The organism is Marseilla massiliensis (genome assembly GCF_016899955.1).
Lineage (GTDB): Bacteria > Bacteroidota > Bacteroidia > Bacteroidales > Bacteroidaceae > Prevotella > Prevotella intestinigallinarum.
Genome location: NZ_JACJJL010000030.1, coordinates 1 through 42,404 on the forward strand (window position 1 = coordinate 1; position 42,404 = coordinate 42,404).

Genomic DNA, 42,404 nt, shown 5'->3' on the forward strand with positions numbered 1-42,404 from the left:
GCCCTTGAAGAACGACTTCGAGAGCTGGGCGTTCCACACCGGGTCGTCGGTGTTCATCTCGGCGCTGCCGTATCCGCGGCGGCTGAACACGTTGAAGTCGGTCGACAGGTCGATGTCGACCACGGGGATGGTGTATGTCAGGCTGGCCCCGTACTGATAGTCGAACGCGTCGATGGGCTTGAAACCGGCGCGGTCGCCGCGGCTGTGGTGCGAGGCATACTTGCCGGCAAGGCCCGCCGTGAGCTTGCCCAGGGTGTAGGTGAGGCTCATGTCGAGGCCCGTGCGCACGGTGTTGACCCGGCTCAGGTCGTCGGACGGCGTGTCGTAGGCCACGGCGAAGTCTACGCTGTGCACGTATTCGGTGGCGGCGCCTACGGCATAGCGCAGCCGCCGCTTGCTGTCGAGGGCGCCGTTGACCCCGAGCTTCACTGCCGTCTGCCAGTTGCCGTCAACGTTGTCGTCGGTATAGGTGTATGCCCCGGTCTGCGTGTCGTAGGTGGTGCGCACGCCCCATGCCCCGTGGGTGAAGGTGGCGTCGGCCCCCACGTACCACGTTAGCCGCGCCGAGTCGCAGCGCAGCGTGGTCTGCCACGACAGCCTGTGGTCGGTGCGGGCCTTCAGGTCGGGGTTGCTCACTATGTGGGCGAGCGGGTTGGTGGTGTCGTCGCCGGGCATGAGCGCCGTAAACTCGGGCTGCGCCACCCGCATCTGGTATGACAGCTCGTGGCGCTGGCGGCCCTTGTTGTAGCGGTATTCAAGCCATGGGCTGAACTCGGTGTAGGAGCGCGTGGCCACGGTGTCTACCGAGTAGTCGTTGTAATGCAGCCTCTCGCGGCTGTGCTTTACGGGCAGGGAGAGGAAGAACTCCATGTTGTCGGTGCTCTTCTGTATTGACACCTCTCCCGAGTATGAGCGCGTCAGCGAGTTGCCCCAGTCGCTGTTGTCCCAGTCGAAGGCCATCAGGAGCGAGTCGCGGGTCGAGGGCAGCAGGCCCGTCGCGTCCGTCCAGCCCTCGCCGAGGCGGTCGAGGCGGTAGCGGCTCGTGGATGCCGAGTGCCAGTCTTGCCCGTAAGTGAAGTTGGGCTCCACGTACCAGCCCTTGGGCAGGGCAAACATATAGCCCAGTTCTATCGAGTAGCTGTAGCTCTCGTCGGCGGCATCGGTGTAGTAGTTGCGGCGGTCGGCAGGCAGCGAGGCGGCATACTGCGTGCCGCTGAGGCCGAACAGCTCGTCGGGAGTGCGCTTCTGCCACATGTATTGTGCGTCTATTGAGAGTATGTCGCCCCACGGCAGTGGTTGCGACCACATGGTGATGCCGTTCAGCGACAGCAGCCGCGAGCGGCCCAGACCGTCGCTCCACGAGCGGTTGAGCAGCGTGTCGCGCATCGTAGAGTCGCTGCCCCATGCTGTGTTTCGGCTGTTGGTGTAATGCAATGCGTTTCGGCTCTGTATGTGGAGCTTGCGCAAGCGCAGGAAGTCGCTTACGGAAGTGTTGAAATCCTTGGCTCGGCTGAACGATGAGCTGCCGCCGAATATGTTGCCGGCGGCGGCGAAGGTCTCGGTGGCGTTGTGCCGTTCGTTGTCGGCGTCGCTCCACGTCACGGTGGCATCGAGGTCGTTCATCACGCGCTTCTCCCTCGTCTCGGTCTGCAGGCTCAGCCCCGCCTGCTTGGTGGCGAGCAGCCCGCGCTCCATCTTGGCGGGCGACCAGTCGCCCCGGCTGCCGGGCCGCCGGTCCTCGTTCACGTTGTTGGCGTTGCCGAATACGGCCACCCTGCGCCGGTCGTCGAAGTAGAGCCCAAAGGCGCGGGCGGCCCAGCGGTTGTCTGTTCCGGCCCCCGCCTCGGCGTTGGCAATGTAGCTCCGGGCGTACTCACGCTTCAGGTTGACATCCATCACGAAGTCTTTAGGCTCTATGTCGCGCCCGAGCATCTCGCTGCGCTCGGTGCTCTTGTCGTACACCTTGATTTCCTTTACGGTGAAGTAAGGCAGGTTTTCGAGCATCACCTTGTTCTTGCCGCGGAAGAATTCCTTGCCGTTGAGCAGCAGGTAGTCCACCTTCTTGCCGTTCACATATATCGTTCCGTTGTCCTTGAGCTCCACCCCGGGCATCTGGCGGATTAGCGCGTCGAGCATCGAACCGTCGGGCAGGTTGAACGCCGAGGCGTCGTAGACGATGGTGTCGCCGCGGTATGCTATTTGCACGCGCGTGCCGCTGACCACCACTTCGTCGAGCCCCACATTTTTATATATGTCGTTTTGGGCGCGCTTTATGTGTATGGTGGGCACCAGGTATTCGGCCTTGCGGCCGCGGGGTTGCATGTCGTAGGGCACAAAGGCCGTCTCGTAGCCCTCGGCCTCTACCTTCAGCACGTAGCGGGCAGGGCGTCGCGGCACCGTGAAACCGAAGCTCGCGAATGTCCGCCACAGGTCGCACGTGTCTGTGTCGGCGGTGGCCGAGTCGGCGTTCAGCAGCGTCACCACGGCCTTTACGCGTGTGCGGGTGAACGAGTCGTAAACTTCGCCGCCGAGAAACACCGTGCGCTCCTTCTTTGCGGGCCGTCCGGCGCCATTCGCCATGGCTGGCATTGCAACGGCAAGCAGCATTGTCAATATGATTGTTAAATAAATTTTGGTATTCATGTCAATACAACGTGAAATTCATTTAAATATTATAATCATACTGGCAATTGTCTTTCCGTATGTTAATTTTTATCGTTTTGTTTCGCTTTCCTTGTGAATTTATATGCCAATGAGAACATTAAGTAGCGCGGAATGCAGTTGTATCGCGTCTCAGTGCGGCCCTGGGCGTTGATGGAGTAGCTCTTGGTGGACAGCTGGTGGAGCAGGTCGTAGGCCGTGAGCTTGGCCACGAGACTGCCCTTGAAGAACGACTTCGAGAGCTGGGCGTTCCACACCGGGTCGTCGGTGTTCATCTCGGCGCTGCCGTATCCGCGGCGGCTGAACACGTTGAAGTCGGTCGACAGGTCGAGGTTGAGCACGGGTATGGTGTACTTCAGGTTTGCTCCATACTGGTAGTCGTAGGCGTTTATGGCTTCGAAGCCTTGCCGGTCGCTGCGACTGTTGCGTGCCGTGAGCTTGCCCGCGAGGCCCGCCGTGAGCTTTCCCAGCGTGTAAGTGAGGTTCAGGTTGAGGTTGGTGCGCATTGTCTCGACCGTGCTGAGCACGTCGGCCGAGGTGTCGTAGGCCACGTCGAAGTCTACGCTGTGAATGTATTTCACGCTCGCGTCGAAGACATAGCGCAGCCGCCGCTTCTTGTCGAACGTGCCGTTGAGCCCTCCATTGAGTTCGAAGTCCCAGTTGCCGTCCACGTTGTCGTCTATATAAGTGTATGCGCCGGTCTGCGAGTTGTATGTGGTGCGTGTGCCGAAGTCGTTGCGCACGATGTAGGTCTGGGCCCCGGCGTACCACGTAAGGTCTATGGAGTCGCAGCGGAACGTGGCCTTTCCGCCCAGCCAGTGGCGCGTGATGGCCTTCAGGTCGGGGTTGTTGATGCGCAGGGCCAGCGGGTCGGTGGTGTCGTCGGAGGGCATGAGCGACTGGAACTCGGGCTGGGTGACGCGCATGCGGTAGTTCAGTTCAAACTTGTTTTTGCCTTTGCTGAACTCCATCTGTGCATAAGGCTCGAAGTCGGTGTATGAGCGTGAGGCCACGGTGTCGAGCCCGCCGCTTCGGTAGTGCATTCCCTCGCGCCTGAAATATAACGGCAGCTGCACATAGACATAGCTCTTGGCCATGGGGTGCATGATTTCCAGATGCGTGCCATACGACCGCGTGAGCACGTTGGTATAGGCGCTGTTGTCGGCGTCTAAGGCCAGCAGCAGCGAGTCGCGCGTGGACGGCAGCAGGCCAAGTTCGTCGTAGCGGTCGCTGGCGAGGCGGTCGAGGCGATAGCGGGCGTTGTCGTTTATGTCGCGATTCTGGCCGTATGACACTCCGGGGCGCACCGACCAGTTGTCGGGCAAGGCAAAGTCATAGCTGAGACCGAGGTGGTATGAGTAGCTATCAGAGCGCGTGTCGGCGTAGTTGTTGCGGCGGTCGGTGGTGCCGTCGGTGGCATATTGTGTGCCGGTGAGGCTGAAGTCCTCGGCGGGGCGGCGCCTGCTGTACGAGTAGTCGGCAAAGAGCACGAGATAGTCGCCCCACGGCAGTGGCTGCGACCAGCCCGTATAGCCGAAGAAATAGAGCTGGCGCGAGCGGCCGAGGCCTTCGCTCCACGAGCGGTTGGTGAGCGTGTCGCGCAGCGTTGAGTCGCGTCTCCACGAGGTGTTGCTGCTGTTTGTGTAGTCGAGGTTGACGTAGCTGTAGATGTGGAGCTTGGGCAACGTCAGGTAGTTGTTGATGTTCAGGTTGAAGTCCTTGTTGCGGTTGAAGGCCGAACTGCCGCGCACTATGTTGCCGTCTGAGGCAAATGTCTCAACAGAGTTGTGGCGCTCGTTGTCCGAGTCGTTCCATCTGACGAGGGCGTCGAAGTTGTCCTTGATGCGCTTGTCCTTGTCTTCGGTCTGCAGGCTGAGCCCCGCTTGCTTGGTGGAGAGCAGCCCGCGCTGCATCTTGGCGGGCGACCAGTCGCCGTCGCTGCCGGGTTGCCGGTTCTCGTTGACGTTGTTGGCGTTGCCGAAAACGGCCACGCGCGTATGGTCGTCGAAGTAGAGCCCGAAGGCGCGGGCGGCCCAGCGGTTGTCTGTTCCGGCGCCCGCCTCGGCGTTGGCAATGTAGCTCCGGGCGTACTCCCGCTTCAGGTTGACGTCCATCACGAAGTCCTTTGCCTCGACCTCGCGGCCCAGTGCCTCGCTTTTCTCGGTGCTCTTGTCATACACCTTGACGTTTTTCACGGTGAAATAAGGCAGGTTTTCCAGCATCACCTTGTTCTTTCCCTTGAAGAAGTCCTTGCCGTTGAGCAGCAAGTAGTCAACCTTCTTGCCGTTGACGTATATGTCGCCGTTGTCCTTGAGCTCCACCCCTGGCATCTGGCGGATGAGCCCGTCGAGCATCGAACCCTCGGGGAGGTTGAACGCCGAGGCGTCGTAGACGATGGTGTCGCCGCGGTATGCTATCTGCACGCGCGTGCCGCGGACCACCACTTCGTTGAGCCCCACGTCCTTGTATATGTCGTCGCGCCCGCGCTTCATGAGCAGCCGGGGTATGGCGTAATAGCCCTTGCGCCCCCGCGGCTTCAGGTCGAAGGTGTCGGTTATGGTCTTGTAGCCCTCGGCCTCGGCGCGGATGAAGTAGCGCATGGGGCGCTTCGGCACGCGGAAGCCGAAGCTTGAGCTTGTCCGCCAGATGTAGCATGTGTCTGTCTTGGCCAGGGCGGAGTCTTCGCTCGTGATGGTCACCACGGCCTTAATGCGCGCCTTGGTGAACGAGTCGTAGACTTCGCCGCCGATATATACTGAATCTGCCTTGGCTTTCTTGCCACCGTCGGGATGCGCGGCCGATGGCATTGCTGCCGCAAGTGCGGCAACGAGGATGATGTAGAGCAGTCTGTTCATGTCCTGTTAGCATTTTTATGGTTGATAATCTCCGCCTGCCGGAGCCCCAAGGCTGTTGCCGGGGCCCGGTGAGGGGGCGTGCATGGCTATGGAGGATTGCGCGTTGCGGCCGTCGGTCTGGGCGTCAGTAGATGATGCGTCCGCGCTTAAGCGGAGTTTGCCTGTACGTCTTGTCCACGTCTTTGCGCAGCTTTTTCACGCTGAGGCCGCGCTCGCTCATGGCCTCTCCGTTGAAATAGCGCCGCTCGGGGCTGCTCGGCATGAAGAAGTCTACGGTCTCCACGTTGTCCGGCAGCGGCGGGAAGACGAGCACAAAGCGCACGAAGTTGCCGTCGATAGCATCAATCCAGAAGAAAGTATCGGTGGGGAAATACTCCAGGCGGCGCAGCATGTACTGGTCGCCGGTGTCGCTGTCGATGATGGTGCAGCCCGAGTTGAAGTAGTAGAACTTGCGGTCGTTATGCGCGTATGTGGCAGTTACGTACGTGGCATCCTTCGTCCGGTACAGCTGATAGTAGGCCGAGTGGAACAGTCTCAGGCCGGCCGGTCTCGTCACGGAGTATGGGTAGCTGTATCGGGCGAAAGTCTTTGTGTCGTCGATGTTGTAGTTTTCGGCCTGCGGCTGCGTGAGTTTCGGCTCGATGTTGTCGGGTCTCGGGTCGTATGCGGCCTGCCGCGAGGCGGCGCAGGCACACATCATGGCGGCAGTGGCGGCCGCGAGGGCCAGTCGTGTCAGTAGGTTTGTCATTTCAGTGGGTTTGTTAAAGTGTCATCTTATTATCTTTGCCGGCCGGCGCATCACGTCGTCCAGTCGTGCCGGTATCACCGACCTTTCGCCCTGCTTGCGCACCGCTATGTTCTCTACATGCTTGTCGAGCGGCGGGAAAACGAGCGTGAACGCCACTATCGAGCCTTTGCGCCCGGTGATGTATCCCTCGAGTTGCGTCTTGCCGTAGCCCACGATGCCACGGCACATGTATCGGTCGCCCGTGTCGCGGTCTTCGATGTAGCGCGTCACTCCGTCGAGCCGGAACAGCTGCCGGTCGCTTTCCACATACTTGAGCATCACGAGATGGGTCTCGCCGTCGTGCCTCTCAATCCAGAACTTGTGGCGCATGCGGCGGTATTCACCCAGTGTGAGCGGCACAATCTCGGTGTCGGCGAGCTCGCGCACAGGCTTGCCCGGGGCCGCTTGTGGCTTGTCGGCCGGCTTGGCCGGGCCGTCGCCGCCGACAGGTGAGAAGCCGGCGCAGGTGTAGCCCGTAGGCCCGCCCCGCTTGATGAGCACGTTGAAGGTCTGGGCGTTGCCCTGCCCGCCGCTGCGGCGCGTGGGCTTGGCAGCGGCGTTTTTGTTGAACCTGAGCAGGAAACTGCCGTCGAGGTAGATTTCGCCTATGCGTATGGTGTCGGCGTGGATGCTGCCTTCAGCCCTGCGCAGGTATGTGCCGCTGCCTATCTTGCTCATGCCCATACCTTGCGCTATGCTGTCTACCACATGGATGGCGCGGTCGGTAGAGAAGTCTTCGGCCGGGGCGGGCTCGGCCACCGGTTCCGGTTGAGGCTCGGCGACGGCCGGCGTGCCGGGCTCGGCGGCCTTGGCGGGCGGTTGCGCTGTGGCCCCGGCCACGGCCTCGTTGAGCGCCTTGGGCGACAGCAGCGGTGCGGCAGCCTGCTCTGTTTCCAGCCGTTGCCCGATGTCGGCCACTATTGTGGGCCGGGCAAAGGCCGCCACGGCCATGCCGACGATGGGCAGCAGGTAGGCCGCCTTGAGCGCCGCGGCCTTGGCCGATGGCTTGCGGCACATCATGTAGAGCCGCTTCTTGATGGGGCTGTGGTTGAAGGCGTTGGCTGCCGGGCTTGCGCTGCTGCCGGCGGCTGCGGCTATGAGCAGTCGCAGGTAGCTGTCGCTGTCAATGCCGCTGGCCAGCACGTGGCTGTCGGCTTGGTATTCGTGTACGTCTCTGAGGTCTTTGCGCAGCAGCCATGCCGACGGCAGGAACCACAGCATGCGAGCCGTGAACTCACAGAGCAGCATGTCCCACGAGTGGCCCAGGCGCACGTGCGACAGCTCGTGGGTGAGCACCGAGCGCAGCTGCCGCCCTTCGAGCCCCTCGGGCAGTATCACCCAGCGCATCCAGCTGCAGGCCACGGTGATGCGGCCCGACACCAGCACGGACGCGCCCCGGGGCGCCACGGCGGTGCGTATGCGCCTGCTGCGCGCCATGAGCAGCCAGAGCGAGGCCAGCGAGCGCATGTAGGCCAGCCAGCCCACGGCCACGCCGGCGGCGTAGGCCATGGCCAGCAGTCGGGGCCACAGTGCCAGCCGCGGTGGCTGCGTGGTTGTGGCGGCTGTGGTTGCGGGCTCGTCGTAGGCCTGCTCGATGATGAAAGTCTCGGCACTGGCCGTGGCCTCGGCTATTGGGCTGGGCCTTGAAGTCTCGATGTGGCACAGCGGCAGTGCAGCCGAGGCGACGAGGATGAAAATAAGCACGGCGCGGTTGAGCGCGTGGAACGTCTCGCGGCGCATGAAGAGACCGTAGAGCGAGTGGAACAGCGTGAGTGCCACCGCCCACTTGATGATGTAGATTATAGCTGCTGCCATGTTATTTCTCGCGTTTCAGTTTGTCGACAAAGTCTATCAGTTCCTTCTCGCTCACCTTCTCCTCCTTGACAAGCGCCGACACCACGTTCATGTAGGAGTTGCCGAAATAGCGGCTTACAAACGACTCAAACTTGCGCCGTCCGTAGTTCTCTTTCTTCACTGCGGGTATGTAGAGGTAGCCCCTGCCGTGGGGGCGGTGGGTGAGGTAGCCTTTCTTCTCGAGCAGTTGGATTATCGTCGACACCGTGTTGATGTGCGGGCGGGGCTCGGGCATCATTGCGAGCACGTCTTTGGGCGTGCAGCTTCCTATCTGCCATATCATCTCCATGATGCTCTCTTCTTTTGCAGTCAGTCTCTCCATTGCCTTTGGTTTTTAAGTCGTATTGGTTTGTTTCTTGTCTGTTGTTAGTGGCGGCCAGGCTGCGCTGTGGCCTTTGGGTGGCCGTGCGGATATGCCGGCCGGGGTGGATTGCCATGCGGCGCTGCTGACTCGTGGCATGCAAACCTGTGGCCTGAAGGTTTTGCCTGTTGGTCTTTTCGACTGCAAATATAGTTAATTTATCAATAGCTTCCAAGTTTCCGGCCGATTATTTAACTATTGTTTTAGTTGAAAACCGCGTTCGCGGCATTTTGCGTACCCATCCATCAGCCGCCCGCCCCGGCCGGTGGGCAGAGCCGCTGAGCCACAGGCAGTTGCAGGCTTGGTGGCAGCAGGCTTGCGGCGGAGGCCGTTTTGCACTGCCAAACGGCCTGTATTGCAGTGTGAAACAGCCCGTATTGCACGGCCGTTTGGCCAGTTTGGGGTTTGGGGTCGCTCAGTCCGGTCTGCACGGCAGTTGGCCGCCGAGGCCCTGCCGTCGGTTTGCCGCTCGTCAATCACCCCGGCAGGGCATGAGTCTGCGTGGTGTCGGGCGTGATGGCAGCCACAGTCCGTTGGGCGGCCTTCGGTGATGTCAGCCGTGTAAAGATGCTGTGCAATGTGGATGTCTGCAAGTTGCCGGGTAGTCACGGGTGGTCAGCGTGAGTTGGGCTTCCTTGCGGTGGCCCGGGGTTGGCGGCCGGCGGCTTTCGCAGTTGATGTCCACCAGCACCACATGTCTCATCGTAACTCCCTCTAACTCCTCTAATTCATTCTAACTTCTCGCATCTGCCCGACTGCCGGCATTAATCTTTGCAAAAATGGAGTAAGTAGGTGTTCAAAACTAATTGCCATCAAATTGTGCGCTCTTTCGGGCCGCATGCCAAAGTCCGCGAGAGATAGTGGCGGGCTGCGCTACCTATGAGGCATTGGTATGCGAGCCGAAAGAGTGCACAAGATGGTGGCAAATATATAGATTGCACATGCAAAGTCAATTGTATCTGTTGATTTTGAACAGCTGCTTATTAGCGCCCCGGGCATTTCATCACGTTGGCTTGAATGCCTGTGCAGCCCGGACTCTGCGCATACGGCTGCCCCTTCGGCAAAATGGGCTGGCCTCAGGGCGGCGGCATCACCGGGTCGCTAAGCCGTGCCATGGCCGGTATGGCATAAAAAAACGACCGCCCTATTCACATAGAGCGGCCGCCACAGTTATATATAAATCGTATTAGTTATTCGCAATTTTTTATGCCTTGGCAATCTCTTTGTCGGCATTGCGCCTGCCCTTGCCTATGGTGAAGTAGGCCACGGGGGCTGCAATGAATATCGACGAGAACGTACCGAACACGATGCCGAGTATCATTGCCAGCGAGAAGCTGCGTATGCTCTCACCTCCGAAGAAGATGATGACGAGCAGCACGAGCAGCGTTGACGAGCCGGTGTTGATGGTACGGGCCAGCGTCTGGTTCAGCGAGTCGTTGAACAAGTCCCACAGGTTGCGCTTGGAGTAGAGGTGCATGTTCTCGCGTATGCGGTCGAACACCACCACCTTGTCGTTGATTGAGTAACCGATGACGGTCAGGATGGCTCCGATGAACGTCTGGTCTATCTCGAGCGACATGGGCACCATTCCCCAGAGCAGAGAGTAGACGCCGAGCACGAAGAGCGTGTCGAAGGCCAGGGCCACCGTAGAGCCCAGCGAGAACGCCACGTTGCGGAAGCGCAACAGTATGTAGAGGAAGATGGCTATGATGGCTATCACCACGCTGACTATTGCACCGTATGTGATGTCCTTGGCTATGGCCGGCCCCACCTTTGAGCTGCTTATGATAGAGCCTCCCTCGCGTATGTCGGGGTTCTTGAAGGCTTCGACGCTCTTCTGGGTGACGAGCCCGTCGGCCGACAGCTCCTTGTAGAGTATGTTCTCTATCTCGCTGTCCACGTTGGGGTCGTTAGACTCTATCTTGTAGTTGGTGGAGATGCGGATGGTGTGGCCGTCGGTGCCGAGGGCTATGGCGCTGAACGTAGACTCGCCGAAGGCACCCTGCAGAACCTCGCGCACCTGTTCGGGCGACACGGGCTTCTCAAACTGCAGCACATAGTTGCGTCCGCCGGTGAAGTCGATGCTCCGGCTGAAGCCGCGCACCACGAAGCTGCCTATGAACACGAGCGCTACGATGCCCCAGATGGCGAACGAGCTCTTGTACTTGCCCATGAAGTTGATCTTGGTGTCCTTCATCATGTTGCGCGAAATGGCAGTGGTGAACGTGAGGTTGAGCCACTTGTCGCGCTTGAGCTGATGGTCGTAGACGATGCGGGTCATGTAGACTGCCGTGAAGAACGAGCAGCACAAGCCGATAATCATTGTGGTGGCAAAGCCTCGGATGGGGCCTGTGCCGAACACGAACAGTATGACACCGGTGATGATTGACGTGAGGTTGGAGTCGAAGATGGCCGAGAAGGCGTTGGTGTAACCGCGGTTGATGGCTTCCTTCACGCCTATGCCTGTCTCAAGCTCCTCCTTGGCGCGCTCGTAGATGAGCACGTTGGCGTCGACGGCCATACCCAGCGAGAGCAGCAATCCGGCAATGCCCGGCATGGTGAGCACCGACTGGAACGAGGTCATGATGCCCAGCGTGAAGAACAGGTTGAACAGCAGGGCCAGGTTGGCCAGCATGCCCGGTATGACGTTATAGAGGATGATGAGGTAGATCATGAGCAGCACGAAGGCTATGATGAACGACACGAAGCCTTGCTGTATCGACTCCATGCCGAGCGACGGGCCCACCACCTCTTCCTGCACGATGCGGGTCGGGGCGGGCATCTTGCCAGAGTTGAGCGTGTTGGCAAGGTCTTTCGTCTCCTCGATTGTGAAGTTTCCGGTTATCTCGGAGTTGCCGCCGGATATCTCGCCGTTTACCCTCGGTGCGCTGTAGACGCTGTTGTCGAGCACTATGGCAATGGCGCGGTTGATGTTGGCCTTGGTGAGCTGTGCCCAGCGGCGTGCGCCGTCGCTGTTCATCTGCATGGTCACGCAGGGCTGTCCCATCTGGGTGAAGCCGTCGCGGGCGGTGGTAATCACGTTGCCCTCGAGCGGTGCGCGCCCTGACGGCTCGGTCACCTTGATGGCGTGGAGCTCATAGATGGTGCCTGTCTTGTCGAAGTCGACGGGCTTGGCGCTCCATACCAGCTTCAGGTCGGAGGGCAGCACCTGGCGTGCAATGTCAGAGTAGATTATCTTGTTGACGTCGGCCGTGTCGCGCGCAACGGCATATCCCACCACGCTGAGGGCGTTGCCCTGCATAGGCTGGAACACCGAGAAGAGCGGGTTTTGCCTGCGTATCTGCTCGGCCTGGGCGTCGGCGGCCTTGCTGCCGGCCTTCTTGGCAGTGCCCTTGGCGGCCAGCGCTGCTGCGAGCGAGCCCTTGTCCGCCCCGGCCTTGGCTGCCGTAGTGTCGGCCTTTGCCGTGTCGGCGGGTGCTGCTGTGGCCGATGTGCTGTCGAGAGCTGCAAAACGCTGGTTGAGCTGTGCCAGCGACGGCACTATCTCCTGGCTGTTGTATGTCTCCCAGAACTCAAGGTTGGCGCTTCCCTGCAAGAGCTTGCGCACGCGCTCCGGCTCCTTGATGCCGGGCATCTCGACCATGATGCGGCCTGTCTGGCCCTCAAGCTTCTGGATGTTGGGCTGAACCACGCCGAACTTGTCGATACGGTTGCGCACCACGTTGAACGAGTTGTCAACGGCCGACTGCACTTCGGCGCGCAGGGCACGCTCCACTTCGGCGTCGGTGCTCTGCGTGCTTACCTTGCCCTTCATCTGCTGCGTGGCGAAGATTTCGGCCAAGCGGTGGCCCGGGGCGTTCTTATGGTAGCTCTTGACAAAGAGTGAGATGAAGTCGTCCTGGCTGGTCTCCTCTTCCTGCTTCGCCTCGTTCATCGACTTGACGAAGGCCGGGTCGGTCTTGTGGTCGGCCAGCACGGATATCACGTCGGGCACCGACACCTCGAGGACAACGTTCATACCGCCTTTCAGGTCGAGACCGAGGCCGATTTCCATCTCGCGGCACTGCTTCAGCGAGTAGATGCCGAGGTACACTTTCTCGTTCATGATTGAGTCGAGATATTCTTGCCCCGCCTCTTCTCCCATGGCAGCGGCCTTGTTCTCATAATGGCGCGTCACAAACGAGAAGGAGAGGTAGAATATGCACACAAGCACAAGCAGAAGTGTGATAAACTTTACAATTCCTTTGTTTTGCATTTCTGTTGTTATGTTATTTTTTAATTATTATTTCCCTGTTATGCCATTTTTAGCTTGCAAATATAGCATTTTTTTTACATTGTTGAAAATTTATCGCCATTTTTCACGCCTTTTATTTCATTTTAAGCCAACAATAAATGGGATAGTGGTCGGAAGCCTTGATTTTGCTATCGACCTTACAGCCAAACGGTTTGAAGTGCGAAGAGCACATTATGTTGTCTATCCTCACGTAGAATCCCTTCTGATTATACGACAAACCAATGCCGCGCCCGGTGGCCACGTAGCAGTCGGTCAGGTCTTTGGCCATCATTCGGCGTGTGTAGGATATGGGCGTGTCGTTGAAGTCGCCGCACAGTATTGTGGGATAGTTGGCGTGGCTCTTTATGTAGGCATACACCGCGTCGGTCTGTCGGGCGCGTATCCTGGCTGCGTCGCCGAGCTTCTTTATCAGTTTCTTCGACTCGGCCCGGGCCGTGTCCTGGGCCATCTCGCCCTTGAGCATGTCTTTGTAGCGCTGGCGTTCGTCGGGGTCGAGGTGGTTGCTCTCGAAGTGGTTGTTGATGACGAGCACTGTGTCGCGCCCTATCCTGAGGTAGTAGGCCACGCTGCCGTTGCCCGTCGACTCGTATTCTATGCGCTCCTTGCGCAATATCGGGAAGCGGGTGTATATGCCCAGGGCGTTGCTGCGCCTTGCCTCGTCGCCCACGTAGGTGGTGTCGGTGTGTGCGTATAGGCTGTCCATCCTGGGCTTCATCTTGCCGCTGCCGTCGACGTCTTCCTGGAAGCACACTATGTCGGCCTTGCTCCGGCTGATGTAGTCGACCATGTCGTCGTAGGGCCTGTCGTGCCCCGGCAGCCCCGAGTAGTTCTTTACGTTGTACGACAGCACCTTGATGGCGCCCTGCGGTGGCTCCGACGCCGGGTTGATGGGCATGTATATTCGTATGGGCACTATGGCGGCGGCATAGGCCGCTATGGGTATCACGGCCATCTTCCACTTGAAGACGAGCCAGAAGACGAGGAAAGCCAGGTTGATGGCTAGCAGCACCGGGAACACCAGGCCCGCCGTGGCAATGTATGGGTGGGTGGCGGGATTGGCGTAGTCGGAGAATCCCACCAGCCACATGATGATGCCGGTGGCTATGTTCGCCCCGGCTATCATGTTGGTTGTGAATGTCTTGAGTTGCTTCAGCATCGTCTGTCGTTAGTCGTTGTTGCTGCTGTCAAACAGCTTCTGCTTCTCTTCCTTGGTAAGACTGTCGTATCCGCTCTTGCGTATCTTGTCGAGTATGCGGTCTATCTCGTCTTGGTTGGCTTTCTTCTTGGCGTTGTATTCCCAGTCGGTCTCATGCCGGGTGGCGCCGCCCTGGGGGCCGCCGTGGCTGCCTTGGCCGCCCCTGTCGTACTTTTCGCGGTACTGGTCGAACTTGTTCTTCAGGCTTTCGAAGAACTGCGCGCCGTTGCTCCTGCTGTAGTAGGCGCCGGGATGGCGCTGCCAGTAGCGTATCATGAGGAAGCCGAAGAGCATGCCGCCCAGGTGTGCCATGTGGGCCACGCCGTCGCCCGAGGCGGTGACGGCCGATAGCAGCTCGATGGCTGCGTAGAAGATGACGAACCACTTGGCCTTGATGGGCAGCGGGAGCGGGAAGATGAATATGCGCTCGTTGGGGAATGTCATTCCGAAGGCGAGCAGTATGGCATATATGGCGCCCGATGCGCCCACGGTGGTCCAGGCATTGAGGTACATGGCGTTGTACTTGCCAATCTCGAAGATGTCGGCTATGCTGCCCATGGGGAACTCGCCCTTCATGATGAGGTAGAACTGCACGAACTGGGCTATCTCCTGCATCAGGCCGGCGCCGATGCCGCACGAGATGTAGTAGAACAGGAACTTCTTAGGGCCCCACACGCTTTCCATCACGCGGCCGAACATCCACAGGGCAAACATGTTGAAGAGTATGTGGGTGAAGTTGGCGTGGAGGAACATGTAGGTGAGCAGCTGGTAGACGTGGAAGTCGCTGGCCAGGAAGAAGTGAAGGCCGCCAAGGTCGCCCAGGCTCGGGAACACCAGTGTGGCCACGAATGCCAGCACGTTTATTATCAGCAGGTTTTTTGTGATTGTGGGTGTATTAAACATATCTGTGTCGTTGTGTCGTTTCGTTGTTGAATACTTGTTGTCGGGGGGCAAAATTACTAAAAATATCCGTCAAACTATACTGTACAAGGGCGTTTCGGGGCTTTTTTCAACAAAAAACTCACTTTTTTTTATTTTTTGTTTGTTTTCTGAATTGTTTCTCCTATATTTGCGTGAACAAATCGGGCAATCCTCATTTACAACCATATTTATTTAATAAAAATCAAGTTTATGAACAAGACAGAATTAATCGACAAGATCGCTGAAGGCTCAGGCCTGACCAAGACGGACTCCAAGAAGGCGCTTGAGGCAGCGGTATCGGCCATCCAGGCTGCACTCGTTGCAGGCGACAAGGTTTCACTTGTTGGCTTTGGTACATTCAGCGTGAGCGAGCGCCCTGCTCACGAAGGCATCAATCCGGCCACAAAGGAGAAGATACAGATTGCTGCCAAGAAGCTCGTCAAGTTCAAGGCAGGTGCCGAGCTTGCCGATGCCATCAATTGATCGTGCTCCAGAATAACGTCGGGCAGGTACTCGTGAGAGTGCCTGCCCGATGTGTTTTCATGCCCGGGCTTGCTGCCCGCGGCGTGTCATGGCTGCTTGCCGATGTATGCCAGTATGCCTCCGTCGACGTAGAGGATGTGCCCGTTGACGAAGTCTGAGGCGTCGGATGCCAGGAACACTGCCGGGCCCATTAGGTCTTCGGGTGTTCCCCAGCGCGCTGCCGGTGTCTTCGACACTATGAAGCTGTCGAAGGGGTGGCGGCTGCCGTCGGCCTGGCGCTCGCGCAGCGGCGCGGTCTGCGGTGTGGCTATGTAGCCCGGGCCTATGCCGTTGCACTGTATGTTGTGCTCGCCGAACTCAGAGCAGATGTTGCGTGTGAGCATCTTCAGGCCTCCCTTGGCGGCAGCGTAGGCCGAGACGGTCTCGCGGCCCAGCTCGCTCATCATCGAGCAGACGTTGATAATCTTGCCATGGCCTTTCTTTATCATGCCCGGTATGACGGCCTTCGACACTATGAAGGGCGCGTTGAGGTCGATGTCTACCACCTGGCGGAATTCCTCGACCGACATCTCCGTCATGGGGATGCGCTTGATGATGCCGGCGTTGTTGACCAGTATGTCAATCACGCCCAGCTCCTTCTCGATGTCGGCCACCATGGCCTTCACCTCTTCTTCGTTGGTTACGTCGCAGATGTATCCCTTGGCGTCGATGCCCTTTGCCTTGTAGTCGGCCAGAGCCTTGTCCATGTGCTCCTGGCTGCGGCAGTTGAACGCTATCTTGGCGCCTGCGTTGGCGTATGCCTCGGCTATGGCGAAGCCTATGCCGTAGGCCGCTCCCGTGACGAGGGCCACCTTGCCCTCGAGCGAGAATTTGCTCAGTATCGGTTCCATTGTCTTTTGTTCCTTTCCGTTGCTGTTTGCGTTGTTGTCACTTGAGGTCGGTTATCTTCGAGAAGTCCTGGTCGCCGTAGTCGAGGTTCTCGCCTCCCATGCCCCAGATGAATGTGTAGTTGTGGGTGGCGGCGGCGCTGTGTATGCTCCATTCGGGCGACAGCACGGCCTGGTCGCCCTTCATCCATATGTGGCGTGTCTCGTCCACCTGCCCCATGAAGTGGCATACGGCCTGCTCCTCGGGCACCTCGAAGTAAAAGTAGGCTTCCATGCGGCGGCTGTGCACGTGGGCCGGCATGGTGTTCCATACGCTGCCGGGCGCCAGTTCGGTCATGCCCATCTGCAGCTGGCATGTGGGCAGCACCTGGCTCACGAGCATCTTGTTGATGTCGCGCTCGTTGCTCATTTCGAGCGAGCCCATGTGTGCAACCACGGCGTCGGCCTTGGTTACCTTCTTGCAGGGATACTCCTTGTGGGCGGTGACGCTGTTGAAGTAGAACTTTGCCGGCTTCTGCGGGTCGGTGCTGCAGAACACCACGTCGCGGTCGCCGCGGCCTATGTAGAGTGCTTCTTTGTAGCCCAGGGTGAACGTCTCGCTGCCCACCTTAACGGTGCCTTCGCCCAGCCCGACGTTGAATATGCCCACCTCGCGGCGCGTGGTGAAGTATTCGGCCTTCAGCGGGTCGATGGCCTCGAGCTTCAGCTCTTCGCTGACAGGCATTGCCCCGCCTACTATCATTCGGTCGTACATGGAGTACACCATGTTCACTTCGTCGGCTGCGAACACGCGCTCGATGAGGAAGTCGCGCCTGATGCGCTTGGTGTCATAGCTTTTTGCGTCCTCGGGGTGGGCCGCATAGCGAATCTCATAGTTTGTCTTCATAATCTTAGCTGTTGTTTATGTCTGTTGTCTTTGTTTGTTTCAGCGCTTGTGTGCGTGGCTGTCGGTTGCGCCTGCAGCCCCCAGCATAAGGCAAAGATACTGTTTTTTTGCCGTATGGCAAAATAATGGCCTCACTTTTAGTATATGTTTTCATTTCGCCGTGGCCCCGCCGTGGGCTTGCCGTGGGCGGGCCGCCCATGGTGGCAGGCCGCCGTCAGGCCCGTCGCTCTGTCCGTTGTTTGCAACCATGCCTGCCGTTTGCGGCCGCTTTCGGCCCCGTGGTGTCAGTTTGCCGGGCTGCCGCGCCCTTGTGGCGGCCGTCGGGGGCCGCGTATTGTTGAAAAAAGCGCCCGCCCCTGCCGCGTGTCGTGGCGGGGGCGGGCGCTTGCCGGGCCCTATGCCGCATTGTGGCGGCCGTCACCTGAAGTCGAACCAGAGCTTTATCCTAAGCCCGTCGTCGCCCTTGTTGATGCGTATGCCGCTGGGTTGCGCCTCGGGGCCGAGCTGCTCTATGGGCTTGTATGAGCGCATGCCCGGTATCTCGAGCAGGAACGATATGTCGCCTTCGGGGAAGGGCTGCATCGTGCGCTCGTTGCGGTGCTTGGGCTCTTCGGGCGTGAACAGGCGCAGGTAGAGCCCGTCGGTCTCGCTGTACACCTTGAACGGTGCCGTGTCCGACTGCATCTCGGCCCAGTAGACGTTGGCGTGGTAGCCCTTGAACTCGGGATAGTCGAGCCTGCCGGAGCCCTCGCCGGTCACGGTGTTGTTGTAGTCTTTCTGCCACAGGCCGAACACCGGGCCGCGCAGGCGGTTGCGCCACACGCGGTAGGGGCCCTTGCCAACCCACCGCACGCCCTTGGCTGCCTCTTCGGGGTATGAGAAGCTGAAGCCGAGGTTGCGCACCTTGGGTTCGAAGAACTCGCCACCGAACTTGCCGCCGTCGCGCCGGTTGAGTATCACGGCGTCCATGCCGAGCACCCCTGCGGGCGTCATGCGCCACACTATCGAGTCGGCTGCGCCCTGGTAGCGCATCACCAGCAGCGCGTCGGCGCCTTCCTGGCGGGCCGTGATGCCCTTGAGCTTCATCTTCATGCCCACGGGCAGCGGGCCGTTTGACAGGGGGAACGCCTTTCCGTCGACGGTGACGCTCTTGAGCATGCCATCGTCGGGGTTGAACTCGGCTCGCACCCCGCCCCCCTCAAGGGTTGTGCCATCCGCCGTGGCAGCCCGTCCGGCCACTGCCGCAGGCTTGGCCAAGGCATAGTATTCGTCGGCGTAGCGCATGGGGTAGGCCCAGGTGTTGATTGTGTCGCCCGCCGCCGTGGTGGCCACCAGCGTGAGCACGTCGCCCTCGGCAAAGCCTTCGGGCAGCGTTATGGCGGCCGTGCCTGTCTCGCCCGGCGCGATGTCGGGCAGCGCCACGGTGCCCTCGGCAACGGTGCGCCCCCTGTCGGATGCAGGCGAGGGCAGCGTGGTCACGCTGTAGCTCATGCTGCACTCGGTGAGTCGGCTGAACAGGAAGCGGTTGGCCACCTTGAAGCGCCCGTCCCACTGCGGCCTGACGGTCATGGGAGCAATCTGTATGGGCGACCAGACGTCGCGTATGGTATACCAGCTGCCCTCCTTCTCGCGGTGCGGGCCCACTATGCCGTCGGGTGCGTTGGGGCCGTCGGTGTCGATGCTGTCGCCCCTGTCGGTGCGCATCACGCCCTCGTCGGCCCATGCCCAGATGAAGCCGCCGGCGAAGAGCGGGTTGCGTGACCACTGCGCCCAGTACTCGTCGAGCGACGCCCCGCCGCCCTTGTCATACTGGCTGTGCAGGAACTCGGTGGGCATGAACACCTCGGTGCCGTTGTGCAGCCGCCCGGCGCCGGTCTGGTAGGCCGGGTAGTGGTGGCAGTCGACGCCGTTCCACAGTGCCCACGGGTGCACCACGTGGCGCCGTTGCGGGTCGAGTTCGGCGAATAGCGGGTCGAGCTTAAGGTTGTTGCCGCCCTCGTTGCCGTTGCCCCAGACGAAGATGCAGGGGTGGTTGGCCTCGGCGGCCATCATCTCGCCCAGTATCTGCGTGCCGGTGGCGGTGCTGTAATGGTTCTGCCAGCCCGGCAGCTCGTTGAAGTATAGCACCCCGAGCGAGTCGCAGATGTCGAGGAAGGGGCTTCCGGGCGGGTAGTGCGAGCGAATGGCGTTGGCGTTCATGCCCTTGATGAGGCGCACGTCGGCTATGTCGCGCCTCTTGTCGGGCGTGCGCCCCGTCTCCGGGTAGAAGCAGTGGCGGTTCACTCCCTTGATGTTCAGCTTTGTGCCGTTGAGGTAGAAGCCGTCGCGCGGTCGGAACTCGATGGTTCGGAAGCCCACGCGCTCGCTTGTGCGGTGGGCCACCGAGCCGTCGGGCGCCACGAGGCTGAGCGTGAGCACATACATGTTGGGGTGCTCGGGGTCCCATGGCTTCACGCCATCGAAGCGCAAGGCCACGCGCTGGCGTTTCCCGGAAGTCAGCGAGACTGATTTTTGCGGTGATTGTTGGGCGGCTTGGCTTTGCAGGGGGCTTATCGAGGCGGCCAGCTTGTAGCCGTCGGCTAGGCCCTCTGTGGTGAGGTCGAGCGTGAGCGTCCCATCTGCTTTTGCGTCAATGCCGGTGTGGGCAATGTGCGTCTTGGGCAGCGCGCGCAGGTAGACCGGGCGGTAGATGCCGCCGAAGAGCCACCAGTCGGCGCGCCGTTCGGCGTTGTTTACCGAGCTGTCGTCCGACTGTTTCTTCACCGTCACCTCGAGCGTGTTCTTGCCTCCGTAATCTATCAGCCGGCTTATGTCGTAGGCGAATCGCGTGAAGGCCCCGCGGTGGGTGGGCCCGGCTGTCTTGCCGTTGACGCTCACCGTGGCGTCGGTCATCACGCCGTCGAACACTATCTCTACCTTCTTGCCCTGCCATGCGGCCGGCACGCGGAACTCGTGGCGGTAGCGCCCTGTCTCGGTGCTGGGCTTGCCGCCCGGTTTCTTGTACCACCTGCCGTAGGTGTATTCGCCGAATCCCTGCTGCTCCCAGCACGAGGGCACGGCTATCTTGCGCCACTTGCCGCTGTTCTGGCCTGCCGAGCAGAAGAATTTCCACTCGACGGTGGCCGACGCGTCGCGGCCAGAAAGATACTGTACTTCAGTGTTTTGGGCTGCTGCCATGGCGCAGCAGCCCAACAGTGAAAGCGTTATGATGTTGTGTTTCATTTCTCGCCGGTTGTAGGGAACAGGTAGAACTTTCGGTCGGCGTCGTAGTCAACCATCCACTGGTCTACCACGATGTGGTTGTCCAAGGCCTTTATCTCGAGCTTGTGCGAGCCTGCCGCCAGCCCGGGCAGCTTCAGCGTGCGCACGGCCTGGCCCCTGAGCACGTTTTGCTTCCAGCCTTCCGAGCGGAACTTCTCCTTCAGCGTGTAGACGGTGGGCTCGGCCCCGTCGACGCTTACGCTGAACCTTATGTCGCCTTTGTCGTTGGGTTGTGTCGGTATGAGGGCTGTGCGGAGCACGGCGTCGCCGTCTTTAGCCGTGGTGAACGTGTATGTCAGCGTGCCGCCCTTGGGCAGTGCCACGGCGTTCATGCTGTGGCCCAGCATCTCGACGGGCTGCGCCCCCTCGGTGGCCTGCTGGTAGTCGCAGGCGTTGCGGGTGACGGTGCCGTCGGCTTCCACCGGGTGGGCCTTGCCGACGGGGGCTTTCGCCAGCCACTCGTCAACCTCTTCGTCGGTCAGCATGGTGGGCAGCAGTGGCGCTCCATGGACAGGCAGGTCGCGCGGCCGCATGTTCATGGAGCGGTTCCACTTGCCACCAGACATTCTCTCATTGTAGTATTCCGTCAGTTTCCTTATTTCTTCGTATGCTTTCTGGCTCTTGGCCACGGCCGTGTAGAGCGCGGGGTTGCTGTCGAGCATGCCTTTCGTGGTGCTGCCGTTGGCCATCTGGCGTGCGCGCTGGGCCTCGAGCATCTTGCGGGCGTGGGCCTCGGCTGCCAGCACCGGGTACTTTATGGCTGCGAAATAGGCGTCCTTGAGCTCGGGCCGCACCAGGGCCTCGGCCTCGCCCACCGTCTTGGCCACACCGGCGTAGCGCTCCAGGTACCTGTCGAGCTCGCCTCCGAAGGCCGTCGTGCTGAACTGTGTGTTGCGCACGGGGCTCAGTCCGCGGTCGAAGGTGGCCTTCGACAGCTCTGTCTGGCTCCACCCCATGAACTCGGGCCGCCGCTCTCCGCACAGGCGGTAGAACTCGTGCATGGCGGGATAGAGCTTGTTGCCGGCTTCGTTGCCGAACTGCCGGCACAGCCATGCGCGGTAGTGGTCGGCTATGGTCGAGGCGCTGACGCTGTTGATGTCCCATGCCATGTCGAGGAACAGTTCGAGGTCGTAGCCGGCCACCTTCGGGTCGTGCACGTTGACTATCCATATCTTGCGCACGTTGTGGTCGTAGGCGGCGCGCATCTCGTTGTATATCAGCCCCGGCTGGGTGGTGGTGAGCCACAGGTAGTCGTGGGGGCGGCCCCAGTAGCTAAGGTGGTAGTATACGCCGCCGCCTCCGCTGCGCCGCTGCTCGGCCTCGTCAGACAGGCGTGTCATGTATCCGTAGTTGTCGTCGCACCACATCAGCGTGACATAGTCGGGCACCTTGAGCCCCCGCTCGTATATCTCGAGCACCTCTTTGTAGGGCACGAACACCTGCGTCTGCTTCTCGGGGTCGCCTATGTACTTGCCGAGCAGCTCCTGCTGGTCGTCTATCACCTGCTGCAGGGCTTGGAACTTCTCGTCCATGGTCTTCACGCCCTCCATCGAGCCGTCGTGTATGCCGCGCATGCCGATGGTGAACATGTTGCCGCCGGCCGAGCCCTTCACTTCATTGAGCCGCTCTATCCAGTACTGCTGCACGGCGTCTTTGTTGGTGATGTAGTTGAAGCGGCCGCGCTCCTTGGTGTCCCACTCGTCGACGTTGTTCCTCAGCAGCGGTTCGCAGTGGCTCGTGCCAATGGCTATGCCGCAGCTGTCGGCCATGGCCTTTGCCCCTTTTATCTTGAAGAACGCCACGGTGCCGGTGTGCATGCCGGGCCAGATGGCGTTGGCGCGCAGGCGCAGCAGCAGCTGGAACACCTTCTTGTATGTCTTCGGCCCTATCTCGCCAAACTTGCCCGGCTCGTAGTTGCCGTAGCTCCACGGGCGCAGCGACCAGTCTTCGTCGTTGAGGAATATGCCGCGGTACTCTACCGAGGCTCCCTGCAGCGTCTCAAACTCGCTGTCGATGGTGAGCCTCTGCCTGCGCTCGGGCACCACGTCGCCCCACCACACCCACGGGCTGACACCCGCCATGCGCGACATCTCCAGCAGCCCGTAGGCCGTGCCTCGGCCGTTGGTGCCCACGATGGTCACCTGGCTGCCTTCCACCGAGATGTGGAACCCGTCGGTCTTGCCCTCAAGCTCGTCGACGGGCACGCCGTTCTTTTCCAGCTTCTTGCGCACAGCCGACGTGGCCTTGTCGAGCTCAACCAGCCGTATGGCGGCACTGCTTTCGGGGGCGGCCACGGCCTTGCGACCTGTCACGGCCTCCATGTCGGATGCAAACATCTGCAGGGCTATGCCGACCACTGGGTCGGTATTTTTCTGCACGCTGTAAGTCACGGCCTTTGTGCCGTCGTACCACTCAACTTCGGCGGCCGTCGCGGTCGTCATTGAGGCCACCGTCAGCACTGTAAGTGCCGTCCTTCCAATAGTCTTCAGTTTGGTCATTTGTAGAATATCAGTTATTGGTTTTATATCGATGTGCCGCCACCGTCTGTGGCGGTGGGCCGTTTTCAGGCTTTGTCCTGTCCGGCCCTTAAGCAGTTTGTTTCAGTTGCAATGGCCCGCCCTTTGGCCGCGGCCGTGGCTTGCCAGTCTGTCTTGGTTGGCTTTCTTTCCGTGTCGATGGCGCCCGGGTGGTGGCGAGCCGTGTCGCCCCTGTGCCTGTTGCCTCCTTGTCTTCCGCAAGTGCATTGCAAACGGGCGCGATGCAACATTGGTCGCACATTGCCTGTTGCCGCCTTGTCTTCTGCAAAGATACGACAATCATGCCTGCCATGCAATATCCCAGGGTGTAAAAATCTATGCAAACGGTTGCATTCGGCGGTGCCGCCGCGGGTGTTACGTGGCAGCCGGCTGTCCGGTGGCGCTTGCTTGCATATCTGCCTGTGGTGCAGGCCTTTGCCGGGGGTGGCGCCGTCGGCCTGCGAAAAGGGCCGTTTGGGGTGGCCGTACGGCCCGTTTTGCGGCCTGGCGGGGGCCGTTTTGCAGGGCGCGGCCGTAGGGCCGGGCCACCCGATAAACATAGGGTGCTTAAGCGTACAGGGAGTCAGGGAGTTGGGGAACAGTGGCATTATTCAATGAATTGTTTTATAAGTTAATGAGTTATGTGGAGTCAAGGAGTTAAGACAATGGTTTTGGTGGCATGGAAACCCTGGGGGCATGGGGAGCGTATTGCAGAAAGAGACAGTCAATGCTATTGTCCTCTAACTCCTTGTAACTCCTTCTGCCTTCCTCTAACTCCATTATACACAAAAACTATTGTCTGCACTCCTGTACTCCTGTACTCCTGCACTCCTAAAAAAAAAACTGGATTTGTCTGCTGAGCCGTAGGGCCGGGGCGCCTGGCGGGCAGGCCCGGGCATGGAAAAAGCCGGGGGATGCAGCCCGGCCCGGCCCTACCGCCCGTTGCGGTTGCCTGCCTGCTGCATCCCCCGGCTTGCTCTTTCCCTGCGGGGCTATTGTTGTGCCGGCTTGCTGCCTTCGCCTTCGGCAAAGGCGGCCGCTTCGGCCATTGCTATTATCTCTTCGCGCGACATCTCCTTGGGCGTGGCCGTGATGTCCGACAGGTCAAACTCGTCGTGGTCGTCGGCAGCCTCGGCCTGCTTGGGGGCCTCGGCCGGTTTCTCGGCCTGCGGCTTGCGCCTCTTGGGCTGCGCGGCGGCGGCCTCAGCCTTGGCTATGATGAAGTCGGCCTTGTCGTCGGTGGCGGGCACGGTGGCCACGGGCTCCTCTTCCATCTTGGTGCGCTCGGCCTTGGCGGCGAACACGGCGTCGATGAATTGCGGCTCGCGTCGGAGTTTCTGCAGTGCCTCCTTCGACGCCAGCTGCTGGCTTTCTTTCTTTGAGTATCCCTTGCCTGTGCCGGCTTCCTTGCCCTCGATGACGGCCTTGTATACAAACACCGGGCTGCTGTTGTCTTCCTTCGACTGGCTCACGAGCGCGAACTCGAGGTTGACGCGGTTTTTCTGGCTCCACTCTATCAGCTTGCTCTTGAAGTTGACCTCTTTGTAGGCCACCTTGTCGATGTTGATTATCTGCGACAGTATGCGGTTCTGCATGAACCGCATGCAGGCGTCGTAACCCCTGTCGAGGTAGATTGCGCCCACCAGTGCCTCGAAGGCGTTGCCCCCCATGTAGCTGTTGTGCGCGTTCGAGTGGGTCGACGAGAGAATGAGCTGGTTGATGCCCATCTCCTGGGCCAGCCTGTTGAGCGTGTCGCGCTGCACGAGCTTGCTTCGCGTGTTGGTCAGGAAGCCCTCGCGCTTGCCCTCGAAGTGGCGGTATACTATGTCGCCCACCACGGCGTCGAGTATGGCGTCGCCCAGGAACTCCAGCCTCTCGTTGTTCAGCGGGCGCCCCTTGGCGTTGCGCCGTGCCACGCTCTTGTGCATCAGCGCCAGCTTGTAGTGCTCAATGTTGCGCGGGTAGAAGCCCATGATGGCCCTGAGCGAAGAATAAAGCTCCTTGTCCTTGCGGAAAGGGAGCTTTATCCTGTCTATCAAGTCACTATTCAGCAGCATATTTCTTGAATATGACGCAAGCGTTGTGGCCGCCGAATCCGAACGTGTTGCTCATGGCGGCGCGCACCTCGCGCTTCTGTGCCTTGTTGAAAGTGAAGTTGAGGTTGTAGTCTATCTCGGGGTCGTTGTCGCCTTCCTCGTGGTTGATGGTGGGCGGCACGATGTCGTTCTGCACAGCCAGCACGCTTGCCATGGCCTCCACGGCGCCGGCGGCTCCGAGCAGGTGGCCCGTCATCGACTTCGTAGAGCTGATGTTGAGCTTGTAGGCAGCGTCGCCGAACACCTGCTTGATGGCCTTGGCTTCCGACACGTCGCCCACGGGCGTCGATGTGCCGTGCACGTTGATGTAGTCAATGTCTTCAGGCTTCAGGCCGGCGTCCTGCAGGGCGCGCTCCATCACGAGCTTGGCTCCGAGACCCTCGGGGTGGGATGCCGTGATGTGGTATGCGTCGGCGCTTTCGCCCTCGCCCACCATCTCGGCGTATATCTTGGCTCCGCGGGCCTTGGCGTGCTCCAGCTCCTCGAGTATGAGGCAGCCTGCGCCCTCGCCCATGATGAATCCGTCGCGGCTGGCGCTGAACGGGCGCGAGGCGTGCTCAGGGTCGTCGTTGCGCGTCGACAGGGCGTGCATGGCGTTGAACCCGCCCACGCCGCAGGCGCAGATGGCGGCCTCGGCGCCTCCGGCCAGTATCACGTCGGCCTTGCCCAGGCGCAACTGGTTGAAGGCGTCGGCCAGGGCGTTGGTCGACGACGCGCAGGCCGATGTGGTGGCATAGTTGGGGCCGTGGAACCCGAAGTGTATCGAGATTTGGCCGGCGGCTATGTCGGCTATCATCTTCGGGATGAAGAAGGGGTTGAACTTGGGCCCGTCTTCCTTGTGGGCGCCGTAGTAGCCAACTTCGTCCTCAAAGGTCTTGATGCCTCCGATGCCAACACCGAATATCACGCCGACGCGGTCTTTGTCTGTCGCATCCAGGTCCATGCCGCTGTCGTTGACTGCCTGGATGGCCGAGATGAAGGCCAGCTGGGTGTAGCGGTCCATCTTGCGGGCTTCCTTGCGGTCTATGTAGTCGTTCACGTTGAGCCCCTTCACCTCGCAGGCAAAGTGGGTCTTGAACTTGGAAGCGTCAAATAATGTAATAGGGGCGGCTCCGCTCACTCCGTTGACCATGTTGTTCCAGGTCTCTTCGGGAGTGTTGCCAACCGGTGTCACGGCTCCGAGCCCTGTTACAACAACTCTTTTTAGTTCCATGCTATGAATTGAAAAAAGAGAATTCGGAAATGAGAATCATGCGCATGCCGGGGCAAACAGCCACCAGGCAATGGCCATAACTCTCATTTCCCAATTCCCGGACGGTGAGAAAAATTTATTTTGCGTTCTCTTCGATATAGGCTATTGCGTCGCCAACAGTGGCAATCTTCTCAGCCTTATCGTCGGGAATGGAAATGCCGAACTCCTTCTCAAATTCCATGATGAGCTCAACAGTGTCCAGAGAGTCGGCGCCCAGGTCGTTTGTGAAACTTGCTTCGGGCTTTACCTCTGCCTCGTCTACACCAAGTTTGTCTACGATGATTGCCTTAACTTTTGATTCAATTTCTGACATGATTGTAAATTTTAAAATGTTAATAATGACTTCTATTCTCAAAAAATTCGGGTGCAAAGTAACTAATTTTTATCCACTTACGCAAATAATTTGGGTAAAAAGCATCTGTTTTTGCACAAAGATATGGTGATTGTGCAACTTTGGCGAGCTTTTTTGATGCTTTTTTCTGTCTGTTGGCCGGTTATTGGCCATAATTCATTATCTTTGCATTGCCCAAGCCGCACGATGCCTGTTGTGTGGCTGCATCGTTTTGTACATATTTTATATAAGGGCGCGGGGCATCGCGGGGCCTATGTGGCCGGCGGCGCCCCGGCCGCACAACGATAGTCTGAAGTATGAATATAGAGAATGTACATCTTGTTTATTTCAGTGCGACCTACACCACCCGCAAGGTGGTCAGGGCGGTGGCCGCTCGGCTGCCGGGCACGGTTGTTGAGCACGACATCACGGCCCTCGAGCCGCCCGACGACGTGGCGCTCTCCGACCGCGGCGACCTCATGGTGGTGGGGGTGCCTGTCTATGCCGGGCGGGTGCCTGTCATGGCGGCCGACGCGCTGTTGCGCTTCCGCGGCAGGGGCACCCCGGCCATTGCGGTGTGTGTCTATGGCAACCGTGCTTACGACGACGCGCTGGTAGAGCTGTGCGACCTGCTCGGCGACGGCGGCTTCGGCGTGGTGGCGGCGGGGGCCTTTGTGGCCCGGCACTCCATATTCACGTCGATAGCGGCCGGGCGCCCCGACGAGGCCGACATGGCCGCCATAGGTCGCTTTGGCGACGCCTGCGCCTCGCTGCTGGCCTCGCTGCCGTCGGTATACGGGCTGGTGCCGCCGGCCGTGCCGGGCAACAGGCCCTACAAGACGCCCGGGGCCATACCCATCTACCCGTCGGGCAGCCGCAAGAAGTGCACCCATTGCGAGCTTTGCGTGCGCCTGTGCCCTGTCCATGCCATCTCGCCATTGCGGCCCACGCGCACCGACGGCAACATATGCATGTCGTGCGGAAGGTGCGTCGAGGTGTGCTCCCAGCACACGCGGTGCTTCTCGGGCATGATGTACAAGATGGCGCAGCGCAAGATAACCAAGCTGTGCCGCGAACGCAAGGAGCCCGAGTGGTACCTCGCCGGCCGCTGACAGCCCCGCTCCGGGGCTGTCGCCTGCCGGCAGCGCTGTCAGAACCCGTAGATTTCCTTCAGCTTCTGGCCGAGCCTCTGGCCCCGCAAGTCTACGTCGACAATGCGCCCGGAGCCGTCGACGAGTATGCTCGACGGTATCGACCGTATGCCGTAGGTAGACGAGCCGGCCGAGTTCCAACCCTTCAGGTCGCTCAGCTGGGGCCACTCCATGCCCATGCTCTTGATGGCGTCCTGCCATGCCGAGGCGTCCTTGTCAAACGATATGCCCACTATCTCGAAGCCTTTTGGGTGGTATTTCTTGTAGTTGGCCACCACGTTGGGCATCTCCATGCGGCACGGCCCGCACCAGCTGGCCCAGAAGTCTATCAGCACATAGCCGCCACGGCCGCACCACTCGCTGAGCTTGCGCGCCTTGCCCGATGTGTCGGCCATCTCTATGTCGGTGACCATGGTGCCCGGCTTGCGCTTGGCTATGCTGGCCTCCATGTCGGCGAGCGCCGTCTTGGCGTTGTTGAGTAGCGGGTGGCCGTAGTATGGTGCTGCCGGGTCGAGCATGCCTTTCAGCGTCTGGTAGTCGGTGGCGCGGTAAATGTTGTCTATGAACACGGCCGCTATCAGGTTGTCGCGGTTGCTGTCTATTATCTCCATGTAGAGCGCCACCATCGAGTCCCTGAGCGCGTCCATCTGCGCCGACAGCCTGCTCTTCTCGGCCTGGTCGGCGGGCGTGGTGCCCTGCATTATCTTCTCAAACTCATTGTATATTTCCATGCCGCGGTCGTCGAGGGCCTTTATGCGGCGGTATTCGCCGAAGAGGCGCTCGTTGAGTGGCGAAGCCTTGGCCTCGAGCGTGCGCATGTCTATGTCGGCGGGCGTGCCGTCGTTGAACAGCGTCCATCCCTCCTGCCTGTCGGCCACGGTAAGCGCGGCGTTCAGCTGCCGCCTGCCGCTCAGCTCAAACCGCCCGCCGCTCACGGCCGCGCTGTCGGCGGCGTCCTTTTCTCCGGCCACATACAGGTATATGGTCTGCGCGCCTTTCGGGGCGGTGCCTGTTATTTTGAATGTTGTGTCTTGTGCTTGCGCCGTAGCCGATGCGGCCAGGGTCGCGGCCGCGAGGGCCATCCTCTGTATTGCTTTCATCTGTCTCGTGTTTTGTTTGTTATGCCGTCGGTGCCGCTTTCCGGCGCCGGGCGTGCCCGGCAGCCGTTTGCCGGTTGCGGCTTGTGTCGCACAAAGATAGTCGAAAAAATCGTCATCGGCCAATGCCGCGCCGTTTTTCTTCGGTAAAAAGTGCCCTGGGGCCCTTTTGGCCGCTATTTCGCAGAGTTTTGTTCTTATTTTTATTCCCGCAGGCTTCTAATCAGATTATTTTGTATATATTTGCATCGCCAACGGCCCCGGGGCGTGATTGGCGGGGCCGTGCCGGCGGCAGGCCTCCCTCTGGCGGCGTTGTTGCCGCAGTGCTTTATTGTTGTCAATTACGGAACGAAAGAGTTTGTCATAATGAATTTTGCTTATCACGCTATATACGCAGTCTGCTGCCTGGTGTCGTTGTTGCCGCTCAGGGTGCTCTACTGTTTGTCAGACGTGCTGTTCTTCATCGTATACCATGTTGTGAAATACCGTCGCCCGCTTGTCAGGAAAAACCTCACCGACTCGTTTCCCGACAAGACGGCAGAGTGGGTGGCAGGCGTGGAGAGGGCCTTCTACGCCTGGCTGTGCGACTATTTCGTAGAGACGCTAAAGCTGCTCACCATCAGCAAGCGGCAGATAAGCCGCAGGATGCGCTTCGTGGGCCATGAGCAGCTGTCGGAGAGGCTGCGGCAGGGCAAGACGTGCTCGCTATACCTGGGCCACTATTGCAACTGGGAGTGGATAACGTCGCTGCCGCTGCTGGTCGACGAGGGCATCTGCTCGCAGATTTACCACCCGCTCGAGAACCGCGGCATCGACATGCTCTTCCAGCGCCTCAGGAGCCGTTTCGGCTGTACGAACATCGAGATGGACAACTCGTTCCGCACCATCGTCACATGGAAAAAGCAGCAGAGGCCAAACATCGTGGGCTACATTGCCGACCAGGTGCCGGGGCTGCACAACGTGCACTGCTGGGTCGACTTCCTCAACCACGACACGCCGGTGTTCACCGGGGCAGAGAAGATAACCATGCTCACGGGCGCCGAGGTGTTCTACGCCGACATAGAGCGTCCCAGGCGGGGCTACTACGTGTGTACGTTCAAGCCCATGCCGCTGCCGCCGGGCGGATATGTCAAGTTCCACTACACCCGCCTTTACTTCAGTATGCTCGAAGACAGCATACGCCGCGCGCCGCAGTACTGGCTGTGGAGCCACAACCGGTGGAAGCGCACGCGCGAGCAGTTCAACAAAGAGTATTCGGAAGAGGAGCGCAGGCGGATGCTGAGCAGGCTTTGAGGGCATGAAGAAGACGTTTGTGACATACGGCGACGACAACTACCGCGAGTCGCTCGAGAGGATAGGGCGCGAGGCCCGGGCCACAGGGGTGTTCGACTCCGTGAGGCTCTATACGCCTGCCGACCTGCCCGAGCCGTTTGCCTCGTACACCCGCGACTATCCACGCGGCGGGGGCTACTGGCTGTGGAAGCCCTTCGTGATTGTCAGCGAGCTCGACCGTGCGGCCGAGGGCGACATTGTGGTGTATGCCGACGCCGGGTGCACGCTGATGCCCCACGCCGACTGGCAGCGCTATTTCGACGCCGTCGACGGGCGCGAGGAGCTGTTCTTCCTGGCCGAGGGCAAGAGCGCCAAGTGGTGCAAGAAAGAGGTGTTCGACTATTTCGGCACCAGGCGCGACGCATGGAAGAACGCCAGCCAGGTGCAGGCCACGTTCATCATCGCCCGCAAGAGCGGGCGCAACGAGGTGCTCAGGCGGTGGTACGACCTTGCCGTCGCCCACCCCGAACTGTTCGTAGATGCCGCAGCTGGTTCTGAGCAACATCCCCGCTTCCGCGAGCACCGCCACGACCAGGCCGTGCTCACCGCCTGTGTGTGCGCATCGGACAGGCCGCGCGCCTTCCGCCTCGACGTCGAGAAGGTGGAGCGCCGCCATGCCGGCGGCCAGGCCGTGTTTGCCTCGCGCATATCCAACGGGCAGGTGCGGGGCAACGGCCGTGTCAAGGGGCGGCTTGCCGGATGGTTGGAGCGCCTGTTGGTCAACCCCCTTAAGGTGGCCTCGGCCCGCCTGCTGTTTGCCCTCTCGCGGGGCTGACCTTGGCTGCGCATCTCATTGCCGATTCTTTTGCCGCCGCGCGCCGCGCAAGTGCCATTGCCATTTGCGCCCCGTAGACCACCCCGTCCGGCCTTCAGTCTATGTATTCCACCCTTGGCCTGAACGTAAAGCCCGCCAGCAGCCCCTTGCGGCAGGCTGCCAGCAGCTTGCGCTCCTCGTCCTTGGGCAGTTTGCGCCTGCGTATCTTTCGGGCGTGCAGCCGCAGGGCGTTGAGCTGCGAGAAGAAGAAGGCCAATGCGCCTTTGCGCTCGCGGCGCATGAACGACTGGTTGCGCTCGCCGTAATACAGTTTCCATGCCGCCGCCGCCGGCACCGTGTCTATCGACGCCGCATAGTTCTCGGCCGTCTTGTGGGTGGCCACGCTGCCATCCACCAGCAGCCCGGCATATCCGTGGCGGGTTATCCGCTCGGTGTATTCGGCGTCGTCGCTCCAGATGAAAAACTCCTTGTAGGGCAACCCAATCTCGCGCGGCAGCGAGCCGCGGACGAAGAGCGACACAAACGACGCCCCCTCTATGGGCTCCGCCCCGCAGCCCTCGCCCAGCCCGAGCCTTTCGAGCGCGGCCTTGCGACGGGCCTCGTCGTCGATGCGGCCGGGCAGGTTCATCAGGTGCTGGCTGCCGTCGGTCCACACCACCTTGCTGTTTAGGAAGCCCACGCCGCTGCATCCCATGAACGGCACCATGCGCTCCACGGCGTCGGGGGCGGGCACCGTGTCGTCGTCCATCACCCATATCCATCCCGGCGAGCACAGCGCAGCCCTCCTGATGCCTTCGGCAAAGCCCCCGGCCCCGCCCGTGTTGGTGGCCAGGCGCACTGTCTCTATGGCCTTGTTGCCGCCTATCGACGCCAGGTATTCGGCCGTGCCGTCTGTCGAGTGGTTGTCTATTATGATGGTCTTGCGCAGCGGGCACGTCTGCCCCATCACCGCCCCGACCGTCTCTTTCAGCAGGGCGAGGCGGTTGTAGGTCACAATCACGCCTACCACGTCTGTGTTTCCGATTCCGTTGTCCATTTGTTCCTTTGTTAAGAAGTGGTCATTCCATTGGCCGCCATAGTGCATTCAGCCTGCGTTCGGGTTTGCCCTCACATTTCCGAGTGCAGCTTTATCGTATGCAAGGATAATGCAAACTAGCGGAGAGAGAGCTTGCTCTCAGTCTTCCGAGTGCAGCTTTGTCGTATGCAAGGATAATGCAAACGAGCGAAGAGAGAGCTTGCTCTCAGTCTTCCGAGTGTAGCTTTATCGTATGCAAGGATAATGCAAACGAGCGGAGAGAGAGCTTGCTCTCAGTCTTCCGAGTGTAGCTTTATCGTATGCAAGGATAATGCAAACGAGCGGAGAGAGAGCTTGCTCTCAGTCTTCCGAGTGTAGCTTTATCGTATGCAAGGATAATGCAAACGAGCGGAGAGAGAGCTTGCTCTCAGTCTTCCGAGTGTAGCTTTATCGTATGCAAAGATAGTGAAAAAAGAAACACGTGGAAGATGTTTACTGTAAAAAAGTATGCTTTGAAACCGGATGGCAGCGTGCATGGCGGTATGCAGTGGCAAGCAGCTGCCGGGCGACGGGCCGTAATGCGGCAGCGTTTGTGCCGTTTGGGAGCGCAAAACGGCCCGTTTGACATCGTAATACGTGCCGTTCTGCACTGCGGAACGGCACATGTGGCCCACACCGTGGCTGGCCTACATGGCTTTGGCACGTGTTCTGGGTGGTGAATATGGCGCAGGCCGGTTGTTGGCGGCCGTTGTAATGTAGGCGGCAGGCGGAGAATATAGTATGCACATCGGGCCGCCGTTCGTTTTTTTTTATTACCTTTGCCGCTGTATAACAACGACCGACAGCCAATGATATTCGTAAAAGGCTATGGGCAGATGTGCAACAACTGGTTGCAGTATGCCCACATCTATGCATGGGGCAGGGAGTACGGGGTGCGCACAGTGTCGATGCGCTTCGCCTACAAGTACCGCTATTTCCACATCTGCGAAACGCCGTGGCACAACCCCGCCACCTATCTCGCGGCCAAGCTGCTCATAAAGACAAGGCTCATACGCTGCCTGTGGCTGCAGCACCCGCGTCAGCGCACCGACCCCGAGGTGCACCGCCTGCTGAGCCAAAGCCGCCTGATAGCCGCCGACGGCTGGAGCTTCCGCCACCCGCAGCTGTTCATGAAATACAGGGCCGAGATAGCCTCGCTCTTCGCCTTCCGCCCCGCCAAGGTGGCGGCCAAGGCGGCATGGCTGCGCTCGCTGCCCGAGGCCGACGTGCGCCTGGGCCTGCACATACGCCGGGGCGACTACGCCCGCTGGCAGGGCGGGGCCTACTTCTTCTCCGACGACGAGTATGCAGAGCGCGTAAGGCAGTTTGCGGCCCTCTTCCCGGGCAAGAGGGTGCAGGTGCTCGTGGCCACCAACGATCCCCGGGTCGACATAGGCCTGCTGCGCAGCCGCTCGGGCGTGGCCGACATGCACCTCACACGGGGCAACCCCGGCGAAGACCTCTACCTGCTCTCAGAGTGCGACTACATCATGGGGCCGAAGAGCACCTTCTCGCTCGTGGCCGCATTCTACCACGACCGCCCGCTCCACTGGATTGCCCCGGATGACGGAGTGATAACCGAAGACAGCTTCTGCCGCTTTGCCGACGTGTTCATGGACGTGTGAACAGAAGGCGTTATTGTAGCATCATTAATATATAGACAATGGGAAAAAGTATCAGCACACCTTCGACTAGCATAATAGTCACTACGTATAACAGGCCCGACGCCCTGAGGCTTTCGCTTGAGAGCATGCTGAGGCAGACGGTCGCGCCGGATGAGATTATCGTTGCCGACGACGGCTCCACCTGCGACACACGTGCGGTTGTCGAGGCGTTGGCGGGCAAAAGCGGCATACCCGTGCTTCATGTCTGGCAAGAGGACAGGGGCTTCCGCCTTTCGGCCATACGCAACAAGGCCATAGCCAGGGCGTCGGGCGATTACATACTGCAGGTGGACGGCGACGTGCTGCTGGGGCGCCACTTCGTCAGCGACCACCTTGAACTGGCCGAACGGGGCTTCTTCGTGTGCGGCAGCCGCGTCAGGCTCTCGCCCGAGGTGACGCGCCGCGTGCTCTCCGACGAGCATTTCAGGCCCACGCTGTTCAACATGCCGCTGAGCTTTGCGGCCAACAGCCTGCGCTCGCGCTTGCTGAGGCACTGGATGGCCACCCGCTACGGCCGCCGCATAGACCACCTCAGGGGCTGCAACATGGCTTTCTGGCGCGACGACCTGATACGGGTCAACGGCTTCAACGAAGACCTCACGCAGTGGGGCCACGAAGACGGCGAGATAGCATTCCGCCTTCACTTTGCAGGGGTGGGGAAGAAGTCGCTCAAGATGGGCGGCTGCGTCTACCACCTTTACCACCCCGAGGCGTCGCGCTCGGGCGAGCAGCGCCACCTCGACGAGCTGGAGAGGGTGAAGCAGGGGCGCATAAGCCGCTGTGACAACGGGATAGACAAATACCTGAAACAATAACAAGAACAGACATGAACACACTGCGCGTAAGGCTTCAGAAACTGCTGGCCACCTGCGTCTCGGCGCTCATACCCGCCAGGGAGGCGCGCCACCGCGTGCGCTACTGCCTGCATCCGCTCAACGACCGTCGGTGCGTGGCCTATTTCAAGAGGCGCTACGTTGAGCGCACGCCGCCCGCAGCATTGCCTGTGGAGCGCAGGCGCGAGCCGTCGGAGGGGGTGGAATATATATGGCAGTGCTGGCTGCAGGGCGAGGAACGAATGCCCGCCCTTGTGCGCCGCTGCCTCGACTCCGTGCGCCGCCATGCCGCCCCGGGGCAGCAGGTGGTGCTCGTCACCGAGGCCAACTATTCCGACTATGTGGCGCTGCCCGAGGGCATCAAGGCCCTGCGGCGCGCCGGGCGCATTGCCGACGCCCAGTTCTCCGACCTGCTGCGGATATGGCTGCTGTCGGCTTACGGCGGTTTCTGGATTGACGCCACCTGCCTCATGACCGCCCCAATACCCGAGAGCATATCGCGCGCCGGTTTCTTCGTGTTCCACTCTGAGGGCGAGTTTGGCTATACGCTAATACAGAGCTGCTTCATCAGGGCCGCGGCGGGCAACTACCTCATATGCCGCTGGCGCCAGCTCATGGAGGAACTGTGGGCCTCCGACGCCCGCCTGCTGCACTACTTCCAGCTCCACCTTATGTTCAAGGCCATGGTCGAGGCCGACCCCGTGGCGCGCGAGGAATACGGGCGCATGGCCCGCGTGGGCGAGGCTCCCACCCACGTGCTGCTGGGATATATGAAGGAAGGGCGGACTTACGACGGCAAGCTGATGGCCGAGGCCGCCAGTGGATCGTTCATCCACAAGCTGACATACAAGATAAAGCCCGACGGTGGGGCACACCCGCCAACGTTCACCGACCGGCTGTGGAACGGCCCTGAGCCTTAGGCAAGGGCGATGTGGGCCGTGGCGGCTCACTGCCTGCGGCGCTCCTCGATGAGCTTGGCCACCACCGCAAACTGGTAGACGGCGTCGAGCATGGCGTGGATGAGGCCCGCCCGCCCGTCGAGAAATCCCCTCTTTATGACATACGACTTGAAGAAACGGAACGCGGGGCGCACCAATAGCGCCGCCGTGCCGTAGCCCTTGTGGCGGCGTCGCGGCAGTTCGTGGTCTGAATAGGTGTCGGTCTTGCGCAGTATGGTGCCCACGCTGTCGTTGGCCAGGTGGTCGAAGGCCAGGTCTTTTCGGTTGCGCGGTATGCGCCCCACGCGGCCCTCCACCTGCGGGGCGGTGTGGATTACGGGCGGCCACGTTGTGACCGACTTCCTGAAGAAGCGCAGTATGTAGTCGGGGTAGCAGCTGTGCAGGAAGCTGCCCATGAAGTAGTTCTTCCTCGGAATCCACAGTCCGTCGGGGCATCCGTCGCTGCCAATGATTTCGTAGAGGTAGCGGCGCAGCGCCTCGGGCACAAGCTCGTCGGCGTCGACCACGAGCACCCACGGCCGTGAGGCCTGTCCGATGGCAAACTGGCGTGCGGGCTCCACTATGTTGCACCCCCGTTTCTCGAACGTCACCACCCTGCACCCGTGTCGGCGGGCAATGGCCACCGTGTCGTCGGTGCTTTCCATGTCGCATACCACCACCTCGTCGAAGCCGCCGACCGACTGCAGCACCCTGTCGAGGTGCCTCGAGGCGTTGTAAGTGTTGATAACCACCGATATGCCATCGGCGTGGCTTTCATTTCCCATATCTTTGTTGTTGAGTTACTGCCTTGTGCGTGCCGGTGCCAATAGTGGCGCGTTTGCCGTCCCTGTCAGCCGTGGGCCATGGCCTTGCGGTAAACGGCCATGAGGTCGGCAGCCAACCGGCTGTCGGCAAAGCGTGCTGCATATTCGCGCCCGCGGTCAATCATCTGCTGCCGGCGCGGCCCGTCGGTGCAAGCCGTGTCGATGGCGTCGGCCATGGCCCCGGCGTCGTCGGGGTCTACGTATATTGAGTGTGGGCCGCCCGCCTCCTCGAGGCACGAGCCTGTGCAGCCTATGGCCGGCAGGCCGCTGGTGATGGCCTCGAGCATGGGTATGCCGAAGCCCTCTATGCGCGAGGGGTAGACAAAGGCCGTGGCCAGGCGGTAGAACGCCGGCAGGTCGGCAAAGGGCACCCCGTGGACGAAGCGGAACGACTGCTCCAGCCCCTCGCTGCGCAGGTAGCTGCGCAGCTCGTCTTCATAGTCGGTGTGCCGCCCCACGGCCACCACAGGCACGATGTCGGCCGCCTGACGGCCCCGACGGGCCATCAGCGCCACGGCGCGGGCCGCCAGCATGAGGTTTTTGCGCCGCTCTATGCTGCCCACGTAGAGCACGAAGCGCGGCGGCAGCGAGTAGCGGCGGCTCACGTCGGCAAGGGCTTCGGGGGCTATGTCGGCGGCGAAGGCCGGGTCGCACCCCTGGTAAACCACGTCGACCTTGCCCTCGTCGATGCCGTAGTAGTGCACCAGCTCGCGCTTGGTAAACTCGCTCACGGCTATCACCCTGTCGGCCACGCGGCAGGCGCGGCGGAACTTGTAGTTGTATATCATTCGGTCTATGGGGTGGTAGTATTCGGGGCAATGGATGAAGATTAGGTCGTGGATGGTCACCACCGAGCGGCAGCCCGCCCTGCCTATGGTCAGCGGCAGCTCGTTGCTCAGCCCGTGGTACAGCTCGATGGCGTCGCGCCGCAGGTCGGAGGCCACGCCCCACACGCGCCACAGCGACCCAAGGCGTCGCCACACCGCCTGGCAGGGAGTGTGCAGGTGGAGCGCCCCGAGCGTGGGTATCTCGCCCAGGTAGGGCGTGCGCCTTGCGTTGGGGGTGTAGAGGTGGTAGTCGTTGGCGGGCTCCGCCTGCGACAGTATGCGCACCACGAAGCGGCTGTAGTTGCCCAGGCCGGTGCGGTTCTGGGCGGCTCTCTTGGCGTCGAAACCTATTCTCATGTCGTGGCTTTGTTTTTAATGATAAGCAAAACTATGCAAAAATATTGAGATAACGGCATCATTTCGGGAAAAATAGCTACTTTTGCATGAAATTTGAATGCGAGATGAACAATACGACCGAAGCCTTGCGGCGTTTCTTCCGCAAGCCGTTCTTCACCGACCCGCGCACGCTGGTGGGCCTGTGGCTGCTCTTGCCCGTGGTTGCCGCGCTGCTCAAGCTGAGCAAGTGCAACAACTTCCTTATCTTCAAGTATGTCTTCTGGCATGCATGGGGGCAGCTGCCGCTCTACGAGCCCTATCCGGCCGAATACTTTGACACCAACCATTACGGCCCGGCGTTCAGCATGGTGATAGCCCCCTTTGCCGTGGTGCCCCAGTGGTTGGGCCTGCTCCTGTGGGAGGTGATGCTGGCCATGTCGCTCTATGTGGCCGTGAGGCGGCTGCCCATGGAGTGGCGCAAGCAGGTGTTTGTCTACTGGTTTTGCGCCCACGAGCTGCTCACGGCCCTGTTCATGAGCCAGTTCAACATAGCCATTGCCGCCATCATAGTGGGCACCTACGTCTGCGTGGAGCGCGAGCGCGAGGGCACGGCGGCCTTCCTCGTCATGCTCGGCACGTTTGTCAAGCTCTACGGCATTGTGGGCCTGGCCTTCTTCTTCTTCTCGCGCCACAAGGCCCGCTTTGCCATGTGGCTGGCCGTGTGGGCCGCGGTGTTCTTCGTGCTGCCCATGGCCATAAGCAGCCCCGAGTATATAGTGGGGCAGTATAAGGCGTGGTGGGTGAGCCTGACCGAGAAAAACGCCGACAACATGTTCAGCGGCGGGCAGAACCAGTCGCTGCTCGGCCTGGTGCGCAAGATAAGCCGGTGCCCGTCGTACTCCGACCTGTGGCTCATAGTGCCCGGCCTGGCGGCCTTTGCCCTGCCATACCTGCGCCGGGGGCAGTGGCGCCACGAGGCCTTCCGGTGCGCCTTCCTGGCCTCTACGCTGCTTTTCGTGGTGCTCTTCAGCACAGGCAGCGAGTCGTCGACATACATCATAGCCCTCACGGGCGCCGCGCTGTGGTATGTCAAGGCGCCGTGGCAGCGGTCGCGGCTCGACGTGGCGCTGATGGTCTTCGCCTTCATACTTACGTCGATGTCGCCCTCCGACCTCTTCCCCGCATACCTGCGCAAGCACTACGTTCAACCCTACGCGCTCAAGGCGCTGCCCTGTGTGCTGATATGGATAAAGCTCGTGGTGGAGATGACAACCCGCGACTATGCCCCGCGCACGGCCGCAACAACATTACGAGCCCATGAGAATGCCCGACAGAGATAAGCTGATGCAGTTTGTCAGGTTCTGCATCGTGGGCACAGTGGCCGCCGCCATACACTACGGCGTATACTACCTGATGCAGCTCTTCCTCAAGGGGGGCGTGTGGCTCAGCGTCGACTACACCGTGGGATATGTGGTGAGCCTGGTGTGCAACTTCTTCATGACCACCCACTTCACCTTCAGGTCGCACGTCTCGGCAGGCAAGGCGGCGGGCTTCGGCTTCAGCCACCTGGTGAACTACTCGCTGCACATTGTGCTCTTCAACATCTTCGTGGCCGTGGGAATACACCGGCTCGTGGCCCCGGTGCTGGTGCTGATGGTGGCCGTGCCAACCAACTTCCTCATACTGAGGATGGTGTATAGGTAAAGCCCCTCTCCCGTCTCCCCTGTGGGGAGAAGCTACGATGCCGACGAGCTTTCCACGTGGGATACAACGTTTCCGATGAGGAGCTTTCTAAGTGGAATATTACGCTGCCGACGGAGCTTTCCACGTGGGATATTACGCTGCCTACGTGAGGCTGCCCACAGGTAAGATAGAATAGAATATAATAATATAAACAATTAATTAACAGAACGCCCTTCCGCCCAGATCTTCTCCCCACGTGGGAGACGGGAGAGGGGCTGCCACCCTTCCGCCCAGATTTTCTCCCCACGGGGGAGACGGGAGAGGGGCTGCCGCCCTTCCACCCAGATCTTCTCCCCACGGGGGGAGACGGGAGAGGGGCTGCCGCCCTTCCGCCCAGATCTTCTCCCCACGTGGGAGACGGGAGAGGGGCTGCCACCCTTCCACCCAGATCTTCTCCCCACGGGGGGAGACGGGAGAGGGGCCTCATGATAGCAATGAACAGAATACGCAAATCCATTTATTCCGGGCCGTTGTGCCTGGTGATGAACCTCGTACTCGTCTATGTGGTCTACGAGGTGTGCCGGCTGGCTTTCCTGCTTGAAAACTGGCAGGCTTTCGCCCCAAGCCTTACGTGGGGCAAGTTTTTTGAGATACTGCACGGCGGGTTGGTGTTCGACACGTCGGCCATACTCTACACCAACGCGCTCTACGCGCTGCTGATGCTGCTGCCCCTGCACTATAAGGAGACCGACGCCTGGCAGCGCGTGGCGCGCTGGGTGTTCGTGGTGTGCAACGCCGTGTGCATAGTGGCCAACCTTGCCGACTCGGTATATTTCCAGTATACGGGGCGCCGCACCACGGTGACAGTGTTCTCAGAGTTTGCCTCCGAGCACAACATCGGCTCGGTGGTAGGCGTGGAGCTGCTGCGCCACTGGTACCTCGTGGTGCTTGCCGCCGTGCTCGTGTGGGGGCTGTGGCGGCTTTACTTCATGCCCTCGGGCCCGCGCCCGTCCTGTGTGGGCAAGCCGCTGAGGCTCAAGCCCGCGTTGGCCTACTACGGCGTTCAGCTGCTGTGGCTGCTGGCCTATGTGCCGCTGACGGTGATTGGTATGCGCGGAGGGGCCACCACGGCCGTGCGCCCCATCACCATAAGCAACGCCAACCAGTATGTTGACCGCCCGCTCGAGGCCGCCGTGGTGCTCAACACGCCGTTCTCGCTCATACGCACGTTCAACAAGCCCGTGTTCACCGTGCCCGGCTATTTCGCCCCGGCCGAGCTCGACGCCATATACACCCCGGTGCACATGCCGCAAGACAGCGCGGTGTCCCGCCGCAAGAATGTGGTGGTGCTCATTGTAGAGAGCTTCGGCCGCGAGTACATCGGGGGCTACAACCATTGGCTCGACGGTGGCAAGTACAAGGGATATACGCCTTTCGTCGACTCGCTAATGCAGCACAGCGCCACGTGGCTCTACTCATACTGCAACGGGCGCAAGAGCATCGACGGCATGCCGAGCATACTCTCGGGCATACCAATGTTTGTGGAGCCGTTCTTCCTCACGCCCTCGTCGATGAACGACGTGAGCGGACTGGCAGGCGAGCTGAAGCACAAGGGCTACTACTCGGCTTTCTTCCACGGGGCCGAGAACGGCTCGATGGGCTTCCAGGCCTTTGCGCGCACCACGGGCTTCGACGACTACTTCGGGCGCACGGAGTATAACGACGACAAGCGCTTTGGCGGCGACCGCGACTTCGACGGCATGTGGGCCATCTGGGACGAGCCCTTCCTGCAGTTCTACGCGCTCAAGATGTCGGAGTTCCGCCAGCCGTTCATGTCGGCTGTGTTCACGGCATCGTCGCACCACCCCTACGTAATACCCGACGAATACAAAGACGTCTACCCCGAGGAGGGCATAGCCATACACAAGTGCATTCGCTACACCGACAACGCGCTGCGACGCTTCTTCGCCACGGCCAGCCGCCAGCCGTGGTACAAAAACACGCTCTTCGTGATAACGTCAGACCACACCAACCTCTCTGACCACGACTATTACCAGACCGACCTGGGCGGATTCTGCTCGCCCATCATATTCTTCGACCCGTCGGGCGAGATAAAGCCGGGAATGCGCGACGCCATAGCGCAGCAGATTGACATCATGCCAACGGTGCTGGGCTACCTGGGCTACGACCGCCCGTATGTGGCCTTCGGCTGCGACCTCTTCAACACCGAACCGCAAGACACATGGGCCGTCAACTACCTGAACGGCATCTACCAGTATGTCAAGGGCGACTACCTGTTGCAGTTCGACGGCAGCCGCACCAAGGCCGTCTACCGCTTCCGCACCGACCTGCTGCTTGAGCACAACCTCGTGGGTCGCGTCAGCGAGCAGGCAGCGATGGAGCGCGAGCTGAAAGCCATCATACAGCAATACATGACGCGCATGACCACCAACACCCTCGTGGTGGGCGGAGGTGGTGGTGCTGGGCCGTCAGTTGCCCGCTGAAAGGCAGGGCCGGGGGCATGGTGCTGCTTGCAACTTGCCCCGGCCCTGCCTTTGGGTCTTTCATCATCTCAAACAGAGGTTGTGGCCCAAGCTTATGGCGGGGGCTCTGGCCGTGGTTGATTGCCTGTGGTTTTTTGTCGGTGAAGTCTTTTAATTTGTTGTAATTTGTTTTGCAGACAGCCGTTTATTTTGTATATTTGTAATCGGAACGTGGGTTGTCGCAAAATTTTTTTTGTTCAAACGATGGCTGTCTGTTGTTATGTGTAACAAATAAACAAGCAATAATTATGGGAAATCTCGACAGGAAATCATTGCTGCTGCTTACGGGTGGCTGTGCCGTTGCAGCTTTTGGCGTGTGGCTCGGTAGTATTGCCGGAGGCTTTTTGGCCTTGGCCCTTGTTGGCATGTCCGTGTGTGGGGTGGTTGCCCTGGGCCTGCGCGGGCTTTTGCACCGCCTTTCCGGCCAGACGCTGATGGTCGACGGCATCCTGCTTGTTGGCATCCTGGCCTGCCTCAGTCTTGAGCAGTCGGCCTTGGTGGTCAACATGGTGTTTGCCGCCTTGGCTGTGTTCCTGTGCGCCGACGTAGCGGCGTGGTTCCGCCAGTGGCGCGGCAGCCTGTCTGATGGTGCCGTTGCCGGCCGTGGCGTCGTGGCGTCGTTCGTGGTTCAGCTTGTGCTTGGTGTGGCCCTGCTGCTTGGCGTTGGCATCGTGGCCTTTGCCTCGGGCGTCGGGCCGTGGAGGTGGCCTCTGGCCGTGGTTCTGTCGTTGCTTTGCGTCTGCCTG

At 60.4% G+C, this 42,404-nt stretch carries 30 protein-coding genes; 11 read left to right on the forward strand and 19 right to left on the reverse strand.

Going from position 1 to position 42,404, the window contains the following annotated elements; translation table 11 throughout:
- From H6B30_RS13765 to H6B30_RS13800, 8 genes are all read right to left on the reverse strand, one after another.
- On the reverse strand, positions 1 to 2,607 hold a 2,607-nt coding region (locus H6B30_RS13765; RefSeq protein ID WP_205111565.1), incomplete at its 3' end, for an outer membrane beta-barrel protein.
- Between the two features lie 98 nt (positions 2,608 to 2,705).
- Positions 2,706 to 5,516 carry an outer membrane beta-barrel protein gene (locus H6B30_RS13770; RefSeq protein ID WP_205111567.1) on the reverse strand — a complete coding sequence of 937 codons (2,811 nt, stop codon included), beginning with the start codon at positions 5,514 to 5,516 and terminating at the stop codon, positions 2,706 to 2,708.
- 124 nt (positions 5,517 to 5,640) lie between these two features.
- Positions 5,641 to 6,264, reverse strand: coding sequence for a hypothetical protein (locus tag H6B30_RS13775; protein ID WP_205111569.1), 624 nt, complete (start codon positions 6,262 to 6,264; stop codon positions 5,641 to 5,643).
- A gap of 21 nt (positions 6,265 to 6,285) precedes the next feature.
- On the reverse strand, positions 6,286 to 8,118 hold the full coding sequence (locus tag H6B30_RS13780) for a M56 family metallopeptidase (protein WP_205111571.1): 1,833 nt from the start codon (positions 8,116 to 8,118) through the stop codon (positions 6,286 to 6,288).
- A 1-nt stretch (position 8,119) separates the two neighbouring features.
- Positions 8,120 to 8,479, reverse strand: a complete 360-nt coding sequence (locus H6B30_RS13785) for a BlaI/MecI/CopY family transcriptional regulator (protein ID WP_205111573.1) — start codon at positions 8,477 to 8,479, stop codon at positions 8,120 to 8,122.
- A 1,243-nt stretch (positions 8,480 to 9,722) separates the two neighbouring features.
- Positions 9,723 to 12,734, reverse strand: coding sequence for a protein translocase subunit SecDF (gene secDF / locus H6B30_RS13790; RefSeq protein ID WP_205111575.1), 3,012 nt, complete (start codon positions 12,732 to 12,734; stop codon positions 9,723 to 9,725).
- 112 nt (positions 12,735 to 12,846) lie between these two features.
- The gene (locus H6B30_RS13795) at positions 12,847 to 13,929 is read right to left on the reverse strand and encodes an endonuclease/exonuclease/phosphatase family protein (RefSeq protein WP_205111577.1); all 1,083 of its coding nucleotides are present in this window, start codon (positions 13,927 to 13,929) and stop codon (positions 12,847 to 12,849) included.
- A 9-nt stretch (positions 13,930 to 13,938) separates the two neighbouring features.
- Positions 13,939 to 14,871, reverse strand: a complete 933-nt coding sequence (locus tag H6B30_RS13800; RefSeq protein WP_205111579.1) for a rhomboid family intramembrane serine protease — start codon at positions 14,869 to 14,871, stop codon at positions 13,939 to 13,941.
- A 228-nt stretch (positions 14,872 to 15,099) separates the two neighbouring features.
- On the opposite strand from H6B30_RS13800, the gene H6B30_RS13805 reads away from it, so the two are divergent.
- A complete protein-coding gene (locus H6B30_RS13805) occupies positions 15,100 to 15,372 on the forward strand; it encodes an HU family DNA-binding protein (protein ID WP_205111581.1) in 273 nt (90 codons plus the stop codon).
- Positions 15,373 to 15,458: 86 nt separating this feature from the next.
- Here H6B30_RS13805 and H6B30_RS13810 read toward each other — a convergent pair whose 3' ends face one another.
- The 7 genes from H6B30_RS13810 to H6B30_RS13840 all read right to left on the reverse strand — a co-directional run bounded on the left by H6B30_RS13810 (position 15,459) and on the right by H6B30_RS13840 (position 26,583).
- On the reverse strand, positions 15,459 to 16,250 hold the full coding sequence (locus H6B30_RS13810) for a gluconate 5-dehydrogenase (RefSeq protein ID WP_394802236.1): 792 nt from the start codon (positions 16,248 to 16,250) through the stop codon (positions 15,459 to 15,461).
- Between the two features lie 49 nt (positions 16,251 to 16,299).
- Entirely contained in the window at positions 16,300 to 17,145 is an 846-nt protein-coding gene (kduI, locus tag H6B30_RS13815) for a 5-dehydro-4-deoxy-D-glucuronate isomerase (RefSeq protein WP_205111584.1), read from the reverse strand.
- 417 nt (positions 17,146 to 17,562) lie between these two features.
- On the reverse strand, positions 17,563 to 20,367 hold the full coding sequence (locus H6B30_RS13820) for a glycoside hydrolase family 2 TIM barrel-domain containing protein (RefSeq protein WP_205111586.1): 2,805 nt from the start codon (positions 20,365 to 20,367) through the stop codon (positions 17,563 to 17,565).
- Positions 20,364 to 22,904: a glycosyl hydrolase 115 family protein gene (locus tag H6B30_RS13825; RefSeq protein ID WP_205111588.1), complete on the reverse strand. Its 2,541-nt coding sequence runs from the start codon at positions 22,902 to 22,904 to the stop codon at positions 20,364 to 20,366. Before H6B30_RS13825 ends, H6B30_RS13820 begins: the two co-directional genes overlap by 4 nt.
- A gap of 1,010 nt (positions 22,905 to 23,914) precedes the next feature.
- Positions 23,915 to 24,979 carry a ribonuclease III gene (gene rnc / locus H6B30_RS13830; protein WP_421930519.1) on the reverse strand — a complete coding sequence of 355 codons (1,065 nt, stop codon included), beginning with the start codon at positions 24,977 to 24,979 and terminating at the stop codon, positions 23,915 to 23,917.
- On the reverse strand, positions 24,966 to 26,231 hold the full coding sequence (fabF, locus tag H6B30_RS13835; protein ID WP_205111590.1) for a beta-ketoacyl-ACP synthase II: 1,266 nt from the start codon (positions 26,229 to 26,231) through the stop codon (positions 24,966 to 24,968). The genes rnc and fabF overlap by 14 nt, the downstream gene beginning before the upstream one ends.
- 115 nt (positions 26,232 to 26,346) lie before the next feature.
- A complete protein-coding gene (locus H6B30_RS13840; RefSeq protein ID WP_004383083.1) occupies positions 26,347 to 26,583 on the reverse strand; it encodes an acyl carrier protein in 237 nt (78 codons plus the stop codon).
- A gap of 335 nt (positions 26,584 to 26,918) precedes the next feature.
- Here H6B30_RS13840 and H6B30_RS13845 point away from each other — a divergent pair, with 335 nt between their 5' ends.
- The gene (locus tag H6B30_RS13845) at positions 26,919 to 27,713 is read left to right on the forward strand and encodes a 4Fe-4S binding protein (protein WP_205111591.1); all 795 of its coding nucleotides are present in this window, start codon (positions 26,919 to 26,921) and stop codon (positions 27,711 to 27,713) included.
- Positions 27,714 to 27,751: 38 nt separating this feature from the next.
- On the opposite strand, the gene H6B30_RS13850 is transcribed toward H6B30_RS13845, so the two are convergent.
- Complete coding sequence (locus tag H6B30_RS13850; RefSeq protein WP_239484059.1) at positions 27,752 to 28,852, reverse strand: TlpA disulfide reductase family protein; 1,101 nt, start codon at positions 28,850 to 28,852, stop codon at positions 27,752 to 27,754.
- Between the two features lie 363 nt (positions 28,853 to 29,215).
- Here H6B30_RS13850 and H6B30_RS13855 point away from each other — a divergent pair, with 363 nt between their 5' ends.
- Both H6B30_RS13855 and H6B30_RS13860 read left to right on the forward strand, forming a co-directional pair.
- Positions 29,216 to 30,142, forward strand: a complete 927-nt coding sequence (locus tag H6B30_RS13855; RefSeq protein ID WP_205111593.1) for a lysophospholipid acyltransferase family protein — start codon at positions 29,216 to 29,218, stop codon at positions 30,140 to 30,142.
- Positions 30,143 to 30,146: 4 nt separating this feature from the next.
- Positions 30,147 to 30,956, forward strand: coding sequence for a hypothetical protein (locus H6B30_RS13860; protein WP_205111595.1), 810 nt, complete (start codon positions 30,147 to 30,149; stop codon positions 30,954 to 30,956).
- 94 nt (positions 30,957 to 31,050) lie between these two features.
- On the opposite strand, the gene H6B30_RS13865 is transcribed toward H6B30_RS13860, so the two are convergent.
- Positions 31,051 to 31,992: a glycosyltransferase family 2 protein gene (locus tag H6B30_RS13865; protein WP_205111597.1), complete on the reverse strand. Its 942-nt coding sequence runs from the start codon at positions 31,990 to 31,992 to the stop codon at positions 31,051 to 31,053.
- An 827-nt stretch (positions 31,993 to 32,819) separates the two neighbouring features.
- Here H6B30_RS13865 and H6B30_RS13870 point away from each other — a divergent pair.
- The 3 genes from H6B30_RS13870 to H6B30_RS13880 are packed head-to-tail and all read left to right on the forward strand — an operon-like array spanning position 32,820 to position 35,427.
- Entirely contained in the window at positions 32,820 to 33,635 is an 816-nt protein-coding gene (locus tag H6B30_RS13870; protein ID WP_205111599.1) for an O-fucosyltransferase family protein, read from the forward strand.
- A 38-nt stretch (positions 33,636 to 33,673) separates the two neighbouring features.
- Positions 33,674 to 34,489 carry a glycosyltransferase family 2 protein gene (locus tag H6B30_RS13875; RefSeq protein ID WP_205111601.1) on the forward strand — a complete coding sequence of 272 codons (816 nt, stop codon included), beginning with the start codon at positions 33,674 to 33,676 and terminating at the stop codon, positions 34,487 to 34,489.
- 11 nt (positions 34,490 to 34,500) lie between these two features.
- The gene (locus H6B30_RS13880; protein WP_205111602.1) at positions 34,501 to 35,427 is read left to right on the forward strand and encodes a capsular polysaccharide synthesis protein; all 927 of its coding nucleotides are present in this window, start codon (positions 34,501 to 34,503) and stop codon (positions 35,425 to 35,427) included.
- Between the two features lie 26 nt (positions 35,428 to 35,453).
- Here the strand turns inward: H6B30_RS13880 and H6B30_RS13885 are convergent, their stop codons facing one another.
- Positions 35,454 to 36,230: a glycosyltransferase family 2 protein gene (locus H6B30_RS13885; protein WP_205111604.1), complete on the reverse strand. Its 777-nt coding sequence runs from the start codon at positions 36,228 to 36,230 to the stop codon at positions 35,454 to 35,456.
- A gap of 65 nt (positions 36,231 to 36,295) precedes the next feature.
- The gene (locus tag H6B30_RS13890) at positions 36,296 to 37,453 is read right to left on the reverse strand and encodes a glycosyltransferase family 4 protein (RefSeq protein ID WP_205111606.1); all 1,158 of its coding nucleotides are present in this window, start codon (positions 37,451 to 37,453) and stop codon (positions 36,296 to 36,298) included.
- Between the two features lie 104 nt (positions 37,454 to 37,557).
- Between H6B30_RS13890 and H6B30_RS13895 the strand changes: the two genes are divergently transcribed.
- The 4 genes from H6B30_RS13895 to H6B30_RS13910 all read left to right on the forward strand — a co-directional run.
- Entirely contained in the window at positions 37,558 to 38,772 is a 1,215-nt protein-coding gene (locus H6B30_RS13895; RefSeq protein ID WP_205111618.1) for a glycosyltransferase family 87 protein, read from the forward strand.
- A complete protein-coding gene (locus H6B30_RS13900; RefSeq protein WP_239484062.1) occupies positions 38,750 to 39,136 on the forward strand; it encodes a GtrA family protein in 387 nt (128 codons plus the stop codon). Before H6B30_RS13895 ends, H6B30_RS13900 begins: the two co-directional genes overlap by 23 nt.
- Positions 39,137 to 39,609: 473 nt before the next feature.
- On the forward strand, positions 39,610 to 41,619 hold the full coding sequence (locus tag H6B30_RS13905) for an LTA synthase family protein (RefSeq protein ID WP_239484064.1): 2,010 nt from the start codon (positions 39,610 to 39,612) through the stop codon (positions 41,617 to 41,619).
- 287 nt (positions 41,620 to 41,906) lie between these two features.
- A partial coding sequence (locus tag H6B30_RS13910) for a hypothetical protein (protein ID WP_205111612.1) occupies positions 41,907 to 42,404 on the forward strand: 498 nt, incomplete at its 3' end.

Coding starts and splice junctions, on each gene's coding strand:
- H6B30_RS13825 (WP_205111588.1), bottom strand. CDS start 22,904: ATGACCAAACTGAAGACTATTGGAAGGACGGCACTTACAGTGCTGACG.
- H6B30_RS13775 (WP_205111569.1), bottom strand. CDS start 6,264: ATGACAAACCTACTGACACGACTGGCCCTCGCGGCCGCCACTGCCGCC.
- H6B30_RS13865 (WP_205111597.1), bottom strand. CDS start 31,992: ATGGACAACGGAATCGGAAACACAGACGTGGTAGGCGTGATTGTGACC.
- H6B30_RS13855 (WP_205111593.1), top strand. CDS start 29,216: ATGAATTTTGCTTATCACGCTATATACGCAGTCTGCTGCCTGGTGTCG.
- H6B30_RS13850 (WP_239484059.1), bottom strand. CDS start 28,852: ATGAAAGCAATACAGAGGATGGCCCTCGCGGCCGCGACCCTGGCCGCA.
- H6B30_RS13905 (WP_239484064.1), top strand. CDS start 39,610: ATGAACAGAATACGCAAATCCATTTATTCCGGGCCGTTGTGCCTGGTG.
- rnc (WP_421930519.1), bottom strand. CDS start 24,979: ATGCTGCTGAATAGTGACTTGATAGACAGGATAAAGCTCCCTTTCCGC.
- H6B30_RS13875 (WP_205111601.1), top strand. CDS start 33,674: ATGGGAAAAAGTATCAGCACACCTTCGACTAGCATAATAGTCACTACG.
- H6B30_RS13800 (WP_205111579.1), bottom strand. CDS start 14,871: ATGTTTAATACACCCACAATCACAAAAAACCTGCTGATAATAAACGTG.
- H6B30_RS13880 (WP_205111602.1), top strand. CDS start 34,501: ATGAACACACTGCGCGTAAGGCTTCAGAAACTGCTGGCCACCTGCGTC.
- H6B30_RS13780 (WP_205111571.1), bottom strand. CDS start 8,118: ATGGCAGCAGCTATAATCTACATCATCAAGTGGGCGGTGGCACTCACG.
- H6B30_RS13885 (WP_205111604.1), bottom strand. CDS start 36,230: ATGGGAAATGAAAGCCACGCCGATGGCATATCGGTGGTTATCAACACT.
- H6B30_RS13805 (WP_205111581.1), top strand. CDS start 15,100: ATGAACAAGACAGAATTAATCGACAAGATCGCTGAAGGCTCAGGCCTG.
- H6B30_RS13870 (WP_205111599.1), top strand. CDS start 32,820: ATGATATTCGTAAAAGGCTATGGGCAGATGTGCAACAACTGGTTGCAG.
- H6B30_RS13785 (WP_205111573.1), bottom strand. CDS start 8,479: ATGGAGAGACTGACTGCAAAAGAAGAGAGCATCATGGAGATGATATGG.
- H6B30_RS13895 (WP_205111618.1), top strand. CDS start 37,558: ATGAACAATACGACCGAAGCCTTGCGGCGTTTCTTCCGCAAGCCGTTC.
- H6B30_RS13890 (WP_205111606.1), bottom strand. CDS start 37,453: ATGAGAATAGGTTTCGACGCCAAGAGAGCCGCCCAGAACCGCACCGGC.
- H6B30_RS13845 (WP_205111591.1), top strand. CDS start 26,919: ATGAATATAGAGAATGTACATCTTGTTTATTTCAGTGCGACCTACACC.
- H6B30_RS13900 (WP_239484062.1), top strand. CDS start 38,750: ATGAGAATGCCCGACAGAGATAAGCTGATGCAGTTTGTCAGGTTCTGC.
- H6B30_RS13770 (WP_205111567.1), bottom strand. CDS start 5,516: ATGAACAGACTGCTCTACATCATCCTCGTTGCCGCACTTGCGGCAGCA.
- H6B30_RS13820 (WP_205111586.1), bottom strand. CDS start 20,367: ATGAAACACAACATCATAACGCTTTCACTGTTGGGCTGCTGCGCCATG.
- H6B30_RS13860 (WP_205111595.1), top strand. CDS start 30,147: ATGAAGAAGACGTTTGTGACATACGGCGACGACAACTACCGCGAGTCG.
- secDF (WP_205111575.1), bottom strand. CDS start 12,734: ATGCAAAACAAAGGAATTGTAAAGTTTATCACACTTCTGCTTGTGCTT.
- H6B30_RS13840 (WP_004383083.1), bottom strand. CDS start 26,583: ATGTCAGAAATTGAATCAAAAGTTAAGGCAATCATCGTAGACAAACTT.
- H6B30_RS13795 (WP_205111577.1), bottom strand. CDS start 13,929: ATGCTGAAGCAACTCAAGACATTCACAACCAACATGATAGCCGGGGCG.
- kduI (WP_205111584.1), bottom strand. CDS start 17,145: ATGAAGACAAACTATGAGATTCGCTATGCGGCCCACCCCGAGGACGCA.
- fabF (WP_205111590.1), bottom strand. CDS start 26,231: ATGGAACTAAAAAGAGTTGTTGTAACAGGGCTCGGAGCCGTGACACCG.